The organism is Nostoc sp. DedQUE07, assembly GCF_034530975.2.
GTDB lineage: Bacteria > Cyanobacteriota > Cyanobacteriia > Cyanobacteriales > Nostocaceae > Nostoc.
This window is the reverse complement of record NZ_JAVRCC020000028.1, coordinates 1-57,671: the sequence shown is the minus strand read 5'-3', so window position 1 is coordinate 57,671 and position 57,671 is coordinate 1. Positions and strand designations below refer to the sequence as shown.

Annotated in this window: 52 protein-coding genes (1 of these 52 running past the window's edge); 24 read left to right on the top strand and 28 right to left on the bottom strand. The window is 43.1% G+C overall.

All coding sequences use genetic code 11. The features are described from left to right. The 10 genes from RMZ95_RS20830 to RMZ95_RS20785 form a co-directional block, all read left to right on the top strand. Positions 1 to 1,351, top strand: the 3' portion of a protein-coding gene (locus RMZ95_RS20830; protein ID WP_322673879.1) for a response regulator. It extends 59 nt beyond the left edge of the window; the window shows 1,351 of its 1,410 coding nt (coding positions 60-1,410); the start codon falls outside the window, past its left edge; its stop codon occupies positions 1,349 to 1,351. A gap of 119 nt (positions 1,352 to 1,470) precedes the next feature. Next, positions 1,471 to 1,833: a response regulator transcription factor gene (locus tag RMZ95_RS20825; protein ID WP_322651336.1), complete on the top strand. Its 363-nt coding sequence runs from the start codon at positions 1,471 to 1,473 to the stop codon at positions 1,831 to 1,833. Positions 1,834 to 1,847: 14 nt separating this feature from the next. Next, positions 1,848 to 2,381 (top strand): chemotaxis protein CheW, encoded by a 534-nt coding sequence (locus tag RMZ95_RS20820; protein ID WP_322673878.1) that lies wholly within the window; start codon positions 1,848 to 1,850, stop codon positions 2,379 to 2,381. Between the two features lie 79 nt (positions 2,382 to 2,460). Beyond that, complete coding sequence (locus RMZ95_RS20815; protein ID WP_409883321.1) at positions 2,461 to 7,698, top strand: GAF domain-containing protein; 5,238 nt, start codon at positions 2,461 to 2,463, stop codon at positions 7,696 to 7,698. 16 nt (positions 7,699 to 7,714) lie between these two features. Next, on the top strand, positions 7,715 to 10,876 hold the full coding sequence (locus RMZ95_RS20810) for a response regulator (RefSeq protein ID WP_322683460.1): 3,162 nt from the start codon (positions 7,715 to 7,717) through the stop codon (positions 10,874 to 10,876). A gap of 336 nt (positions 10,877 to 11,212) precedes the next feature. After that, entirely contained in the window at positions 11,213 to 12,238 is a 1,026-nt protein-coding gene (locus tag RMZ95_RS20805) for a chemotaxis protein CheW (protein WP_322673875.1), read from the top strand. A 29-nt stretch (positions 12,239 to 12,267) separates the two neighbouring features. Beyond that, on the top strand, positions 12,268 to 13,497 hold the full coding sequence (locus tag RMZ95_RS20800) for a GAF domain-containing protein (RefSeq protein ID WP_322683304.1): 1,230 nt from the start codon (positions 12,268 to 12,270) through the stop codon (positions 13,495 to 13,497). A gap of 38 nt (positions 13,498 to 13,535) precedes the next feature. Further along, positions 13,536 to 15,764, top strand: coding sequence for a chemotaxis protein CheW (locus tag RMZ95_RS20795; RefSeq protein ID WP_322683303.1), 2,229 nt, complete (start codon positions 13,536 to 13,538; stop codon positions 15,762 to 15,764). A gap of 197 nt (positions 15,765 to 15,961) precedes the next feature. Further along, on the top strand, positions 15,962 to 16,681 hold the full coding sequence (locus tag RMZ95_RS20790) for a rhomboid family intramembrane serine protease (RefSeq protein WP_322683302.1): 720 nt from the start codon (positions 15,962 to 15,964) through the stop codon (positions 16,679 to 16,681). Between the two features lie 126 nt (positions 16,682 to 16,807). Then, the gene (locus RMZ95_RS20785; RefSeq protein ID WP_322673904.1) at positions 16,808 to 17,479 is read left to right on the top strand and encodes a rhomboid family intramembrane serine protease; all 672 of its coding nucleotides are present in this window, start codon (positions 16,808 to 16,810) and stop codon (positions 17,477 to 17,479) included. Positions 17,480 to 17,616: 137 nt separating this feature from the next. Here the strand turns inward: RMZ95_RS20785 and RMZ95_RS20780 are convergent, their stop codons facing one another. The 5 genes from RMZ95_RS20780 to RMZ95_RS20760 form a co-directional block, all read right to left on the bottom strand. Beyond that, positions 17,617 to 19,791 (bottom strand): polysaccharide biosynthesis tyrosine autokinase, encoded by a 2,175-nt coding sequence (locus RMZ95_RS20780; protein WP_322683301.1) that lies wholly within the window; start codon positions 19,789 to 19,791, stop codon positions 17,617 to 17,619. A gap of 219 nt (positions 19,792 to 20,010) precedes the next feature. After that, positions 20,011 to 21,369, bottom strand: coding sequence for a polysaccharide biosynthesis/export family protein (locus tag RMZ95_RS20775; protein ID WP_322683300.1), 1,359 nt, complete (start codon positions 21,367 to 21,369; stop codon positions 20,011 to 20,013). Between the two features lie 232 nt (positions 21,370 to 21,601). After that, positions 21,602 to 22,324 (bottom strand): cyanoexosortase B system-associated protein, encoded by a 723-nt coding sequence (locus tag RMZ95_RS20770; protein WP_322683299.1) that lies wholly within the window; start codon positions 22,322 to 22,324, stop codon positions 21,602 to 21,604. Positions 22,325 to 22,533: 209 nt separating this feature from the next. Next, complete coding sequence (gene crtB, locus RMZ95_RS20765; RefSeq protein ID WP_322683298.1) at positions 22,534 to 23,427, bottom strand: cyanoexosortase B; 894 nt, start codon at positions 23,425 to 23,427, stop codon at positions 22,534 to 22,536. Between the two features lie 127 nt (positions 23,428 to 23,554). Next, complete coding sequence (locus RMZ95_RS20760) at positions 23,555 to 24,748, bottom strand: DegT/DnrJ/EryC1/StrS aminotransferase family protein (RefSeq protein WP_322683297.1); 1,194 nt, start codon at positions 24,746 to 24,748, stop codon at positions 23,555 to 23,557. Positions 24,749 to 25,465: 717 nt separating this feature from the next. On the opposite strand from RMZ95_RS20760, the gene RMZ95_RS20755 reads away from it, so the two are divergent. Together RMZ95_RS20755 and RMZ95_RS20750 are read left to right on the top strand one after the other, a co-directional pair. Further along, positions 25,466 to 27,019, top strand: coding sequence for a GAF domain-containing sensor histidine kinase (locus tag RMZ95_RS20755; RefSeq protein ID WP_322683296.1), 1,554 nt, complete (start codon positions 25,466 to 25,468; stop codon positions 27,017 to 27,019). 329 nt (positions 27,020 to 27,348) lie between these two features. Then, a complete protein-coding gene (locus tag RMZ95_RS20750) occupies positions 27,349 to 28,767 on the top strand; it encodes an IctB family putative bicarbonate transporter (protein WP_322683295.1) in 1,419 nt (472 codons plus the stop codon). Between the two features lie 55 nt (positions 28,768 to 28,822). Here the strand turns inward: RMZ95_RS20750 and RMZ95_RS20745 are convergent, their stop codons facing one another. Beyond that, positions 28,823 to 29,110: a WGxxGxxG family protein gene (locus tag RMZ95_RS20745; RefSeq protein ID WP_322683294.1), complete on the bottom strand. Its 288-nt coding sequence runs from the start codon at positions 29,108 to 29,110 to the stop codon at positions 28,823 to 28,825. A 182-nt stretch (positions 29,111 to 29,292) separates the two neighbouring features. Further along, positions 29,293 to 29,760, bottom strand: a complete 468-nt coding sequence (smpB, locus tag RMZ95_RS20740; protein WP_094349892.1) for an SsrA-binding protein SmpB — start codon at positions 29,758 to 29,760, stop codon at positions 29,293 to 29,295. Positions 29,761 to 30,412: 652 nt separating this feature from the next. Here smpB and RMZ95_RS20735 point away from each other — a divergent pair. After that, complete coding sequence (locus RMZ95_RS20735; RefSeq protein WP_322683293.1) at positions 30,413 to 31,096, top strand: response regulator transcription factor; 684 nt, start codon at positions 30,413 to 30,415, stop codon at positions 31,094 to 31,096. Between the two features lie 61 nt (positions 31,097 to 31,157). Here the strand turns inward: RMZ95_RS20735 and RMZ95_RS20730 are convergent, their stop codons facing one another. The 4 genes from RMZ95_RS20730 to murC all read right to left on the bottom strand — a co-directional run bounded on the left by RMZ95_RS20730 (position 31,158) and on the right by murC (position 34,842). Further along, complete coding sequence (locus tag RMZ95_RS20730; RefSeq protein ID WP_322683307.1) at positions 31,158 to 31,637, bottom strand: low molecular weight protein-tyrosine-phosphatase; 480 nt, start codon at positions 31,635 to 31,637, stop codon at positions 31,158 to 31,160. A gap of 83 nt (positions 31,638 to 31,720) precedes the next feature. Next, complete coding sequence (locus tag RMZ95_RS20725) at positions 31,721 to 32,068, bottom strand: YbaB/EbfC family nucleoid-associated protein (protein WP_322673862.1); 348 nt, start codon at positions 32,066 to 32,068, stop codon at positions 31,721 to 31,723. Between the two features lie 185 nt (positions 32,069 to 32,253). Beyond that, positions 32,254 to 33,255, bottom strand: coding sequence for a UDP-N-acetylmuramate dehydrogenase (gene murB / locus RMZ95_RS20720; protein ID WP_322683292.1), 1,002 nt, complete (start codon positions 33,253 to 33,255; stop codon positions 32,254 to 32,256). 123 nt (positions 33,256 to 33,378) lie between these two features. Beyond that, entirely contained in the window at positions 33,379 to 34,842 is a 1,464-nt protein-coding gene (gene murC, locus RMZ95_RS20715) for a UDP-N-acetylmuramate--L-alanine ligase (protein ID WP_322683291.1), read from the bottom strand. Positions 34,843 to 35,245: 403 nt separating this feature from the next. Between murC and nadD the strand changes: the two genes are divergently transcribed. Beyond that, positions 35,246 to 35,872 (top strand): nicotinate (nicotinamide) nucleotide adenylyltransferase, encoded by a 627-nt coding sequence (gene nadD, locus RMZ95_RS20710; RefSeq protein WP_322683290.1) that lies wholly within the window; start codon positions 35,246 to 35,248, stop codon positions 35,870 to 35,872. A 117-nt stretch (positions 35,873 to 35,989) separates the two neighbouring features. After that, on the top strand, positions 35,990 to 37,003 hold the full coding sequence (locus RMZ95_RS20705) for a type I glyceraldehyde-3-phosphate dehydrogenase (protein WP_322683289.1): 1,014 nt from the start codon (positions 35,990 to 35,992) through the stop codon (positions 37,001 to 37,003). 79 nt (positions 37,004 to 37,082) lie between these two features. Here RMZ95_RS20705 and thiL read toward each other — a convergent pair whose 3' ends face one another. Beyond that, positions 37,083 to 38,105, bottom strand: a complete 1,023-nt coding sequence (thiL, locus tag RMZ95_RS20700; protein WP_322683288.1) for a thiamine-phosphate kinase — start codon at positions 38,103 to 38,105, stop codon at positions 37,083 to 37,085. A gap of 90 nt (positions 38,106 to 38,195) precedes the next feature. On the opposite strand from thiL, the gene RMZ95_RS20695 reads away from it, so the two are divergent. Next, a complete protein-coding gene (locus RMZ95_RS20695) occupies positions 38,196 to 38,783 on the top strand; it encodes a Uma2 family endonuclease (protein WP_322683287.1) in 588 nt (195 codons plus the stop codon). A 39-nt stretch (positions 38,784 to 38,822) separates the two neighbouring features. Here the strand turns inward: RMZ95_RS20695 and RMZ95_RS20690 are convergent, their stop codons facing one another. Beyond that, entirely contained in the window at positions 38,823 to 39,929 is a 1,107-nt protein-coding gene (locus RMZ95_RS20690; RefSeq protein ID WP_322683286.1) for a peptidylprolyl isomerase, read from the bottom strand. 351 nt (positions 39,930 to 40,280) lie between these two features. Here RMZ95_RS20690 and efp point away from each other — a divergent pair, with 351 nt between their 5' ends. The 3 genes from efp (at position 40,281) to RMZ95_RS20675 (ending at position 41,915) form a co-directional block, all read left to right on the top strand. Further along, positions 40,281 to 40,838 (top strand): elongation factor P, encoded by a 558-nt coding sequence (gene efp / locus RMZ95_RS20685; protein WP_194042039.1) that lies wholly within the window; start codon positions 40,281 to 40,283, stop codon positions 40,836 to 40,838. A gap of 109 nt (positions 40,839 to 40,947) precedes the next feature. Further along, positions 40,948 to 41,505: an acetyl-CoA carboxylase biotin carboxyl carrier protein gene (accB, locus tag RMZ95_RS20680; protein WP_322673854.1), complete on the top strand. Its 558-nt coding sequence runs from the start codon at positions 40,948 to 40,950 to the stop codon at positions 41,503 to 41,505. A 62-nt stretch (positions 41,506 to 41,567) separates the two neighbouring features. Then, the gene (locus RMZ95_RS20675; RefSeq protein WP_094349905.1) at positions 41,568 to 41,915 is read left to right on the top strand and encodes an ArsR/SmtB family transcription factor; all 348 of its coding nucleotides are present in this window, start codon (positions 41,568 to 41,570) and stop codon (positions 41,913 to 41,915) included. Positions 41,916 to 42,021: 106 nt separating this feature from the next. On the opposite strand, the gene RMZ95_RS20670 is transcribed toward RMZ95_RS20675, so the two are convergent. Both RMZ95_RS20670 and RMZ95_RS20665 read right to left on the bottom strand, forming a co-directional pair. Continuing rightward, on the bottom strand, positions 42,022 to 42,633 hold the full coding sequence (locus RMZ95_RS20670; RefSeq protein WP_322673853.1) for a GerMN domain-containing protein: 612 nt from the start codon (positions 42,631 to 42,633) through the stop codon (positions 42,022 to 42,024). A gap of 391 nt (positions 42,634 to 43,024) precedes the next feature. After that, positions 43,025 to 44,830 carry a proline--tRNA ligase gene (locus RMZ95_RS20665; RefSeq protein WP_322683285.1) on the bottom strand — a complete coding sequence of 602 codons (1,806 nt, stop codon included), beginning with the start codon at positions 44,828 to 44,830 and terminating at the stop codon, positions 43,025 to 43,027. A 195-nt stretch (positions 44,831 to 45,025) separates the two neighbouring features. Between RMZ95_RS20665 and RMZ95_RS20660 the strand changes: the two genes are divergently transcribed. The 5 genes from RMZ95_RS20660 (at position 45,026) to RMZ95_RS20640 (ending at position 50,163) form a co-directional block, all read left to right on the top strand. Beyond that, positions 45,026 to 45,595 (top strand): Uma2 family endonuclease, encoded by a 570-nt coding sequence (locus RMZ95_RS20660; protein WP_322683284.1) that lies wholly within the window; start codon positions 45,026 to 45,028, stop codon positions 45,593 to 45,595. A 274-nt stretch (positions 45,596 to 45,869) separates the two neighbouring features. Next, complete coding sequence (locus tag RMZ95_RS20655; protein WP_322683283.1) at positions 45,870 to 47,252, top strand: 1-acyl-sn-glycerol-3-phosphate acyltransferase; 1,383 nt, start codon at positions 45,870 to 45,872, stop codon at positions 47,250 to 47,252. Positions 47,253 to 47,750: 498 nt separating this feature from the next. Beyond that, positions 47,751 to 48,677, top strand: coding sequence for an XDD3 family exosortase-dependent surface protein (locus RMZ95_RS20650; protein WP_322683282.1), 927 nt, complete (start codon positions 47,751 to 47,753; stop codon positions 48,675 to 48,677). A gap of 648 nt (positions 48,678 to 49,325) precedes the next feature. Continuing rightward, positions 49,326 to 49,832 (top strand): hypothetical protein, encoded by a 507-nt coding sequence (locus RMZ95_RS20645; protein ID WP_322683281.1) that lies wholly within the window; start codon positions 49,326 to 49,328, stop codon positions 49,830 to 49,832. A gap of 28 nt (positions 49,833 to 49,860) precedes the next feature. Next, positions 49,861 to 50,163, top strand: a complete 303-nt coding sequence (locus RMZ95_RS20640) for a protochlorophyllide oxidoreductase (protein ID WP_322683280.1) — start codon at positions 49,861 to 49,863, stop codon at positions 50,161 to 50,163. 133 nt (positions 50,164 to 50,296) lie between these two features. On the opposite strand, the gene RMZ95_RS20635 is transcribed toward RMZ95_RS20640, so the two are convergent. The 13 genes from RMZ95_RS20635 to RMZ95_RS20575 all read right to left on the bottom strand — a co-directional run. After that, a complete protein-coding gene (locus RMZ95_RS20635; protein ID WP_322683279.1) occupies positions 50,297 to 50,842 on the bottom strand; it encodes a (2Fe-2S) ferredoxin domain-containing protein in 546 nt (181 codons plus the stop codon). A gap of 158 nt (positions 50,843 to 51,000) precedes the next feature. Continuing rightward, positions 51,001 to 51,204: a putative nitrogen fixation protein NifT gene (gene nifT, locus RMZ95_RS20630; RefSeq protein ID WP_069070440.1), complete on the bottom strand. Its 204-nt coding sequence runs from the start codon at positions 51,202 to 51,204 to the stop codon at positions 51,001 to 51,003. Further along, the gene (locus RMZ95_RS20625; RefSeq protein WP_069070441.1) at positions 51,179 to 51,466 is read right to left on the bottom strand and encodes a nitrogen fixation protein NifZ; all 288 of its coding nucleotides are present in this window, start codon (positions 51,464 to 51,466) and stop codon (positions 51,179 to 51,181) included. The genes nifT and RMZ95_RS20625 overlap by 26 nt, the downstream gene beginning before the upstream one ends. Then, positions 51,453 to 52,586 carry a homocitrate synthase gene (gene nifV / locus RMZ95_RS20620; protein ID WP_322683278.1) on the bottom strand — a complete coding sequence of 378 codons (1,134 nt, stop codon included), beginning with the start codon at positions 52,584 to 52,586 and terminating at the stop codon, positions 51,453 to 51,455. The genes RMZ95_RS20625 and nifV overlap by 14 nt, the downstream gene beginning before the upstream one ends. Positions 52,587 to 52,957: 371 nt before the next feature. Further along, the gene (locus RMZ95_RS20615) at positions 52,958 to 53,155 is read right to left on the bottom strand and encodes a DUF2949 domain-containing protein (RefSeq protein ID WP_094349915.1); all 198 of its coding nucleotides are present in this window, start codon (positions 53,153 to 53,155) and stop codon (positions 52,958 to 52,960) included. A 302-nt stretch (positions 53,156 to 53,457) separates the two neighbouring features. Further along, positions 53,458 to 53,688: an Asr1405/Asl0597 family protein gene (locus tag RMZ95_RS20610; RefSeq protein ID WP_322673844.1), complete on the bottom strand. Its 231-nt coding sequence runs from the start codon at positions 53,686 to 53,688 to the stop codon at positions 53,458 to 53,460. 80 nt (positions 53,689 to 53,768) lie between these two features. Beyond that, positions 53,769 to 54,509: a serine O-acetyltransferase gene (cysE, locus tag RMZ95_RS20605; RefSeq protein ID WP_322683277.1), complete on the bottom strand. Its 741-nt coding sequence runs from the start codon at positions 54,507 to 54,509 to the stop codon at positions 53,769 to 53,771. 924 nt (positions 54,510 to 55,433) lie between these two features. Then, entirely contained in the window at positions 55,434 to 55,910 is a 477-nt protein-coding gene (locus RMZ95_RS20600) for a hypothetical protein (protein WP_322683276.1), read from the bottom strand. A 90-nt stretch (positions 55,911 to 56,000) separates the two neighbouring features. Continuing rightward, positions 56,001 to 56,441, bottom strand: coding sequence for an HNH endonuclease signature motif containing protein (locus RMZ95_RS20595; protein ID WP_322683275.1), 441 nt, complete (start codon positions 56,439 to 56,441; stop codon positions 56,001 to 56,003). Positions 56,442 to 56,450: 9 nt separating this feature from the next. Then, entirely contained in the window at positions 56,451 to 56,705 is a 255-nt protein-coding gene (locus tag RMZ95_RS20590) for a hypothetical protein (protein ID WP_322683274.1), read from the bottom strand. 32 nt (positions 56,706 to 56,737) lie between these two features. Continuing rightward, positions 56,738 to 56,965: a type II toxin-antitoxin system HicB family antitoxin gene (locus tag RMZ95_RS20585; RefSeq protein ID WP_322683273.1), complete on the bottom strand. Its 228-nt coding sequence runs from the start codon at positions 56,963 to 56,965 to the stop codon at positions 56,738 to 56,740. Then, entirely contained in the window at positions 56,962 to 57,201 is a 240-nt protein-coding gene (locus tag RMZ95_RS20580) for a hypothetical protein (RefSeq protein ID WP_322673834.1), read from the bottom strand. The genes RMZ95_RS20585 and RMZ95_RS20580 overlap by 4 nt, the downstream gene beginning before the upstream one ends. 15 nt (positions 57,202 to 57,216) lie before the next feature. Continuing rightward, a partial coding sequence (locus tag RMZ95_RS20575) for an opioid growth factor receptor-related protein (RefSeq protein ID WP_409883303.1) occupies positions 57,217 to 57,671 on the bottom strand: 455 nt, incomplete at its 5' end.

The following is a 57,671-nucleotide window of genomic DNA, read 5'->3' as shown; positions in this document are numbered from 1 at the left end:
AGCCAGGGACGGGCCGACTTGGACGCTATATTTTCGTTTAGGACGATTAATTTGGCAGGCTGGCGGTTCTAATGCCGATGAGCGATGGCGACGGCACTTGTCGCAATACTGTCCTAATCTGGATGTGGCAAAGTTGGAGGGGCTTGTCTCTCCCCAGGAAAGTTATCGCGAGTATTGCATTCTTAGTAAATTGCGAGAACAAAAATTAATCGAACAACAACAACTTGTTAGCCTGATTACAAGCTTAATAGCTGAAGTCCTGTTTGATATAATCCAGTACGTTGAAGCCAAAAGAAATGGCAACAATCCAGCAGGGCAGTTGTCACCTACTACCGTTGTTGGTGCAGTTCCTGGGTTTCTCCTAGCTGTACTACCAACTGAGGAAGTATTAAAACAGGCTACACAAGTCTGGCAAGAATGGCGAGATGCAGGATTGGCAAGTTACTCGCCTAATTTATATCCTGTTATTCAACAACTTGAACTACTCCAAGGACAAGCATCCTCTAAACAGATTATTTCTCTAGTTGATGGCACAAAAACTTTACGAGGTTTAGGGCAAAAAAGCGGTCGGGATGCCTTAGTTTTGTCTCGGTTCTTGATGCCATTGGTAAAAACAGGGGCGATCGCTTTTTCACCCACCCCAAGCCCCAGGAAGGTTGGGATTAGTCAAGAAACTGGCAAGCCCTCCAGTGCAGTTAATAATCCTAATTCTTCATTGAAGACAGAAGAGAACACTGTTATACAAGTTGCTCCCCCAGCGACTAGCAAACAAATTGTCACGCCGTCGAGTGCAGTTAATAATCCCAATTCTTCACTGAAGACAGAAGAGAACACTGTTATACAAGTTGCACCCCCCGCGACTAGCAAACAAATTGTCACTCCGTCGAGTGCAGTTAATCATTCCAATTCTTCACTGAAGACAGAAGAGAACACTGTTATACAAGTTGCTCCCCCAGCAGCTAGCAAAGCAATTATTGATGTCTCCAGACCTTTAGTAGCCTGTGTGGATGATAGTCCGACAATCTGTCGCAGTTTGGAGGAAATTCTTACCCATCAAAATTATCGCTTTATTGGCATTCAAGACTCTTTGACGGCAGTTTTAAAGCTAATTAAAAGCAAGCCCGACTTCATTTTTTTGGATCTTTTGATGCCAAAAGTGAATGGTTATGAAATTTGTTCTCAAATCCGTAAAACTCCAAGTCTTAAAGATGTGCCGGTTGTCATCTTAACGGGGAAAGATGGAATAGTAGATCGGATGCGAGCAAAATTAGTAGGGGCAACTGACTTTTTGGGTAAACCCGTAGAAGCAGACAAAGTACTCAATGTGCTTCACAAGTATTTAAACGTTTAGATTGAAGCGACAATCATGCCAGTAGCTCCTCTACACCCATTTTCAAAACAGATTTTGGATGTTAATTCATTTGTCGCAATCATTTTTCAAAATCTGAATTAAATAGCTAGGAAATAAAAATGAAAAAAGTTCTTTTAGTTGAAGATAGCCTCACAGAATCCGAAAAGATGACACGTTACCTGGAGCAAGGAGGATATTCAGTTTATGAAGTTCGCAGTGGTGAAGAGGCTCAACTGCGCTTGAAACAACAAAAACCTGACTTGATTCTACTGGATTTGATTTTGCCAGGCCAAAGTGGATTTGAGTTCTGCCGCAAGTTGAAAGCCGATCCGACAACAAAAGCAATCCCGGTAGTGATTTGCTCAACTAAAAACACAGATGTTGATAGAACTTGGGGCAATATGAGTGGTGCTGATGGCTATTTAGTCAAACCTGTAGATGAAAATACCTTGCTCCAGACTGTTAATAAATTTATTCGCTAAAGGAAACTGGGGCAATGGTACAGGGCAATGATAGCTTTAGAGCGCTACCTATTAATAGCCAATTTCGACTTGAAAACTCTCCCCAAGGAAACAACCAGAGGTTTTTAAGATTTCCGTTGAATGGAAAGGTGAATGGTTTACTCCCACTAGCTGATTTGCGGGGAGTAATTCAGGTTGCACTCACCGAGATTTTGCCAGTACCCCAGGTAGCAGAATTCTTGTTAGGCATCATGAATTGGCGGGGAGAAGCTATCTGGATTCTTGATTTAGCAAGTTTGTTGGGAGCAACACACTGGTGTCGGCGAGAAAGTGTGCGTAGCTCTGGCATGGCGATGCTCGTTCAAGTCCAGAATCAAACCGTCGGGCTGTTGGTGGAGCAAGTCAATAGCATTGAAGTTTATGACCCCCAAGAGCGGTTAGCGGTTTCGGCATCGATGTTACCTGCCCGACTAGGCTCGTTCTTGCAGGGTTACTTTGTGGATTCTCAAGGTAGCCCTTTGATGTTAATTGACACCCATGTTGTGATTCAAGCCCTTCAGTCTCTTTAAAGTTCAGAGCTTCCTGCCTTCTGTCTCCTACCCTCTGCCTGATTAACTTACTTTAACAACCTTCATAGCAAGAAAGATTATGGTAATGCATACACCTAGCCAACCACACTCAAATTCCGGCAACGGTTATAAGGACACCGATAACGGGCATACCGTCGATCTAAGAGCAAAACAGCAAATCTCTTCTACTCTAGAAGAATTGCGAACTGAACTGGATCAAGCTGATTGGGTGGAAACAGGGCCATTGCGAGACAGAATCCGCAAATTAAAAGAATTGGTAAGTGTTTTGCCATATCAAGACGGAGGAGATGGATTCGAGGTAGAGCAATTACAGGCGATCGCCAGCAGAATCCGTCAATTTTCCGATCTAGATACCTTGCTTGCTACTGCTGTCATGGAGGTACAAAGCGCACTGCAAGCCGATCGCGTGGTGGTGTATGAGTTTACGAATCCGACACTGGGGATAGTTGCTGCGGAGGCGATGAGGGATGGCTTTACCCCAATGCTGAAGGAAAAACTGCCCGCCGTCACTTTTGGGTTAGGTTCTGCCAAGGTTTATCAACAAGAAAAATTAGTCGCGATCGCCGATACCTACACTGCAAGCTTGTCCCCTTACCAAAAGCAGCTTATGGAGCGGTTTCAGGTCAGAGCTTGTTTGAGCTTGCCAATCTTAACAAAAGATGGGGTTTGGGGCTTGTTGGTAGTGCAGCAATGCACTGCTCCTCGCCAGTGGCAGAATGCTGAAATTAGGTCGCTAAAATTGCTCGCGCAGGAATTAGAAGCGCAACTGCAAGTTGCCGTGATTCAGGCTACGTTGCAACAAGAAGTGGAAAAAGACCAAATCCTGACTGGTGTAGCGAATAAAATTCTCCAGTCCAAAGATGTGGATACCATCTTTCGCATTGCCACCCAAGAAGTACGACAGTCACTAAAATGCGATCGCGTAGCAATATATCGTTTCAATCCTGACTGGACTGGGGAATTTATTGCTGAATCTGTGGGATCTGAGTGGGTTTCTCTGTTAGAAGAACAGCGAAATAATCCAGCAATTGCCAAGAACGTTAACTATTGTAGTGTTAGGAACCTTGCAGAGGAAGGGGGATTAGCTGGGACAACAGGGCGATCGCACAGTGCAGATAGCTACATTCAGCACACCCAAGGCAAAAATTTCCATCGCGGACAGATATATCGAGTCACTAATGATATCTACAGCGGTGGTTTTTCTGACTGCTATATCAAAATTTTAGAAACCTATCAAGCCAAAGCATACATTATTGTCGCCATCTTTCAGGGAGAACAGTTGTGGGGCTTGCTGGCTGCTTATCAAAATTCTCAGCCTCGTCAGTGGAAAGATAGTGAAGTTCGACTAATGGTGCAGGTTGCATCTCTATCTAGTATTGCGATTCAACAGGTGCAATATCAGCAACAACTTTATCACCGCTCTGAGGAGTCAGCCAAACTTGTTGAACGAGAACGTACTGTTTTCGGCATCATTGAAAAGATTGGGCAAGCAACGGATCTTCGCACCCTTTTCCGCACTACAACCCAAGAGTTGCGGCGATTTTTAAAATGCGATCGCGTTGTCGTTTATCAATTTTATCCAGACTGGAGTGGAGAAGTTATCGCTGAATCTGTGGCTGCTGGTTGGTCGTCCCTGTTGGATATTCAGGAACAAGAAAGCATTTTAAAAACAGGCATGGTATCTTCAGAGCGTTGCCATGTTAAGGATTATGGCTCCCCTGTTAAACCTGATGCCGATACCTATCTTAAGGAAACACAGGGTGGAACTTACGCCAAAGAAAAGCGCTTCCGCAAAGTCAACGATATTTATGCTGCTGGTTTTTCACCTTGCTATTTAGAAGCATTAGAGAAGTTCCAAGCCAAAGCGTATATCATTGTTCCCATTTTCCGCGCTGGTAATCTCTGGGGTTTGTTAGCAGGCTATCAAAATTCTGATGTCCGCAAATGGACTGATGAAGAGACCGGTGCTTTGTTGCAGATCGGCGAATCGTTGAGCATTGCTCTCCAGCAAGCTGAATATATCGAACAGCTACGGTTAAAAAATCTAGAAATGACCCAAGTAGCTGAAGTAGAAAATGCGATCGCCCGAATGACGGATAGAATGCTTCATTCCCACCACCCAGAAACAATTTACCGCACTACCTTGGCAGAATTGCGGCAGTTGTTCAAATGCGATCGCCTAGCAATATATCGCTTCAACTCTGACTGGAGTGGTGAATTTATTGCTGAATCTGTAGGAACTGACTGGGTGCCTCTGGTTGGCCCCGATATCAAAACCGTATGTGAAGACGAACACCTACAGCAAACCCAAGGCGGGCGCTATCGCAACAATGAAACTTTTGCCGTCAATGACATCTATACTGTTGGTCATGCCCAGTGCCACATCGACCTGTTAGAGCAGTTCCAGGCTAAAGCCTACACCATCGCCCCCATTTTTGCTGGAAACAAACTTTGGGGTTTGTTAGGAGCATATCAAAATAGCGGCCCGCGCCAGTGGAATTCCGAGGAGGTGCGATTGCTGACCAAACTGGGCATTCAGTTGGGGTTAAGCGTGCAGCAAGCCGAGTACATCGGAGAACTGAAAACGAAGAATGCAGAGTTGGCACGGGCAGCAGAAGAGGAACAGGTGCTGACAGGGATGGTGGAAAAAATTCGCCAAGCTCAAGAAGCAGATACAATTTTCCTGAATGTGCTGCCAAGTTTACGCAAACAACTACAGTGCGATCGCCTAGCAGTATTCCGCTTTCATCCCGACTGGAGTGTGGAATTTATTGCCGAATCCGTAAAAGATCAATGGCTGTCTTTGGCTAGTTCCGACATCAAAACGATGTGGATGGACGAGCACTTACAAGAAACTCAGGGCGGACGCTATCGCAATCATGAAACCTTTGTTGTCAATGATATCTACGCTGTCGGTCACGTTCAGTGCTACCTAGAGATATTAGAAAAAATCCAGGCTAAGGCTTACACAATCGCTCCGATCTTTATTGAAAACAAACTCTGGGGCTTTTTAGGAGCATACCAAAATACTGGCCCTCGGCAGTGGAAATCCAAGGATGTGCAACTGTTGCGAAAAGTAGCAGTGCAAATGGGTATAGGCTTGCAACAGGTTAAGTATATCGAACAGCTCAAGAAGAAGAATGCAGAGTTAGCCAGAACCGCAGAAGGGGAACGAGCGCTAACACGGCTGTCAGAAAAAATCCGCCAAGTTCAAGAGCTAGATACGATTTTCCGCAACGCCTTACCAGAATTGCGATCGCATTTGGAATGCGATCGTCTTGCAGTGTATCGCTTCAATCCAGATTGGGGTGGAGAATTTATTGCCGAATCTGTAAGTCGGGAATGGGTGGCTTTGGTTGGCCCCGATATCAGGACTGTCTGGGAAGACGAACACCTCCAACAAACCCAAGGTGGACGCTATCGCCACAACGAGACGTTTGTTATCAATGACATTTACACTTCTGGCCATGCCCAGTGCCACATAAAAATTCTCGAGCAATTCCAGATAAGAGCTTATATCATCACCCCGATTATTGCCGGCAACAAGCTCTGGGGTTTGTTAGGAGCATATCAGAATGACGGGCCGCGGCAATGGCAAGATAATGAAATCAACTTGGTAGCGAAAATCGGCACGCAGTTTGGGGTAGCCGTTCAGCAATCGCAATACTTACAGCAAACCTTAAACAAGAACGAGGAACTGATCAAACTGGCAGAACGGGAAGTAGCAAACGCCCGATTTTCCTATCGCTTGCCTAGTCGGTTAACAGAGATGGCTCAAAGTCATAGTGATGTTCTGGAATTTGTCCAGTTTGCCACCCACGAACTTCGTCAGCTACTAAAAGTAGATCGAGTTGGAGTTTACCGTTTTGAGCCTGATTGGTCTGGAGAATTTGTAGTTGAGTCTGTGACTGGGGATTGGCCTAAGTTGGTGGGAACTAGCCTTGCCAGAGTTAGAGATACCTATCTCCAGTACAACAAAGGCGGGCGTTATGCCCGTAAAGAAAGTTTGCGGGTTGACAATATATATACTGTCGGTCATGACGAATGCCACATCCAATTATTAGAGATGTGGGGAACTAAAGCCTACATGATTTCTCCGATTTTTCAAGAAAATCGGCTCTGGGGGTTGATGGGAGTTTATCAAAATAGCGCACCGCGCCAGTGGGAGCAATCAGAGGAGGATGTTCTCAACCAAGCCAGCGTCCAGATTGGTATTGCCCTCAATCTTGCAGATTACCTAACGCAGGTGCGTATTCAAGAGCAGCAACTAGCAGAAGCAGCAGAGCGCGATCGCACCGCACGGGAAAAACTGCAACAAGGAGCAATACGCGTTCTCATGGCTTTGGAACCATCCTTCAGAGGCGATCTCACAGTTCGCGCTCCCCTATCTGAAGATGAAATTGGAACGATCGCTGATGGTTACAACACGACGATCCAAAGTTTGCGAGATTTAGTCCGACAAGTGCAGATTGCTGCTGGCAGAGTGAGTGAAACTTCCAGCAATAACACTATCTCAGTAGTTAAACTATCTGACCAAGCTCAACAGCAAGCAGAACGCCTCGAAAATGCTCTAGAACAATTACAAATGATGGTAACTTCCACCCAGGTAGTTGCTACTGATGCCCAAAGAGTAGGACAGGCTGTTCAAAGAGCTAATAACACCGTCCAAGCTGGCGATTCCCTGATGGAAAGAACCGTAGATGGCATTTTGGAGATTCGGGAAACCGTCTCCGAAACAGCGAAGAAGATTAAACGCCTAGGTGAAGCTTCTCAGAAAATCTCGAAAGTAGTGAGTTTGATTGAAAATTTTGCCACTCAAACTAATTTGCTGGCACTCAATGCGGCGATCGAGGCTACCCGTGCCGGAGAGTATGGCAAAGGCTTTGCGGTGGTTGCAGATGAAGTTCGTTCCCTGGCTTATCAGTCAGCTAGTGCCACCACAGAAATTGAGCGACTCGTCCAAGAAATTCAAAGTGGAACCAACGAAGTTACCCAAGCAATGGAAGTAGGGATTACCCAAGTTGTCCAAGGCTCGAAATTGATCGATGAGACTCGTCATTCCCTGAGTGCGATCGTCGCAGCTACCAACGAAATTGGTGGACTAGTACAAGGAATTAACCAAGCAGTTTCCACTCAAAGTCAGCAATCTCAGATGTTGACAGAAGCGATGATGGATGTTTCGGCGATCGCCCGCAAGACTTCACAAAGTGCAATGCACATTTCTGAGTCTTTTGAGGAACTACGGATGACTTCACAACAACTGGAAACCAGCGTTAGCCAGTTCAAAGTTGATTAATCTCGCAAAATGTGTTATGAACCCCGATCCCAGTAATCAAGAGCAGGCTTTTCTTGCGGAAGCGGCAGAGTTATTGCAAACCATTGAGCAGAATCTGATCGGTCTACTTGATGAAAAAACAATAGAAAAAGTTCATGCCTTGATGCGAAGCGCCCATACTATCAAAGGGAGTGCTGCCAGTGTTGGGCAAGAAACTATTCAGACAATTGCCCATCATTTGGAAGATGTATTCCAAGCGTTATATGCTCCAGAACTGGAAATCGATCCAGAATTGGGTGCTTTGCTTCTAGATGCTTATGAGTGCCTGCGAACTCCATTAAGTGCAGCCTTGATGGGCTTATCCTGCAATGAGACAGAAATACTCGATCGAACTGCTTCCATCTTCGCCCAACTCCAACATAAACTAGGCGACTTTTTTGGTCGTGAGGCTCCGCTTCCCAGTTCGGAAGAACTTGGCTTTGATGTGGTAGAGTCAATCTTTTCCGGGAGCGTACTCCAGGATTTGCAACAGCTGGAAACTGACATCCAAAGCCAAGATCCGCAACAAATTCAAACAACACTCAACTCCCAAGCAGAATTTTTTGTCGAATTAGCAGCATCTTATGGCTTATCTGGATTGGAAGAAATTGCCCAGGCGACCCTAAACGCGCTCAAAGCGTATCCAGACAAAGTACTGCAAATTGCTCAGGTGGCTTTAGAAAATTTTAAAGCAGCTCAAGCAGCAGTACTCGCAGGCGATCGCACTCAAGGGGGAGAAATATCTCCACAATTGCGAGAATGGGCAGGGTTAACTATTCCTGTCCCAGAACCGCAAGGGCAGCCAGTTTTCATCGCTGCTCAACCAACACAAACGACTACAACTGAGAATCAGCCATCTCCTCTCCTCAGTGCGAACGAAGCGGAATCAATTTGGTCGTTTTTCCCGAAGCGGACTGATAACTCCGTACCGAAAGCGCCAGAGGTACTAGAACCAATTTCTCAGGATTCGGTAGTAGTCCCCTCTGCCATAGATCGGATTTTACAGTCAATCTGGATCGGAGATCCACAGACATCCTGCCGATATTCAGACTCAGATCGGCCAGCCTCTCCACCACCAGCACCAAGCCTCCAAGCTCAGTCATCGGCATCACTTCCCAGTATCCGAGTCGCAATAGAACAGCTCGATCGCCTCAGCCACACGATTGGGGAATTACTAATCAACGAAAACCAACAAAACCTACAATCTAACCACATCCACAAAGCAGCTCAAGATACTCTAGTACAGTTTTTGTACTGCCAACAACAACTTAGTAAAGTTTCTACTTGGTCGGATCGACATCTGCTGCTTCCCGAACGCAAGCAGCGACATATACATGCATCTCTAGGCTCAGTTCTCCCTGCTTCTCCAACTGCCGAAGCACAATCTAAATTTGATACCTTAGAAATGGATACCTATAGCGAGTTGCACATTCTCCTGCAAAATCTGACAGAAGATATGGTGCAATTAGGAGAACGGATTGAGGCTTTTAATACCTTAGTTCAGCAATCTCGCTTCAGTCTTGGAAAGCGCAAGCAACTGCTTTCAGGAGCGCAGGAAGATTTGCTGCAAGCCAGAATGGTTCCACTGGGAACAGTGTTGAATCGATTACCCCGCCTCCTGCAACAGATGGTAGCAACTTATCATAAGCCTGTTGAACTCAAGCTTGGCGGTACGAAGGTACTGGTGGATAAAGCCATTTCTGAGCAGTTGTACGATCCTTTGCTGCACATGATTCGTAATGCCTTCGATCACGGCATTGAACCGATAGAAACCCGCCGTCAGCAGGGTAAACCAGAAACCGGAACAATTACAATTCAAGCTTATCATCAAGGCAACCGCACTACTATTGAGGTAGGGGATGATGGTCGAGGCTTAAACTGGGAATCCATTCGTCAGCGAGGTATAGAAAAACACCTGCTGACTCCCGAACAAGCCGCCTACGCCTCCGAAGACCAACTAGCAGAGTTATTATTTGAACCAGGCTTTTCTACCGCTAACCAGATTGGTGAGTTATCTGGGCGTGGTATCGGCTTAGATGTCGTTCGCACTCAATTGCAAGCTTTACAAGGTTCGATTGTAGTGCGATCGCTTTCAGGGCAGGGAACCACCTTTATCCTGCAATTGCCTCTGAGCTTGACAACGGCACGCTTGCTCGTGTGTCAATCTCAAGGTATTACTTATGCCTTGCTGTCTGAAGGAATTAGCCAGGTTTTATTACCGCAGCCAGACCAGATTCAAGTGCAGCAATCTTTACACGGGCAAGGCAGCCAAAAATTCTGGCAGTGGGGAGAAGGGCAAAATCAGCAACTAGTTCCCATCCGCCCGCTTGCCAATTTGCTGGATTACAAATATCCTTTATCCACCCAAGACCACAATTTAACCCTCAGTCCTTTTCCAGTCAAACAACGCAACACCGTAGAACCTCTGCTACTGTTGCAAACAGAGCAGCAATATCTGTGTTTGCAAGTCGATCAGATTTTAGTCGAGCAGGAATTAGTAATTAAATCCCTCGGCAGAGTCCTGACTTTACCTAGTTACATCCAAGGCTACAGCGTGTTGGGAAATGGTAGCCTCACCTTAACCGTTGACCCGTTGGAGTTAGTTCGTCAAACCTGGGAGACAGATATAATGCCAACTTCCCCGACATCAATTGCAACTAAACTATTACCCGCGCCTGAGCCTGTTCTGGCTCTAGAGGGTCAACAATCCCAGCTAACGATAACGCAACCGCAGCAACAGCCTATTGAAGTCAATACAGCCGTTGCTCAACCTAACCAACTGACGGTGTTAGTAGTGGAAGATTCAGTTGTACAAAGGCAAAGTTTGGTGCAGACGCTCCAGAAAGCCGATTATCAAGTGTTGCAAGCAGGTGATGGTCGAGAGGCGATCGCGCAAGTGCTGCAACACGGTGATGTCGATCTAGTGATTTGTGACATTGAAATGCCGCGGATGAATGGATTTGAGTTTTTAGAACACCATCGCCAAGACGAGCGTTTATCAGGGATTCCTGTAGTGATGCTGACTACCCGTAGCGGACAAAAGCACCGCCAATTAGCTTTAGCTCTAGGGGCGAAAGCTTACTTGACCAAACCCTATTCCGAACAGAACTTCTTGGCCGCGATCGCCGAACTGGTTCATATCCGAATGGCACGCTTGTAAAGCTGAAAGCTCGTCTGGGCAGGGTGTTGGGGGTAGGGTGTTGGGTGTAGGGAAAAATCAAGAAAAGTAAATATGAGTGGGGATACAAATAAATTTCTGACTTACTACACCCACTCAGCCACACCCCACACCCAAAAGCCTTATATATAATGGGTTTGCCGTTATCAAGCGTGCCATTCGGTTCATATCCCTTAGCAAGAAAGGCAGAAGATAGAGAGCAGTATTCCTCCTACCCCCTGCCCCCTGCCTCCTTCACCCCCTGCAAGCAGCTATCGCCATCTACCGAGTTAACCCCTGCCCCCTGCCCCCTGCCTCCTTCACCCCCAACCACTTGCTATGCTTAACACTCCCTTTCCGTTTAAGCGATTATCAGGCGCTGTGACCGAAAACGACTCATTACGAGTCGTTGTTTTTACGATCGCAGACTATTTATTTGCCCTGCCAGTTGGTGCAGTTCTCAAGGTGATTGCTTGTCCTCCTATTAGCAGTACGGTTGAAAGTGGGATCGGGATGGTCGATTTGGGAGCGCAAACTATTACGATTGTGGACTTGCGCCAGAAGTTAATTCCGCAAGTACAAGACCAACAGGCGCATCAAGTTCTCTCTGCGGTTGACACTTCAGGGCGCTTTTTACTTCTGACTCAAACGCGGACTGGGGAAATTTGTGGCATTCCTGTGGACAAGCCCCCTGCCTTAATCGATATTCCTTTGGAAGTTGTGCGTCCTGTGCCTTGGTCTTATCGGCAAGTGGCAGAGTTAAGCTGTGTGAGCCACATGGCTGTTTTATCTGTAACACCAAACGAGGAACCACTTAAAGTACTTCTTCTAGGCATGAACCAGATATTGGCTGATAAGTTGGGGTTGCCGGGAACAACCCAGCTATTGGCTCCTGGGCTGACATCAGGCGAACAACGGCAAAGATTTCTGCGTTTTTCCTTGGGAAATCAAGGCAGTGGATTGCTACCATTCCACTCATTACAGGACATTATTCATCTCGCTAGCCAAGAAATTTCCCCAGCTCCGGCCTTACCAAGTTGGATTTTAGGTTTCTATAATTGGCAAGGACAGATGCTGCGGCTGGTTGACTTGGAACATTTGCTTGGTTATGCGCCGCTTTTAAAGCGGCACTCACGACCAGAAAAGCCAATGGTTCTGGTTATCGAGCTACAAAATCAGGTAATCGGATTTTTGGTGGCTCATGTCTACGATGTAGAGTGGCAGGATTTACAGCAAGCACAATCAGCACCAACCGACTTTTCCCCAAACAAACTACTAAATTTTGTTCGAGGTATTCTACCAGGCGATCGCTGGATTTTAGACACCAGAGCGATCGCCCAGACATTGCAATGGCAAACCCACTGATTTAACTTGATGCTGCCAAGGAGTTTTTCGTGACGATCGCAACCTTAGACCCTAATTTTGAAACCCAGCCTGTTGAAAATCAAATCCCGATAGAAGAAATTTTGGCTAATGTGGCTCTAATCAAAGCAGTCTTTCAATCTGCTAAGGGGCCAAAGGTCGCTCAATTGCAGCAGAAGGTAAGTCAAATCGAAGCTTTTATCCAAGCTTTGGCTAAGGATTCGCCCAGTGACAATGATGACAATGTGCAAAGGGCTTTTCAACTCCAGCGAGAACAACTTGTGACCATCGAGCGGCAAATGCAGCTGGCAAAAGGCCAAACTGCACTTTTGGAGGTTACAGTCAGGGCCCTTCAAGATGTTCTCAACGCCGATCGCGTCCTGATTTATCGTTTTGAAGAAGATAATCGCTCTCGAGCGATCGCTGAAGCTACACAAGCGGGTTGGATATCCCTGCTCAACCAATCCCTACCGATAAATTTGTTTGTTACTAAACCCGATGTTAGTGACGCAACTGAATTATTAGAACTAACTGGGCGCCAACAGCAATTTTGGCAACGCTTTCAGGTGCAAGCTAGCCTGTGCTTGCCCTTGATTGTCAAACAACAGCCTTGGGGTTTTTTAGTTATTCATCATTGCCTTGCACCCCGACAATGGCAGGAATCAGAGCGCAGTTTGCTGCAACAAGTAGGAATGATGTTGACAATTAACTTGCACTCGGCTGAAATAGTAGCTCCACCTGCTCAACAGCTTGAATCCCTCGATCTGTCTGAGTTACTAGTGCCATTCCAGCAGGTGAGCCAAACCGTACAAGAAGGAGCAAGAATTGCCGAACTGACCAGTGAGCATTTAATGTCTATTCAAGATACTGTTGCTTTTACAAATAAACAGCTGCAATACCTCGGTGAATTCTGTCAGCAAACTTCTGGCTTTGTTCGCCTTGTGGAAAGCTTGAGTACCAAGATTCAGATTTTGTCTTTGAATACAGCCATCGAAGCAACAAAAGCTAGCGAGCAAGAACGAGGTTTGCTAACTGCTGCCGAACAGGTGGAAATTCTCGCCCATCAAGCCCGCGAAAGCACCCTAAATGTAGAGGAATGGTTCCAGGAACTACAGGTGACAGCAGTAGATGTTGCTTCTGCTATCGAACCGTGCAACGGACAAATCAGTGCGGGGCTGGAATCAATCGCGCAAATCCAAGAGCAATTTAGAGCGATCGCTGACATCGCTGCTTGTACCCTCAAATCAATGCCGAAACCATAGAATTGTCACAAACCCCATAGAAACTGAGAGTTACGTTCATGAGTACCGATTTTGTCCCCCAACCGCAGAACGACGATCGCTTTCTAGAAGAAGCGATCGATTTGTTACTGTTCTTGGAGCAGGAGTTGCCTAACTATACAAAAGACAGTAACCCCGGTACAGCTTTGGCTCTCATGGAAGCTGCTGGCTCTCTGCATTCGATTGCTATAGCAGCCGAACTAGATACCATTGCGATAGTTGCGGCTGCACTAGAAGAGATTTTTCAGCTTTTGCATCAGTATCGGGCAACTATTGACGCTCCAATCGCCTCCCTGTTATCGGAAGGATTAGATTGCCTACAGATGCTGCTGATGGCATTTTTAACAGCCTCAAAAATTGAGGAAGTAGAAATTCTGGAGCGGATGTCTGCCATTGTTGCGCGTCTGCAAGCAGAATTTGGCGATTCCCAGGATACACACCTTGAGACATCGCTAGAGCAACCGCAGGAACATCAACCAGTTATTCAGTTTAACGATTCCTTGGCCGAGCTAGAAGCTTCTATATCTCTACCAGAGCAAGTTATAGTTAAAGACAAGGAAAGTCTTGACAGGAAACTAGTAAGTGAAACTAACCTCCAGGTTAGTAGCTTTAGTCACCTAGATGCTGAACGGCTTTCCGCCAATGTAGAGGAACTAGTAAACCTGGAGGAAGGAGATTTTCATGCTTGGTTGGGGGATTTTTCCCTGCCTACTGAAACTTCTGTTGCATCCCTAGTTAAATCTTTGAGCGATCGCCATCCACTCTCTTTACAAGAATCGATTTCTACCATTCTTGCAACAAGTATTCCAGCCGCTATACCCATCAATATTAAGCATCTCGAACAACTAAACGCGCTAGTTGCAACATTATTAACTACATATAATCAGCAAGCCTGTCAAGAAGAACAACAGCAACATACGATCGGGCGGTTGCTCCGACAAGTTAAACGATTACAACACCTGCTCGATAACCTACAGGAATGGTCAGGACGTTTAGCAGCAATTTCAGATACCCTTTCTCCTCTAGCTGCTTCTCGCTCTCAGCAATTATACAGTACTCTGCAATCTGTCTTGGCCCAAGCGTCTCAGGTGGCATCAACTGTTGATTCGCTCAATAACAATCATCATCAACTCAAACAAGAACTCATACAGCAGGAAAAGTTACTTAAGCATTCTTCCAATTTAGTCAAAACAGTTACAACTATTCCTTTAAAAGTAGCCTTAGAACCGTTGCATCGGCTTTGGTCTCAGTTACAAGCTTTACAAGATAAGTCTGCTAGACTACATTTACAAATTAGCGATATCCAAGTCGATCGCGCGTTTAGCGATCGCCTCCGTGTCCTTCTGTTGCATATAAGTTGCTATTTACTAGAGCAAAGCATTGAGTCTGGTCAAACGCGCCAACACCTTGGTAAAAATAGCAACGGGATCATCGAAATTCAAGTTTATCAGCAAGGAAATCAACTGATTATTGATGGCTGTGATGATGGTGCAGGACTTAACTTATCTCAAATTTATCAACCTGCTTTAGCCCAAGGGTTCGCCCTGACAAAACCAGGGGATATGTTACAAGTGACTGAACTGGTACTTGAGCCAGAGGTTTCATCTGTTTTGTGCGATCGTGCTGCCTTAGAGTTAGGAGTAGAATTAACTGAAGTTTGCAAGCAATTAACAGCTATTCAGGGAAGAATAGTATTGAAGTCTAAAGCTGGACATGGTACAGCCTTCTCGCTCCAAATTCCCCTCGATCGCAAAATTGCTCAACTTATCGTCTGTCAAGCTAACTCCAGAGTCTATGCATTTATTGCCGATTCTGTAGAGCAGATTTGTCTATCCCAGTCCGAACAAATTATCCAAACTCAAGCGGGACGGATGTTATTATTGCAGTCTTCTGGCACCAGTGGCTTGCTTGGTTATGCTGAGGAGGATCTAACAACAGAAATGCTCGTCCCTATCTACTTATTGACTGATGTGCTGACTTGTCCTAACCACCTTCCCACCTCAGTTACTACTTACAGCACAGATACACTAAATGCTTTCAAACAGGATAAGCCGTTATTAGTATTTCGTTACTTAGACAAACGATGTGCTTTAGAAGTAGATTGCATCATCGGCAAGCAATCCTCTGCAATCCATCCTCTGGGGGAAGCAACCCCGGTTGCTGCTTATATCCAAGGAACTAGCATTCTTGCCAATGGGCAACTTAGCCTGGTTTTGGATGGTCAGCTTCTCACAAAATCTCTAGCTTGAACTCAATACCTGCCGGAAAAACTAAGTTACGACGATACTATTCTCAAATACTTTTGCAGTCTGGAAGACCCTAGAATTGAGGTAAGTCCTACAGTAAATCTCAAATATTAAACTGATATCTATCCACGAGGCAGAAGAAACTACTTACAAAATTCCGTATTGTAGAATTGCTGTCTTAAAATCAGGAAAAAACGCTCGTGGTTCCCATTAGAGATAATAATCCGACAAAAATCACCCCTTATGTAACTTATGGGTTGATTGCTGTCAATGTCCTCGCTTTTCTTTATGAAGCAAATCTTCCCCCACAAGCATTAAATGGATTTTTACGCCTTGCGGCTGTAGTTCCACGAGAACTGAGTTTAAGTTTTGCAGGTATCTCTGTACATCAACCAGTTCCAGAATGGGCAACTTTGATTACTTCCCAATTTCTGCACGGTGGTTTCTTGCACTTAGCTGGGAATATGTTGTTTCTCTGGATTTTTGGCAACAATGTTGAAGATAAGTTAGGTCATGCCAAATATTTACTGTTTTATTTATCTTGCGGTGTTTTGGCATCTTTGACCCAGTGGTTCTTCGCTCAAGATTCTAGCATTCCTTCTTTGGGTGCAAGTGGTGCGATCGCAGGTGTTATGGGTGCATACATTCTCCGCTTTCCGAACGCCGAAGTCCTTGGCGTTGTACCTTTAGGGTTTTTCTTCCCAACTTTCCGTGTCCCCGCATATTTCTTTTTAGGATTCTGGTTTCTCGAACAAGCCTTTTACGGACTTACCAGCCTGGAAGCACGTACTAACATCGGTATGGAAAGTGGCGGTATTGCCTACTGGGCCCATGCAGGCGGGTTTATCTTCGGGGCAATTCTCGGCCCACTGTTGGGTTTATTTAGCGATAAATCTCAGGAAGAATCTTGGTATAAGTAATTTTTCATAGTATCTTTGTTACCCCCAATTATACTGATTAATTTAATAGGTGAAATTGTTTAACCTTCGCAACTGCTAGCCTGACAAGCTATATTGCAGTTAGTCAATAATTTAGGAAAAACACCTGTGTTTCCCCTCTACGATGAAAATCCGACGCGAATCACCCCGTATTTCACTTATGGGTTAATTGGCATGAATGTTTTAGTTTTTATTCACGAGGTGAGCCTGTCACATCCACAATTGAGTCAGTTTTTCAGTGAGTATGCAGTAGTGCCTCAAGAGTTAACCACCAATTTGAATGGAGAGTGGATAACGTTATTTACGTCGCAATTCTTACACGGTGGTTGGTGGCACTTAATCTCAAATATGGTGTTTCTCTGGGTTTTTGGCAATAATATTGAAGATCGATTGGGTCATGCCAAATATCTGATTTTTTATTTGGCGTGTGGTGCTTTAGCTGCCTTGTGCCAATGGTTTATTGGGATGAATTCTGAGATTCCTTCCTTGGGGGCAAGTGGTGCAATTTCTGGGATTTTGGGTGCGTACATTATCCGCTTTCCCCACGCTCAAGTCATGACTTTAATATTTTTGGGGTTTTTCATCACCACAATCAGAGTTCCAGCACTAATCATAATTGGAATTTTTGTTGTGCAAAATGTCATATCCGGTCTTGCTACCCTCCAAACAGCCGCTAATATGACTGTGCAAACTGGTGGAGTTGCATATTGGGCGCACATCGGTGGTTTTGTATTTGGGGTAATTCTTGCTCCCTTATTTGGCTTGTTTCGGCGCGACTAAATACACCATTTCCTGAAACTCTTAGCAAAAAAATTGCTACCTTTCAATGTTCTGCGAGACCCTTCTCTTTCAAAAACGCTAAAGCGAACGCCAACGCGAATGCGATACTCAAGTTAAAATTTCCACATTTGAAACTATTAGTTTTTGTTGGCACTCGCTGAAACTTCTTCTGACTGTTCTACCTCAGATGTAAATGTTGATGATTTTGCAACTTCTTCACGTGCAGAAACAATGATATCAGCACCATTGATAATTGCTCCCAATAACCCCAGTTCAGATTCAACCAATTGATCGATAGCTTCACCTAGCATATTCTCTTGCGTATAGTTTGGTCTCGCCACCAGTACGATCCCATCGCTGTAGGGTTGAATTAACAATGGGTCATTGGATATGCTGAGGGGACTAGTATCTAAAATGACTAAATCAAACCGTTCGCGGACATCTTCTATCAGCCGCCGCATTTCGCTGGATTCAAGAATAGCAGCGGATTGCCGTACTGGGCCAGGGCTGGGAAGAATGTATAAATTTTCTACATCAGGAACTAAACGAATACATTCACTCAAATTAGCGTAATAACGTAGGGGTTCAATAGTGGCTTCAGGGTCAGGAATTACTTTTAAAGATGTACAACGGGAAGGCGATCGCAAATCTGTTTCGATAATTAAGGTTCTTTTACCAGCACGAGCGGAAGCAACACCCAAATTATAAGCACTTGCCGTTTTCCCCTCTAGGCTACTGGTGCTAGTAATCAATACTACCTTTAAGTTTTTACCACCAATCCGGCGCATATTACTACGGAATTTCTCATAAAATTCTAAATAAGGAGAATCTTGGGAAAATACTACCGGTACAGCATCTGGCTCCAAATCATCAACTGGCATTAAAGGCAATTCTCCCAACAGTGCCACTTCTCGTTGCTTGAGGCTCTCGCGGATATCCTCCCTGGTTTTGAAAGTGCCTTCCAGCGCTCCCAACAAAAATATCACCCCGCCACCAATCAATACACCTAAGAAACCACCCACAGCAAGGGTAATAGGCACACTCTTTGGAGGTTTGGGATCGACAGTGACTGCGGGGCGTCTGGCAATACTGAGGCTGCTAGTAGTTTCTGCCTCTGCGGTTTTGGCATCGGTTAGCTTCGCCTGCATTTGGTCATAGATAGCTTTTTTGAGTCCAACCTCCTGTTCTAAACGCGATCGCTCTAATTGCTTATTGGGTATCAGAGCATACTCTCGCCGGAGCCGCGCTTCTAGTTGGATTTCTTGAGCTAGTTGTTGTTGCAATGTCTCCCGTTGGGTTTGTAAAGACACCATTTGGTTTGCCAATTGCTGGCGTGTTGGATCTAAGCTGCTTTGAGTGCGAATACCTGCAACGCTACCCTGAAGCGGAGCCGCCGTTCCACCACCACCTAAAACTTCAGCAGCACGTTGTTGGAGTAATTCCTCAGCAGCTTGTTTCTGACGCATTAACTGCACCATTGTTGGATGTTCCGGCCGCAAATCTTTTCTGAGTAAAGCGATTTGCGATTCACTTTGATAAATTTGCGCTCGTAAGTTCCCAATAATTGGATCGGCACTCAAAGCAGAAGAAACATAAGCTTGTCCGACTGTTAAGCCTAACTTATTTTGTAAACTGCGAACTTGACCATCAACCCCAGAAATAGTTAATTGAATTTGCCGTTGGAGATTTTGGCTGGCAGTAATGGCGCTTAACAAGCTGCCATTCTCTGCGGCTAAGATTGCTGTTCGCTCGACGCGATCGTACTGTTCCAGCTTCTTTTCAGCAATTTGCAATTCCCGTTTAGCTTGTGGTGTGCGATCGTTAATCTTTTGAATAATTGCTTGTAAGCGCCCAGTATTGATGTCACTGCTCAACTTGATCATTGCTTGCATCAATTCTGTCAATACTTGTATGCCTCGTTTGGCGTCACTATCTACATATTTAAGTTCAAAGGTAGAAGATTCTAATTCTCCACTCTTAGCATTTTTTTTAGGTAGAGCAAGAGCAAGACTTGCACCGAGTTGTTTCGGTTTGACACCGACTTTCTCAGCCACACCTGCAATTATCTGGTTTGATAGTAAAACTTCCTCATTTAGTTCCTTCCCTTGCTGTTGGATTTCATTACCAGTTGCAGAGAAAGAAACTGGCGGCCCACTATAAGTAAGTGCCCCAGATGCTATATAGCTAGTAGGTGGCTCTGGTTGCATAGCTACCACAGTTGATCCGGCGACAACTAAACCAAAACTAGCTAGTCCAATCCATTTATATTTATCAAAAGCAATCAGATAGCGTTTAACAATTGGTGGGGTCATGGTCGCTTCGCTCCAATTCAAAATTTAAAATACAAAATTCAAAATTTAGGAAGCACCAAACAAAGATAGTGGCTTTGATACAAGTATGCTATCAACTTCCTACTGTATATATCGGTTGATATCTTTAAGACTTTTCCATTAATAAATTCAAATATTCAGTTAGAGATGTGGTTTTTTACACTCCAAACTATTTCTAGGTTGTATCCTTCTTTAATGTTACTAATTCGATCCACCACCGATGTTGTCAAAAAACCGGAGAAAAGATTGAACATTGAAGAAAGGTTGGGTAATGGTGGTCAAGAAATTAGTAATTCTACCAATGAGGTTCCGACCAACAACAATAACATCGTTATCTTGAAGTGCTACATTTTGCGATGCATCACCGCCTAGAGCTTTTTTAGCATCAAGTTTTTGGGTAACAGCTTTGCCTCGTTCCGAATCAAAGCGAACCAGAGCGATATCTCTCAGATTAGCAGTGTCTAGATTTACACCTCCCAAAGCATCTACAAATGTACTGCCGTTAGGCAGTGCTTGAATGGAAAGACCACCCGCAGCGTAGTTTAAAACTCGGACTCTAATCTGTGGTGTAGCCAAGGATGAACGTGCTACTAAATTGCGGTCATAACCATCCTCACTACCAACTTCACGACGGGGTACGAGTATCGCATCTCCGTCTTGTAAGCGTAAATTCGGGATTGAACCGCCATTTTGCAGTGCTGCGTATAAATCAATCGTTTGTGAAATCACAGAACCATCGATTAACTTTCGGCGTACTTGCACTTGTCGCAGGTCTGCATTCAACGTTGAACCACCAGATACTAGCAAAGCATCAGCAACACGAGGTGTTGGTGAATTAATTGGATAAATTCCTGGTCGAAATATTTCCCCACTAATGGTAACTTGAACTGGTCGCGTTCCTGCCAAGGATACTACCACGATTGGATCTGGGAAAAAGCGACTCAAGCCCAGGCGAATTTTTTCTTGAGCTTCTTCTAGAGTTAAACCTTTTAATGACACCGTTCCCACTTGTGGCACGATGATGTTGCCTTCTGGACTAATTACAGCCTGAAAACTGAGGTCTGGACGCTGCGTTACTAAGGCTAAAACTATGATTGGATCGACAACATAACGATTTAAACCCAAGCGAATTTTTTCTTGAGCTTCTTCTAGGGTTAAACCTTGTAAAGAAACTGTTCCCAATAACGGCACCGCAATATTACCTTCTGGGTTGATTAAAGCTTGAAAGCTTAAATCTGGAAAGCGCTGAACCGAAACGCTAATTCCATCCCCTATGCCTAAGCGGTACGGGCCGGGAGGACGCTGAAGCACAACACCAATTGCATCTCCTGGCCCCAAGAGGTAGCGACTGAGTTGCGGAGAAATTTCTTCATTTACACCACTAGGTGCAACTTCATTAACTGGCACAGGCGAGGGGAATAGGTTTGGTGATTGTCCTTGAGATCGAAAAGGCTGGGCGACAACAAGTTGGATAGGTGTTGTTAAGAAAACTCCTACTTGAAGACTGACAAAACACAAGGCGCTGAATCCACGCATATAATAACTAGCATCTATGAACATTGGTGCAGAAAATATTTAGATAGAAATTAGTCGCGCCGAGTGGTTATTTTACTCTAAAAATGCCTTCAATGTCTCTTTTACCTACAAGTATTTACCAAGAAAAAGAGAATAATTTTGCTAAATTTAATTTCTAACTTGATGTTGTTAACATCATTTTAGATGAGTTTCAGCCTGAACACAATTTATAGAGATACTCTTGATAAATCTCTGCGCAAGGGCATCAAAACAGACTCTACAAAGGGCCTGCCATTAATGCAGCTTGAACTGTTTCCCCAATAGACTGAGCTAAAGACCAAGATGTTTCTACCTGACCCAAAGGTTCCATTGGAATCAGAATGCTCACGCCAACCCAAGGAGTGCGTTGCTTGCGCCATTGTGCTAGTTGATCTGCCAAGAACCAGTGAAAAGGTGATGGATTTCCCCCGTCTGGCATAGCATACCATTGCAAAACAGCGAAGGTTTGCTGTGGTGTGGAGGCACGAAAGAATCTAGCTTCTACTTTAGTTTCGACATTAGAAGCCAACTTTGCAGATGGTTTCACAGTAAATTCCGCAGAACGAGATTGAGCTATATCCCACTTTCCCCAGCGTGACCTTCCCCAGCCGTTAACATCTGTCCACTCTACCTCTGGTTGATCCATAGGCCCATTTTGCGGCAATAAAAGCAGGATTGCCTGGGATTCGGAACCTTCTTTTTTAACTACCTGCAAAGACCAATTATGTTCACCAATTTGCTGTTCTGCTTGTTCAATGGTTTGCCAACCAGGAAGGGTTAACCCAGTCTTGCGAATCTGTTTTAATTCGTGGAGGGTAGGAACAGGGGGCGGCTGTTTCCATTGCCAGTGTCCTGTCAGATATCCGGGAACCCCCGCCATTGCTAGCAGCAGTAGCAATAATAAAAGTGCTGCTACCTGAGTCAATTGGTTTTCCTTGAAAAATTTAGAGAAGGAAATCATCAGTAAAATTTGCAATACTTAGGCAAAATCTTACTTTATAAAATCACATTGTGAGTTCAGTAATATTTAGGACTTACGTATAAATGATGAAAGATTAAAAGAGTTAGGAGGGGAGAGTGAAGAACAGGGGAGAAGTTGCAGAAAATTTTCCCCTCTGCTCCTGTGCCAATGCCCAATGCCTAATGCCCAATGCCCAATGCCCAATAGTTCTAAGTTTCTGCCTCTTGCTCAGTTTCTAGAGATGCTGAAAAATAGGTATTAATCCAATTCAGTAAGGGCACTAGTGACACCAGCATACAAGCAGAATAGAGATCGCCACCCCAACCCTCATGCAGCCATTTAAAAGCCGCTTCTTGACCCGTGCCGTGAAAGAAAGTCAGTAAAGTATTACGAATGATGTTGGCAGTAACGCTAACGATCGCAGCAAGAGATAAAAACGATATAGTTGTCCGCCGTGAAGACAAAGCATCTGTCCAATAAAGCAGCATCAAGCCCACGTAGAGAGTCGTAAACAACATTTTCAGCCCTGCACAATAGGGAGCAACTTCTACAATCCGTCCTCCCACGTAAAGATTGATCTCATCTACGGTTACTTCCATCCCAAATTGATTCAGTATGAAGCCTGCTGTGCCAGCGATGAAGCTTTGGAGAGGCATGGTATAGGGAGCAATGAGATAAGGTAATGCTGTTGGGGTTGCTAAAAATACTAGTAGTAGAGGGAATCCTTGTAATCGCAAACCTGCTATTCCCTTAAACCACAGGCATAATCCGATTAATATCACGGGCAAAGAAAGGTTAACCCACTCTGTAACACCGCTAAGATAAAAAATTGCCCCTAATAACAATAAAACAGCGCCCAAAGGATTGATCGTATCTGGCAAACGTTTCCACTTTTTCCGGTTCATCCAGCCCAGATAAGCCGCAAATGGTAGACCAATAATTCCGTGGCTGAAATATTCGTGTTCTGTACTGATATTTTTGTGCAGCCAACCATCCAACCAGTGTAGCAATATTGGAGCATAAAGCAGCAGCAAAACGCCTAAAATAGCTATATTTAACAAGCCTGATGCGTTTATATTTTTAACCTGTTGCTGGAGTGCCATGATTTTCAGTATTAGTCATTGGTCATTGGTCATTAGTCATTGGTCATTAGTCATTGGTCATTTGCAAAGGATAAATGAGAAAAGACAAATGACAAAGGACAAAGGACAAATTAAGTATGAATTAACTTCAGGCTACCACGCTGCCCAGGTCAGCAGTAGATAGATTATCTCCCTGATAACTTGTTGAGACTGCATTGGCGATCGCTGCTACAACTTCTTTGACTTGGCTACTACTTAAACCAGGATACATCGGTAATGATAATATTTGCTTTGACAACTTCTCTGCTTGGGGAAAATCTCCCAGTTGATAGCCTAAATTGGTGAATGCTGGCTGGAGATGACAAGGAATTGGATAGTGAATGCCAGTTTGAATTCCCACCGCCGTGAGTTTTTCCTGGAGTTGCTGGCGTTCTATTGGGCAAGAATCATCTACTTTAATCACATAAAGATGATAAACGTGTCCTGTATCACTTTGATTTTCTATAGGAATAATTCCAGCAGTTGCCAAGGGTGCTAGTTCATTATCATACTGCTGGGCAATAGTCAGGCGATCGCGATTCCACTGCGGCAAATATGGAAGTTTTTTGTGTAAAATTGCTGCTTGCAAAGTATCCAAGCGGCTATTTGTACCTGGTTCAGTATGAAAATACTTTTGCGATGCACCATAATTTCGCAAGCGTACCATCTTCTGGGCTACATCTGAATCTCGTGTCAGCAGCATTCCCCCATCCCCAAATGCTCCTAAATTTTTGCTGGGATAGAAACTAAAAGCTGCTGCTATTCCTATTGAACCAGCGTAATATCCGTCTCTTTGGGCCAGATGTGCTTGGGCGGCATCTTCAAAAATTAGGAGTTTGTAGGTATCGGCAAAGTTCACTAAATCGCGTGGTGATACCATCTGACCATAGAGATGCACGGGGATAATTGCTTTAGTCTGAGGCGTAATTGCCTTTGCTGCGGCTTCTAAATCAATTAAAGCAGTTTGGCGATCGCAATCTACCAAAATTGGCTTGGCGCCAGCACGTAGCACCCCAATTAAGGTGGCGACAAAAGTATTTGCGGGTAAAATCACTTCATCGCCAGCACCAATATTACACGCTTGTAATCCCAGAGCGATCGCATCTGTTCCTGATGCCACACCAACTCCATAAGCCGTACCAGATACTGCCGCAAATGCTGCTTCAAAATCTGAAAGTGCTTGTCCTAAAATAAAATCTCCCCGTTCCAATACAGATTGGATTGCATCTTGCAATTGCGTTTGAATTGGTTCATGTTGTAACTTTAGGTCTACAAAAGGAACTCTAATAGCCATTTTATTCATTACCAGTCGTCCTCAAAAAATGTTTCCTCACATGGAAAAAATAGAAAACCTTGTACAATTTTCGGCATGAAATTGTCGTAGATTTAATCTATTTGGATAAAGGCTTCGATCGATTATTTAGTCGGTTATGGTTTTCAAAATCACGCCCTCTTAATTTGAGTGCCCGAAGTTGCCATCAGACTTCTCTCAAAATTCAAAAAGTTCAGAAACTGGGCTTTTCAATAATTTGGTAGTTTGCTAATCCGTAGGGATATGGTTAGCCTATTTAGGTCATCTTGCACTAGGATTATCATCTCTGGGTGCTAGTTGTTATCAGTAAAATGTCTATATTTTATTACATTAACATCTATTTTTTTAAGTAAATTTACCTTGAATGTTCCAGTCAAAATTTTCCCTTATATAGATAAAGAATGATAGCCCCTTTGTATTGTATCCTTAGCATTAGCTTACCCTGGCTGAATTCAAATCTAACGCAGTCTGATTGGAAAATCTCAAGCGATAAAGACTACATCAGTGCTAAATAAAGAACATTCAGCACCAGTAACTAGTAACTAGCAGACACCACATCTTGGCTTAATGCAAGGGAGAAAAAATTTTTGCCCTAAATTTGTTTGTCAGAGGCAAAATTAGGGAATGCTTAAAAATAGCAATTGATAACCTAGAAATAGGACTTGGATCAATTAACACAATAGAGAAATTATTAAGGTAGCAGTGGCAATGATAGAGCCTGAAAACAAATTATTTGCCCTAAAGGATGGTTGGGATTCTCATGAATCAAGAGAACAGCAACGCCTCAAAGCTTTGTCCGATTTAGGTTTGCAGCAACCAGAAACGATTCCGGTTTTTGAAGAAGCCACACAGACTGCTGCCCACTTTTTGGAAGCACCAATTTCGATATTGGGATTTGTGGATCAAGAACGCCATTGGTTCAAATCGGCGATAGGCTTATCTAGACTAGGACTAATGAATCATTTGGCACAAAGCCGCCAACTACTACGCCGGGAATCATTTTGCACTCAGGTAGTAGACAGCTTTCAAGTATTTGTAATTAATGATACGCATAAACTTACCGATCCAGTACTTGCTGGCAGCAAGTTAGTGCAAGATTATGGTATTCGTGCTTACTTAGGAGCGCCATTAATTGATGCTGAGGGACATTGTTTAGGTGCATTAGCGGTGATGGATTTAGTCCCGCGCAATTTTACAACCCGAGATATTGAGTTTTTACAAATCATTGCTCGTTGGAGTATGAGTGAATTTGAACGTAATAGACTCCTGCAAGGGAAACTCGAATCAAGCGCTGCCAAGAACGTTCCGATATTTTCACTGAATGAGGAACGTAATACTGATATTAAAATCACTGCATCCGCTCAAGATAACGACTCTGTTTCTACTAAGCAACTGAAGCTAGAACTTTTGAGTCAGCTAACTCAGGAATTACGCACGCCCCTAACGTCTGTACTCGGTATGGCTAGTGTTTTAGGACGTGAGATTTATGGGCCTTTGACGACTAAGCAGAGAGAATATTTGGAAATTATCCAACACAGTGGTCGGTACTTACTTTCCCTAGTAAACGAAATTACCGAACTAGGAGCGATGGACGAAAACTCAACTGTACTAAATCTAGCTCCCGTGGATATTGAAATGCTATGCCAACAAGCTATCAATACCCTAGAAGAAGTAGCTAATCGCCGCGAGCAAGATATTCGCCTGTCTATAGAACCAGGCCGCAATCGCATTTGGCCTTTAGATAAAGACAAGGTGCGGCAAATGCTTTATCATCTGGTTTTCAGTGTGATTCAACTTTCGGCTACAGGTAGCATTGTTCGCATTCATGTTTCTTATAAAGAAGATACGCTCAACATTACTATTTGGGTTTCTCATCCCTGGTTAGGGGATGGCATAACAGAGGTCGATCCTTACTTCCGTCTCAATTCTTTGTCGCTGCTGGAGCTTACAGGTGAGATCGCAACTTACAATACTCATACAGAAAGACAAGAACAACTAGATACTTCATCAGTAGCAGTGGAAAATTCCAAAAACTTGAGTGATTCCCACTCAAACTTCTTTGCTAATAGTTCAGGTATAAATTTAGCTAAATCACATGGAAGTCTTTCTCGTGAAAGTTTAGGCCTATTACTAAGTTGTCAACTGGCAGAATTGCACGGTGGACATATTTTGATTCAAGGTTCACCAGAATCAGGATATCGTTATGTGCTTTCTTTGCCACTGCAACTAGCGACTTCCTCACAAGCAATTAGCGATGTCTAATTGTGGGGATTGAAGAAGGTGGGGCCCCCTCTGGGGATAAGGGGTAATGGAGATTGGGAAAGACGTATTTTCTATTTAGATTTGATTAATTCTCTGTGTGCTTCTGCGCTTACCTATGCCTTTAAATTTCAACCCTCAATTCGCCACTATTTTACATCAAGCTGTACTCAGTATATGAAGAACTATTCTTAACTTTCTATTGGCTGATGGCTAGGAATAAGAGCGCCATCGCGTGATGTGCAATTTCTGTTATTACCTTTTTATAGCTATAGGCATTATGATCGATTCCAAGTTCTGCGTCGGCAGGCTAATCGATCGCAATGTTTTTTATGAATTTAGTCTGGCAACGATTTACTCTATCAACTTTACCGCTCAAAGAATATCTTGCTACCAGTTATGTACACCGCTCTCTGGTGGGATTGCTAAGTTCTTGGCGGCAAACTAGCGTCTTGCTTCAATGGGGAGATGCGATCGCAGCGGCTTTACTCAGCTTAATATATGCTCTAGCACCTTTTGCTTCGAGTACATTGGTGGGTTTTTTGCTGGTGGCTTGTGTCGGATTTTGGCTGTTGTTGACTATATCTGATGAAGTAACACCAGCAAATGTCTCGTCAGTCACTCCCATTCACTTGCTGGTATTGCTCTACTGGGGAGTTGCCGCAGTTGCAACGGCATTGTCACCAGTGAAAAAGGCGGCACTTAACGACTTGGGAACCTTGACCTTGTATTTGCTACTATTTACCCTTTGTGCCAGGGTCTTAAGGTCGCCTCGCCTCCGTTCTTGGATTATCATCCTTTATCTGCACGTATCGTTAATTGTTAGTGTATACGGGTTGCGGCAATGGTTTTTTGGAGCCACAGCATTGGCAACTTGGGTCGATCCAGAATCTCCTATGTCTAAGACTACAAGAGTCTACAGTTATTTAGGCAATCCCAACTTATTGGCTGGATATCTATTACCAGCAGTAATTTTTAGCTTAGTGGCAATTTTTGCATGGCAAAGCTGGCCTAAAAAGGCTCTAGCATTAACAATGCTAATTGTCAATAGCTCTTGCCTAATTCTGACTTTTAGTCGTGGTGGTTGGATTGGACTAGTGGTGGCAGTTTTAGCTGTGATGGCATTGCTAGTTTTTTGGAAAAGCGTGGAAATGCCTCGTTTTTGGCGTACTTGGTCAATACCGATTGTTTTAGGAGGTTTGATCGGCCTATTGGTGCTAGCAGTGATATTTGTAGAGCCAGTGCGGCTGCGAGTATTCAGTATTTTTGCCGACCGTAAGGATAGCAGTAATAATTTTCGCCGAAATGTGTGGGATGCTGTATTTGAAATGATTCGCGATCGCCCGATTTTCGGCATTGGGCCTGGTCACAACTCTTTTAATAAAGTTTATCCCCTTTACCAACGCCCTCGTTACACTGCTTTGAGCGCCTATTCGATATTGTTTGAAGTGACTGTAGAAACTGGCTTTGTTGGTTTAGCTTGTTTTCTCTGGCTACTAATTGTCACATTTAATACCGCATTTTTACAAGTGCAACGATTGCGACAAATCAGAAGTGTAGAGGGATTTTGGTTAATTGGGGCGATCGCTATTTTGTTGGGTATGCTAGCTCACGGCACCGTAGATACTGTCTGGTATCGTCCTGAAGTAAATACCCTCTGGTGGCTGATCGTTGCCTTAATTGCCAGCTACTGGACACCTTTAGCTCAAAACCAGACAAATACAACTAACTCAGATCCAGCAATAAATTAACATAAATAAATTGTCAGTTGTTTTCTTACCGGACAACTGACAACTTTTGAATTGTTTAATCTCTGTAAGTAGTAGCACTTGGAGCATTAGGGTCGCGATAAGCTACAGATTCGCGATCGTTCTTTTTGCCAGCCAACCCGCCTAGACCGAGTAAACCAAGCAATCCTAGCCAACCCCAATCAAAATCGTTGCGATTGTCAGTAGTCGTTGTTGGAGCAGTAGTAGTAGTACTAGCTCCAGTGTCATTAGTTGTCTGAGCTTGTGCAGATAAAGTTAAAGGTAAAATTCCCATACTCAAGGTGAGAACGCCAGCGCCAACAGCGGTAATGAAATTACTTTTCATAGTTGTGAAAGTTCCTGATGCTATTTGAAGTCACTCACCACTGTATCGAGTCTTAACTTTAACAAAATCAATCTGCGGCTATAAACTCGGCATTTTCATAACTCACGCTGTAGACATACAGCATGGTTTTCACAGCAGTCTGTTTCTCATTCTTGCTGTGGTAGTTTAGCAACATTGAATCCTCAATAACTTTTCATGGCCCGTTGAATGTCACGCTGGTCTTGGCGTCGTTTCAGGTCTTCTCGTTTATCGTGGAGCTTTTTACCTTTGCCAAGAGCTATACTGACTTTTAGCCAGCCTCGTTTGAGATACATTTTCAAAGGGATTAAAGTTAAACCCTGCTGTTCAACTTTGCCAATTAGCTTACGGAGTTCTTGACGATGCAATAGAAGCTTGCGTGTACGCCGTGGTTCATGATTAAAATATTGTCCACTAGCGTTGTAAGGCGAGATATGCACATTGATCAACCATGCTTCACCATTGCGAAGCAAAGCATAGCCATCTTGGAGATTGACTTTCCCCGCACGAATCGACTTCACCTCTGTTCCTGTCAACTCAATTCCAGCTTCGTAAGTTTCTAGAATTTCATACAAATAACGGGCTTGACGGTTGTCGCAAATAACTTTGTAACCTTCGTTCTTGTCGCTCATTGATAATTTTGTGTGCTTTAAATGTACCTAAAAAATTATTTGGATTGGCTTGTGAATTATACGGTGTATCTTAGAACCGCTATAAATGGTGAACTGTATATCACTAATTTAGCTTTTCTAAGTTCACAATTAAGGTTTTCTGGCAATTTTAAGTTAGCTGATACCGATTACCTCTAAGATTTCATAGAACAAGTTGCTTGAGCAACTTGTCTCACTAAGCCTGATTTTGTGCAGTTTCACAAATAGGACTTACACATCAAGTAAAGGCAATACCTTGTGGTAAGCCGATCCTCTAGGAAAAACTCCGTGTAACTTGCTTCTTGGCCTTTACATGAATTGTCTCTACAGAAAATCAAGATTTTCACTTCTCTTTTGCATAAGTCCTGACAAAGAATTGGTATGACGCTAATGATGAGTTGTTACAAATTACAAAGCTCTCTATGCCTCCTAAGCACAGGGAGTCTAAGGTGGTTACATTTCGTTAACCTTCCTAATGATTTAAGATTTCCTTTATAAATAAACCCTGAGAGCAGTCATTAGCTGGTAATCCTGTCATAGTATGAAACATAAGAACACTATTATTGTCTGTGTTCATTAACGGAGTACATAAAAGCAAATTTCTGAGTAAAAAAATGCTAGGGGTGTATTATCCATGCCCTTGACGATCCTTGTAGTGGATGATGATTTGGGCACTCGTCTGTCTGTTAGCGACTATCTTGAACTGTCTGGCTACTCAGTGATCGTGGCTAATGACGGTCAAGAGGCTTTGTTTATGGTGGATGAGTATCATCCTGATTTGATTGTCACGGATATTGTTATGCCACGGATGAATGGCTATGAACTGGTGCGCCGGGTGCGTCAACAACCAGTGTTTCGTTTATTGCCTGTAATTTTATTAACGGCACGCATTAAGACCCAAGAAAGAATTCTCGGCTACCAGTCAGGGTGCGATTTATATTTACCCAAACCTTTTGAACTGGAAGAGTTAGCAGCAGCAATCCGCAATCTTTTGGAGCGATCGCAAATTATCCAATCAGAGTATCGTTTTTCTCATAAAGACAGTTTGGGCATCTCCGGCTTGACAAAAGCGGGGGATGCCCATAATTCTCTGTCCACTCAAATTCAGAAATCTCATCTGCACTCAGCCCTAACTCACAGAGAACAGGAAGTCTTAGAGTTATTAACTCATGGTCTTTCTAATGCCGATATGGGTCTTCAGTTACACCTGAGTCCTCGAACTGTGGAAAAGTACGTTAGCAGTTTATTGAGAAAAACCTCAACCAGCAACCGCGCGGAATTAGTCCGTTATGCGATGAAGCATGGTTTGGTGGAATAAAAAAGTTAGGAGTTAAAAGTGAGGAGTGAGGAATTAAAACTCCTAACTCCTGACTTCTAACTCATAACTCTTCACTTTTAACTTTTGTCAGCAGACCTTCACAAGCATCGATCAGTAAATCAATAACCTGATTAAATCCCTCTTGACCACCGTAATAGGGATCTGGAACTTCCTTTAGAGTATGCCGAGAGCAAAACTCGCACATCAAACGTACTTTATGCTGATATTGCTTAGTTCGATCGAGAGTGAGGATGTTGTCATAATTTTCTCGATCCATAGCCAAAATCAAATCAAAGTCTTGAAAGTCTGACTTTTCAAACTGGCGTGCTCGACCACGCAGTTTAATTCCCAACTTAGTAGCAGCCGCAGCACTCATACGTCTGTCAGGTGGACTACCAACGTGATAGCTAGATGTACCAGCAGAGTCACAGAGGATATGTTCGCTCAAGCCAGCCTGCTCAATTAGATGATTCATGATATTTTCTGCCGATGGCGATCGGCAGATATTACCTAAGCAGACAAACAGCAACTTGTAAGGCATAGATATACTTTGTCCTTTGTCAATAGTCATTTGTCCTTTGTCCAATGACTAATGACTAATGACTAATGACCAATGACCAATGATTAAAATCCAGGTAACTCCAACCCACTGGTTAATTCTTCCATGCGTTCCCGCATTGTTGCTGTGGACTTGTTGTAGGCTTCTTTCATTGCCACTGTTACAAGATCGGAAAGTACTTCTGCACCTTCTGCTAAAGCATCTGGAGAAATTTCTACCCGCTTGGGTTCTTGGTTTCCACTGACAATCACCCTTACAAGACCACCGCCAGATTCTCCTTGAATCTCCATTTGCTCCAATTCTTCTTGGAGTCGCTTTGCGCCTTCTTGAACTTGCTGCGCTTTCTTAAAAGCTTCGGCTAATTCTTTCATTTTTCCTAAACCAAAGCCGAATCCCTGTCCTTTTCCTGTCATAATTATTTGTACGCGTATGCGTTGAATAACAAATCAAATTCAATTATAGATGCGGTAAGTAATTTGACTCTTTTTTTACCAATAATTAATGCGTCATAGAGTGGGGAGTATGGAATAGAGAGTAGGGAGTAGGACATTGGTTATTAATTCTTCTCCCTCATCTCCCAATTCCCCATTCCCCATTTTTATCCACAAGCACCTTGAAACTCTCCGAGCATTTTGACTTCTGGCTCTAAATTAATAGACCAACGTTCTTGTACTTGATGTTGGATGTGGCGAATGAGACAGAAGATATCACTAGCTTTTGCTCCACCACGATTAACGATAAAATTAGCATGTAGTAATGCTACTTGTGCTCCACCAATTTGGTAGCCTTTGAGACCAGTTTGTTCAATTAACCAGCCAGCACTGTAAGGTTTGGGATTGCGAAACACACTACCACAACTGGGAAAGTTGTATGGTTGAGTGCTTAACCGATGCTTTTTGTGTTCTTTGGTAATTGCTACAACTTTTGCTGGGTCTGCACCTGGCGCGAGTTGTAAGGTGGCTTGGGTGACTATGCGATCGCCACCTTGCAATAATGAAGTCCGGTAGCTATAACCTAACTGTTCCGGGGTTAGAGTTTCCAGCGTACCATCGGGTGAAAGTACCTCGGCACTAACTAACATATCTGCGATACAGCTATTATGTGCCCCTGCATTCATTACCACTGCACCTCCGGCTGTTCCAGGGATACCAACAGCCCACTCCAATCCTTGCCAGCCTAACTCTGCTGCCGCCCATGCCAAGCTAGGAATTGATTCTCCGGCAGCAACGGTTAATTGACCGGTTTGGGGGTCAAAGTTGCTGAAGCGGAGATGACGAGTAGCAATGACTAAGCCTGATATACCACCATCACTCACCAGCAAGTTAGAACCTGCTCCCAGTGTTGTCACCTTTAGCTCGCGTTCTTTGGCGTATTTAAGACTTGCTTGCAGTGCTTCTAAGTTTCGGGGGGCAACGTATAAATCAGCGGCTCCCCCAACTCTATAGGAAGTAAACGCTGACAAACAAGCCTGGGACTTGAGCGCACAATCAGTATTGGGTAAGTAGATTACTTCACTCTCCACCGAATTAGTTATTTGGGGTTTCTTTGTATTCAAAGCAGAAACTGTGCAGACGTTTCCAGCTGCCTGGGAAATGGTCATCTTTACTTTTTTGGTAAAATTTTTACATTGATTTACCGCAAATATACGGTAATAGAGTTCACAGATGAAACCGTTGCGAGAGGAGCGCTTTACTCAGAAATAAAACTTCGCAAAGGTCTTCACTTAGGATGTGGCTTTAGCCGGCTCACAAAGTGTCGTAATTACTTCCGGAATGACCTGGTTCAAGTTTCCAGCCCCCAAAAACAGCGCCAAGTCTCCTGGGCGTAGTGTTTGTAGCAAGTACTCATACACTGCGGGTAAAGTTGGTTGATAAACGACCTGCGAATGCTGTTTAGCAATTTCTGCCGTTAGACGTTCACCACTAATTTGCCCTAAATTCGGTTCGCCTGCACTGTAAATATCAGTTAGCACTACCAAATCAGCATGAGTAAATGACTCGGCAAATTCATCTAAAAAGGTCAGTGTACGGCTATAGCGATGGGGTTGGAAGATGGCAACCACTCTTTGCCCTGGTCTTGCCTGTAAACGTGCTGCGGCGAGAGTAACGCGAATCTCGCTCGGGTGATGAGCATAGTCATCAATGAAGGTAATGCCATTGACTTCGCCTCGGAACTCAAAGCGTCGTCTTGCTCCTTCAAAGGTGGCGATACCTTTGGCAATTGCTCCAAATTCTAAGCCCAAAGCGCGACCAACAGCCACTGCGGCTAAAGCGTTGCTGAGATTGTGCCGACTGAGCAACCGCAACGTCAACACACCCAAAGCTCTGCCTTTTTCCCAAACCAAAGCCGTGGTACCATCAGCACGATAATCAATATTAGTGACGGTGTAATCAGCGTCGGTATCTGAGTGTAAGCTGTAGGTAATTGTGGGTTGCAAGCGATCGCGCACTGTCGCACAGTCAATGCTACCTATTAAAGTTTTACAACCCTTAGCAAATGTCTGGAAGGTGTCAATGACTTCTTCTAATGTATCGTAGTGGTCAGGATGATCGAGTTCAATATTGGTGATGATGCCAATTTCGGGAGCGTGTTTTACTAAAGAACCATCTGATTCATCTGCTTCGGCTACCAAATATTGGCTTTGTCCCAATCGAGCATTACCGGACCATGCATTGACTTCGCCACCGACTAAAATCGTTGGGTCTAGGCCTGCTTCTAGAAGCATATAGCCAATCATACTACTGGTTGTAGTTTTGCCGTGGGTTCCTGCCACTGCAATACTGTAGTAATCGGCAATTAAAGCTGCTAGGACATCTGAACGATGTAAAACTGGACAACCTAATTCCAGCGCTGCTTTGTATTCTAAATTATTAGTGTTAATTGCTGTTGAACAAATAACTTGAGGCAGTTTTGACTTAGTATCAGTAGGTAATTCTTCTGGTGAATTTAATACTACTGGATTAGCTAATACCTGAGGTTGAAAGAATTCGAGATTGCTTGCCTCTTGTTTACCAAAAATATGAGCACCGATAGATTCCAATTTGTGCGTAATGTGGTTAGGACGAAGATCCGAACCTGATACTGGAAATTGACGCTTTGCAAGAACGTATGCCAGAGCAGACATACCTATGCCACCGATGCCAATGAAATGAAATGGTCTACCACTAAAATCTACAGAATTAGTCATTTATTACTCCTTTTACACCACACCACACCATAATCACAAATGACACGCGTATCATAACAGGATTTTGATTTTTACCGTAACTACTTCTGTATCATGTTCATGTTTGATGCCCAAATGATGTTTCTGCTCTGGCTTTCCTGGTTGAGAATGATTTTACCTTGGTTGGAGGTTTTTGCTATTTCGGAACTGTTCTTAAGATTATTCTGAAAATTTTGGCTGCATCGGGAAAGAAATTCTTGTAATGTCAAATACATATTTTTGGCTACCTTACTGGAATTGGCTACATAATACATTGTTTAGTGAAACTAATTTGAAATTGCATCAAGTTTAGGCGTGAATTGAGTACAATAGTACATTGGTAATGAAACTATTTTTCAATTGCATATAACCCAGGCTTATCTGGATGCAGCAACTAGCAATTTTTGGTGGCACATTCGATCCAATTCATTGGGGACACCTGCTCGTAGCCGAGACAGCTTTGCATCAAGTATCCCTGGAAAAGGTAATTTGGGTGCCATCCCTAAACCCTCCTCACAAAGAAGCAGCTTTGTTTGAGCATCGCGTGCAAATGCTGCAATTAGCCATCAAAGATAACCCAGCATTTACTGTCTCACTAGTGGAGACTAATCGCTTTGGGACTTCTTATGCCATTAACACCCTGATTGACTTATCTACTTGTTACCCAAATACTCATTGGTACTGGATTGTGGGCTTGGATACTTTCCAAACCTTACCCGGTTGGTACCGGGGACACGAATTAGCACAAATGTGTGATTGGTTAATCGCACCCCGACAGCTAGGTGGTGAGACTATAACTCAAAGCAAATTAATCTGCAAGCAAGTGGAGCAACAACTCAAAAAGCAGTCTTTGCTCATTCACTGGCAACTCTTGAATATACCTTTAGTAGGAGTTTCGTCAAGTCTAATTCGCAAATTTTGCCGCGAACGCCAGTCAATTCGTTATTTAGTCCCAGAATCGGTCAGATCATATATCACTAACAACAATCTCTACTCTTACAAATCTGAATAAATTATGTGTTTTTTTATTGATCTAACACTTTATGGTTAAAAGTGCCCCCCCCCTTTGCGATATGATTGGGGTCAACGATATCAACATAATAAGCATAAATACAGAGGGCAAGACACTGTGATTAGAGTTGCAATCAACGGTTTCGGGCGGATTGGACGTAACTTTGCGCGTTGCTGGGTGGGTAGAGAAAATAGTAAAATCGATCTTGTCGCTATTAATGACACTTCAGACCCTAGAACTAATGCTCACCTGCTGAAGTATGACTCCATGCTAGGGAAGATCAAGGGTGCTGAGATTAGTGCCGATGATAACTCTATCATCGTTAACGGTAAGACCATTAAGTGCGTGTCCGATCGCAATCCCGAAAACTTGCCCTGGAAAGATTGGGGAATTGACCTAATTATCGAAGCAACCGGGGTATTTACTAGCAAAGAAGGAGCGCTCAAGCACGTAAATGCTGGAGCCAAGAAAGTTCTGATTACCGCTCCTGGTAAAAACGAGGATGGTACTTTTGTGGTTGGTGTAAATCATCATGATTATGACCACAACAAACACCACATTATCAGCAACGCTAGCTGTACTACCAACTGCTTGGCACCGATTGCCAAGGTGTTGAACGATAAGTTCGGCATCATCAAAGGTACGATGACCACCACCCACAGCTATACAGGCGATCAGCGCTTGCTAGACGCTTCTCACCGGGATTTGCGACGGGCGAGGGCCGCAGCGATAAACATTGTACCCACTTCCACTGGTGCAGCAAAAGCAGTGGCGCTGGTTATCCCAGACCTCAAAGGCAAGCTAAATGGCGTTGCCTTGCGCGTACCAACCCCGAACGTCTCAATGGTAGATTTCGTAGTTCAGGTTGAGAAGCGTACTATTACTGAAGAAGTTAACCAAGCTCTCAAAGATGCTGCCGAAGGCCCACTTAAAGGTATTTTGGACTACAGCCAACTAGAACTAGTATCTTCCGATTATCAAGGTAGTGATGCTTCTTCGATTGTTGATGCTAGCTTGACTTTGGTTATGGGCAATGACTTAGTAAAAGTTATGGCGTGGTATGACAACGAGTGGGGTTACAGCCAACGAGTTTTGGATTTGGCAGAGTTGGTAGCCCAGAAGTGGCAATAATTAATTTGTCATTAGTCATTAGTCATTGGTCATTGGTCATTGGTCATTAGAAAAAGGACAAAGGACAAAGGACAAAGCACTATTGACTAAAATGTTGAAATCCCTGGCTAAGATTCAGAACTTGGTCAGGGAATTTTTTTTGCTCGTCGTGCAATATTACTGTCGATCCGGCTGTAATCCTGCCTGCGATCGCAGCACCTTCTCCAAGATGTTGCACTAAGGCTGATGCTAATTCTTGTGGTAAGCACAGTACTAATTCAAAGTCTTCGCCACCATATAGAGCATATCTTAGCGCTTGGTCTGGTGTCAGCCAATGGTTAAAAGTTTTTGCTAGGGGAATTTGTCTGTGTTCTAAAACAGCGCCAACGCCACTCGCACGGCAAATTTGGATAATCGCATCTGCCAAACCATCGCTGCTATCCATACCAGCAATGGAGAGTTGGGAGTTAGGAGTTAAGATTTTCCAAAGGATTGGTAAGACATCTAATCGTGGTTGTGGACGTTGATGTGCGCGGATTAGAGCCGTGCGTTCTGCATCTTTGAGGTTTTGTCCTAATTCGGGATGTAAGAGGATTTCTAAGCCAGCGTGGGAGGCTCCATGAACGCCTGTAACGACGATCGCATCTCCGGCAACAGCAGCAGAACGGCGAATAATTTGACTAGGGTTAACTTGACCAAAAGCGGTGATTGCCAGAGTAGTAACAGGCGATCGCACCACATCACCCCCAACAATTGGGGTATTGTATTTTTGCAGGCATTCTGTCATTCCCTGGTACAAGCGTTCTACCCAACTCACCCTAAGTTCACCGGGTAGTGCCAACCCAATAGTGATTCCCAATGGAGAAGCACCCATTGCTGCTAAATCTGATAAATTTGCAGCAGCAGCTCGCCAACCAGCATCTTCTGGGGAAGTGGTGAGGTTGCTAAAATGCACGCCATCAACCAGTACATCTGTAGTCACTACCAAAGATTGCCCTGATGCAGTCTCAAGTACTGCTGCATCATCGCCGATAATTTCTGGAGGACAAAAACGCTGTAATCTTTCTAAAAGACCTTGTTCACCAATGTCTTTTACTTGTTGAGAAGATAACTCACTGTTCACAATCGGTTTTCCGTGTTGCAAAATTACGAAGAAAACTGATGATTTACTTTACTGTTTTAAGATAAAGGTATCGTCTAGGAGTCAGTTGGAATGGTAACAACACCAGTAACCAGCATCACATTTGAGGAGTACTTAACCTATGATGATGGTAGCGATTTCCATTATGAACTGGTGGATGGCAAGCTAGAGCTAATGAATCCACCTACTATTGAACATTTCCTGATTGCCAAATTTCTTGAGCAATCGCTAGATGCAGAAATCAAACGTTGTAACTCTACTTGGCTGTGTTTTCGGGAAAGTGGGGTGAGAACGGGTAGAAATAAATCTAGGTTGACTGATTTGTGTGTAGTGACACTGGAACAAGCTAGAGAATTGTTAAACGCTTCAGCAGTATTTGAGTCACCACCGTTACTAATTGTCGAGGTGGTTAGTCCAGAGTCGGTGAAACGGGACTATCGTTATAAACGCTCAGAATACGCGGCCTTAGAGGTTGCTGAATATTGGATTGTAGACCCACTTGAAACAAAAGTTTCAGTGTTACTACTGGAAGATGGTTTTTACGAAGAAACATTTTTTACCGCTACTCAGCAAATTGTATCACGAACTTTTCCAGAATTAGCGATCGCAGTTGATCGGGTATTCACCGCCGGAAATCTAAATCAGGGGAGACGCGATTAATCGCGTCTGTACAAGAATTATTCTCCCCCTACTCTCTTCTTATGCAGCTTGCGGCTGAACCAGATTTTCTATTCCTTGAACCACGGTTGCTGATTCAATTTTGTCACCAGCTTTCAATTTATCCAAAACTTCTTTACCTTCGGTGAGATAGCCAAAAACGGCATAGCGACCATCCAATAGGTTGCGTCCGGCGGGGGTGAGTTCTGGTTCAAACAAAAAGAAGAAAAATTGTGATGAACCACCATTTACTTCACTTTCGGGACGAGCCATCACTACTGCACCAAAGGCAGAAAAAGGTAAAACTGGCATATCAACGTAACGTCCAGCTTCTTCTAAAGTAATGCCATAAGTAGGTGCTTTATCGCCTTTAACTAAGATTTCTAAAGGAATAGCGCGATATTTGCCCGTTTTTGGGTCAATAAAACCCACATCTTTCCCAGCAGGATCTCCAGTTTGCAGAAAGTAAGACTCTTCAGAACGGGTAAATTCTAAGCCATTATAAAAACCCCTCTGTACCAAATCTACAAAATTCCCAGCAGTCACAGGAGCGCTGTAACCGTCTACAACAAGGGCCAAATCGCCTTTGTTAGTTTTAATTTCTACAGTGGCACGACCTTTAAGTTGCGGCAGATTACTGTACTGGGCAGGCACTTCAAAGGGGAATTGTTTCACCATTGACTCTTCTAGCTGAGTAACGAGATTTAGTAGTTTACCTCTCTCTTCCAGTATTTGTTCTTTATCTTTGCTGTTCGCCAATTCTTGCAATTTACCCACCCCAGATTTCAACTCGGTAATCCAAGCTTCGGCTTGGGGTTGGCGTTCTTCAGGAACGCTTGTTAAGATTTGGGAAGGTTTATCGAGAATGCGGGATGCTTGGCTGATGTCTTTGGAAATAGCACCCCAACGCCGATTCGCCCGCAGTTGGGCAGAGATGTCCTCTAAGCTGCCTTGTAGTTGCTGCACAGGTTTGTTATCTATCGGGAGTGCATACCGCAACAAAGCCTTTCCGTCGGTAATTGCATTGCCGGCTGGCAGTGCGGCGCTACTGGAGGGAGTCCACCCAGCTGTAGTTATGCCTAAAAATATTGTTACCAGCAGTATTGCCATTAGGCTGTTCTTCAGCCAGGATTTTAATAAGTTAAGCATGGGATAACTCAAATGCAGCATTGAATATGTTGACTGGACGTAACCCAATACGGTTCGGATAAGCAGGGGAGGCAGGGGAAGCAGGGGAGGCTCTTGAGGAAAGAGGGTTTTTAGTAATTCTTCTCTCCCCTTGCTTCTGTTCTCCCTCTGCCCCCCTGCCTGCCTCAACCAAGAATATTCCTTAACCAAACGGTATTGGGACGTAACCCATCAATAATCTTCCCACGTTAAGGGCGGAGGATAAATGACTAATGACTAATGACAAATGATTAATGACTAATGACAAATGCCCAATGACGACCCTAGAAGGGTACAATAAATGCCGATTGTCTTCCAAAATTTGAAAGTTTCATGATCTCCAGTAACGACTTTCGACCCGGTGTTTCAATTGTATTGGATGGGTCTGTATGGCGAGTGCTTGAATTCTTACACGTCAAGCCAGGTAAAGGTTCTGCCTTTGTACGAACTAAGCTAAAAAATGTCCAGAGTGGGAGCGTGATGGAAAAAACGTTCCGCGCAGGGGAAACAGTGCCGCAAGCTACTCTAGAAAAAAGTACGATGCAACATACCTATAAAGAAGGCGATGAGTTTGTCTTTATGGATATGGAAACCTACGAAGAAGGCAGATTGACCCGCGAACAAATTGGCGATCGCGTCAAGTACCTGAAGGAAGGTATGGAAGCTGAAGTTATTAAGTGGGGCGAACAGGTTCTGGGAGTAGAGTTACCTAAGTCTGTTGTTCTGGAAATTGTCCAAACAGATCCGGGTTTAAAAGGTGACACTGCCACAGGTGGCTCAAAACCAGCAACTTTAGAAACTGGTGCAGTTGTGATGGTTCCTTTGTTTATTTCTCAAGGAGAACGCATCAAGGTTGATACTCAGGAAGATAAATATATCAGCAGGGAATAACTTTCATCTCTACTAAAGATGCAAGTCTCGATTTAAATCCCTACATAGGGATTAATTCCCTGCCACACTTAAGATGCTCATTTACGGATAGGTCGAGGTAATAAAAACTGTGCCATTGGACTTTAATGAAATCCGCCAACTTCTGGCAACTATCGCACAAACAGATATTGCAGAAGTCACGCTCAAAAGCGATGATTTTGAGCTAACAGTCCGTAAGGCTGTGAGCATTAGCAATCAGATGTTGTCGGTAGGTCAAGGGACTTTAGGCGGTGTGGTAGGTTCAGGCTTGACATCAGGTTCATCTGGGGGAAACCAGATGAGCGGAAGTCAGGTAACGGAGGTGTCCACATCTCGTGTATTTGAGAATACTGGAACTAGCACACAAATGCAGTTATCTGTAAATTCTCCCTCAACCATTGACCAGAGATTAGTAGAAGTGCCTTCCCCAATGGTAGGAACGTTTTATCGCGCTCCTGCGCCTGGGGAAGCGGCATTTGTGGAAGTGGGCGATCGCGTCCGCAAGGGTCAAACAGTCTGTATCATTGAAGCCATGAAGCTGATGAATGAAATCGAAGCCGAAGTCTCTGGACAGGTAATGGAAATTCTCCTTCAAAATGGCGACGCTGTAGAATATGGTCAACCTTTGATGCGAATTAACCCTGATTAAGTATTAATGTATATATGATGTGAGTCATTGTTAAAACTTTCAGTCCTTGCGGGTCAACCCTGATGAAACAAACGTTGCCTTTACCACCAGAAGTGGTGCAACAAGTAGCTGAATACTTCAGCCTATTAAGTGAGCCAATGCGCCTACGGCTGCTACACTTATTACGGGATGAAGAAAAATGCGTGCAAGAGTTGGTAGAGGCAACACAGACTTCTCAGGCAAATGTGTCAAAGCACCTGAAGGTAATGTGGCAAGCAGGTATCCTTAGCCGCCGCAGTGAAGGAACTTGCGCCTATTACCGGGTGGAAGATCAAATGATTTTTGAGTTGTGTAATCGGGTTTGCGATCGCCTCGCCACAAGGTTGGAGCAGCAAGCCCGTAATTTTCGCGTATTAAATAGCAAACGTTAGGTCAGTTGTCCTTTGTCCTTTGTCCTTCGTCATTTGTCCTTTGTCATTTGTGAAAAACTAATTACCAACGACCAATGACTAATGACTAATGACTAATGACTAATGACTAAAGCGGATAATCTTTTTGAAACTGTTCGCGAGTGAGTGGTTGTTGTAACTCTAGACCCTCGCCGCCTAAAACATCTAACGGTTTGCCGTTCACGTCAATGTAAACTTTGGCTTTGGGATTTAAAGTTGTTGCAGTGTAAACAACTTGTCCAACGCGGCCCATCATTGAAGTGCTACCACCACCGCTAGTAAAATCTTCAGATAAATTAACGTGAACTTCATCTTTTTCCGCTTTCAGCCCCAACAGTTTAGTTCCTTTGGGGATGGTTGTCGAATCTGTTCCTTCTGTTGGACCTGCTAACAAACTTTGAAAAGCTGCTTCTAAAGCCTGGTTGGGTAGTACAGAAGCTACTTTAACAGGCTGGGGAACCAAAGCAACATTTTTGTCTTTTGGTCTTAGCCAATAAACGTTGGGGGTTTGCTCATTAGCTGGCTGCCTAGTTGATGGCTGTGCTGGCTGTTCAATGCGGCTAGAAGGGTTTGACGGTGTGGGAGGATTGTTGGATTGTGTGGTAAACCAAGCTACACCGCCACCCACCGCTACAACCGCTGCTGATACAGCTGCAATTACGCCTGAAGAAATACGATTAGATCCTTGTTGGTCTTTCATGTTCAAAACCTTCCTAACTGAGGGCTGATATGGTAGTTATGTGAGGAGCAGCCTGGTTAAAGACGATACTTATAAGTAGAGAGTTTCCCACAATCTAGAGGAGACTTAAATGCTTCTTAATTCTGTAAGCCCCTAATTCAATTTTAGAATTTTTATTTCTAATCCGTCACCTACCAAATTATGTAAATTTTGGAGAGACGCAATTAATAGCGTCTCTGGGGAATCTGACTTTTTATCGGTTCTGAAAAACCTCTCTCTAAATCTCTCTCCTTCGAGGAGAGAGACTTTGAATTTTCCGTTTTACACTCGTGGGAAGGGGATTAGGTTTTTCGTAGGTCTTTCCAGATCAAGTGAAAAGTTAGGTTGAATGGAAAATTGTCTACTCTCTACTTCACTCTATTGCTTGTGTAATCCACTGTTTGAGCGTGGTTGTCACTTCATCAATGGCAATTTCTTGAGATTTACGGGTGGCTCTTTCTACAACTTCAACTTTGCCATTAGCGATCGCTCGTCCGGTTACAATTCTATAAGGTATGCCTATCAAGTCAGCATCTTTAAATTTGACTCCCGCCCGTTCGTCGCGGTCATCTAGTAAAGTTTCAATTCCCGTTTGATTGAGTTCTGTGTAAAGTTTTTGAGCGATTTCGATTTGTTGAGCATCTTTAATGTTGGGGATTGTGACGATCGCGTGATAAGGTGCGATCGCAACTGGCCAAATAATCCCATCTTTATCGTAAGATTGCTCGACGGCAGCTTGGGCTAATCGTGACACGCCTACACCAAAACAACCCATAACTAGCGGCTTCTCTTCACCCTGTTCGTTGGTATAAGTTGCACCCATCGCTTGAGAGTATTTCGTACCTAATTGGAAGATATGACCTGCTTCAACTCCACGGGCGCTTTGTAGGATTTGTTCTGGATTGTGGGTGGCGCGATCGCCTGGTCTTGACTTACGAATATCTACTACTCGTTCTGGTAACTTAAATTGCTCACCCCAATTAGCACCAACTACGTGATAACCTGCTTCATTCGCGCCTGTAACAAAGTTTTTTAAATCAACGGCTGTTCGATCCACCAAGCGTAAAAACTTGGAATGGATCTGTTTATTAGCAGTAATATACTCATCTGCAATATCTGGCGCAATGTAGCCTAAAGGCAGAGATTTAGTTGTCCATGCTTGCTGGGCTTCTATATTTAGTACATTCAAACTAATAATAGTTTTAGCGCCATATTCAGAAGCTAATTTAGTCAGTTCATTTTGCAATTTGACCTCATTAACTTCCTGATCGCCTCGGATGCTCACCAAAACTAACACTGTTATACCATTATCATAAACTGTCTGATAAAGGACATTTTTCACCAATTGAGTCGGAGAACAGTTGAGGAGTTGACACACCTTTTCAATCGTTTCTGTTCCAGGTGTATCGCGTTTCTCATAGGTTGTAAACCGTGAGGTTTCCGCGTCAATTGGTAAAGAAACAGCCTTTTCTACGTTAGCGGCATATTTACCATCCTCAGTGTAAAGAACTTCGTCTTCGCCAGCTTCCGCCAAAATCATAAATTCTGTAGAACCAGAACCACCAATTGCACCAGAATCAGCTTCCACTGCCCGAAAAGCTAAACCAGAACGCCGCAGAATATTACTGTAGGCTTGATACATATCCTGGTAAGTTTCTTTGAGGCTGGCTTCATCCGTATGGAAGGAATAAGCGTCCTTCATGATAAACTCCCGTCCGCGCATTAAACCAAAGCGGGGACGAATTTCATCGCGGAATTTGGTTTGAATTTGGTAGAGATTTAGTGGTAGCTGGCGATAAGAGCGAATCATATCACGAGCGATCGCTGTAATTACTTCTTCATGAGTTGGGCCTAATCCTAATTGTTGCTCGCGGCGGTCAATTAGGGAAAACATGATCCCCTCAGCTTTGGTGTAAGTGTCCCAGCGTCCCGATTCCTTCCATAAATCAGCAGGTTGTAATTGTGGTAGGAGACATTCTTGTGCGCCTGTAGCGTTCATTTCTTCCCGGACAATTTGGGAAACTTTTTGCAGTACCCGCCACATCAGAGGTAAATAAGCATAGATACCGCTACCGATGCGACGGATGTAGCCTGCACGGAGTAATAATTTATGACTGGGAATCTCAGCATCAGCCGGATCGTCCCGCAGTGTAACAAATAACATTTGTGAAAGTCGCATCGTTTAATCCCTTTCCAGAATCTCTAATTTGTTTATAAACCAACTGGCGATTAGAAATCGCGCGTCAGAAAAGCATCTTAGTTTTTGAACTTGCGTGGTGTGCGATGGCTTTGCCCGCCGCAGGCATCGGCATCTTACAGCCATTAAGATATCGCATGATATAATCTTTGCAACTATTTAATCTAGGTCTAGGTTATGAGTCCTTTGACATTAAAACTAGACACCGTTCACTTGAGTGACGAACAATTTTATCACTTATGTCAAAATAACCGCGAATTGAAATTTGAACGCACTGCCAAGGGAGAATTAATCATCATGTCCCCCGTTGGAGGTGAAAGCGGCAATCGAGAAGCAGATTTAATTATTGATTTGGGAATCTGGAATCGGCAAACTGGCCTTGGTTACACTTTCAGTTCTTCTACTATATTCAAATTACCCAATGGTGCTGACCGTTCTCCAGATGCCGCTTGGATTCAAGGGGAACGTTGGCAAGCACTTACACCTGAACAAAGACGCAAATTTCCCCCCATTGCACCCGATTTTGTCATTGAATTAAGGTCAGCAACAGATGATTTGGAAATATTGCGTTCCAAAATGCAAGAGTATATGGATGCAGGGGTGCAGTTAGCATGGTTAATTAACCCCCAACAGCAGCAAGTGGAAATTTATCGCCAAAAACAAGATGTAGAAGTGCGAAATCTACCCACACAATTATCGGGTGAAGATGTATTGCCAGGATTTAGCTTGAGTCTTTCTTGTTATTAAGCTTTGTAAGCGCTGCTAAATCTCTACTATCTGCCAACACTTTTCATTGCAGCAGAAAATACTTTATAAGTCTGCGTAAGTACGCTTCATTAAAATAATTTGCGTAGACTAAGAAGGTATCCTAGTTTTCTAACCTGAATAATGTGCCAAGTACAGCGCAAGAGGCAGATTTTACCTTGATTTCATTACTCAGGGCATATTACAGCCGTTAGGATATCTTAAAAGAAATAACCATCAGGCGATTAGAATCAGGGAATCTTTAGGAGAAACTACTTTGGCAGATGTAATTTATCAAGCACAGGCACCCTTAGAATTTATTCCTCCCGCTTTTAACCCTTTATTGCTACGAGTTGTCCATCTATTACTACCCAGTTGGATAAACTGGCAAACACCTATTAGCCAAATTCAAGCAGATAACGTAGAGGTTATAGTGGATCTCTATCGCCAGTTTCAGGAGGGTAAAATCCGTTTTATGCTGGCATTTCGCCATCCCAAAACAGACGATCCGTTTTGTTTGGGTTACTTGCTATCTCAACTGGTACCAAAGACAGCGCGATCGCAAGGTACAACACTACAACATCCCATTCACGCTCATTTTATCTACGATCGCGGTATTCCTCTATGGGCAGGTTCCCACGTTGGCTGGATTGCTTCTCATTTAGGTGGGACTCCGATTCAGCGAGGTAAGGCTGACTGGACGGGGTTACGTTCGGCGCGTGACTTGTTCGCCAATGGCAAATTTCCAATGGCGGCTGCACCAGAAGGTGCTACCAATGGTTTATCGGAGAATATTAGCCCCCTAGAACCTGGTATTGCCCAATTAGGCTTTTGGTGTGCTGAAGATTTGCACAAAGCTGAACGCCCCGAACAGGTTTTAATTGTACCAGTTGGGATTAAATATAGTTACGTTGATGCTCCTTGGGATGCGATCGCAAATCTTTTAAGTGAATTGGAAGCGGCTAGTGGTTTACCTGTGAATTCAGCAGAAAATGCTTCTGTGGAGTCGCTTTATCCCCGGTTGTTGGCTTTGGCAGAACATTTACTTTTGCTGATGGAAGAATTTTATACCCGGTTTTATCATCAAAAACTGCCAGATCCCAAGATTGTCAATGGGCAAATTCCAGATAGAAATGAAGCATTAGCAGTTCGTTTACAAGCGTTGTTGAATGCAGCGCTGCTAATCTCAGAACAGTATTTTAATTTGCAGTCAAAAGGTAGTTTGAGCGATCGTTGCCGACGAGTCGAGCAAGCAGGTTGGAATTATATATTTAGAGAAGAATTTAAGGATGTCAAAGGAGTATCTGCGGTTGAAAAAGCTTTAGGCGATCGCATTGCAGAAGAAGCGAATGCACGGATGTGGCATATGCGTTTAGTAGAAAGTTTTGTGGCTGTTTCTGGTAATTATATTCGGGAAAATCCAACAGCAGAAAGATTTGCTGAGACGACTTTAATTTTATGGCAGATGATTGCTAAAATCAAAGGCAATAAAACTGTACAGCGTCCGCAATTGGGTAAGCAAAAAGTAAAAATAACTGTGGGTGAACCTATATCCATCTCTGAGCGTTACCCGGTATATAAGGAAAATCGGTTGGGTGCTAGACAAGCTGTTGCTGATGTGACCAACGATTTGCAACACGCATTGGAAGGTTTGATTTGATTAGAAAGGTTGCATTTTTTGCTAGAAACCAGAATAAAGGTGTCAGTCGTCAGGAGGCTTATTGATTTCGACCCCTGCCTCCTGACTCCCTTAAATAGCAAGGTGCAATGAAAATGCCCAAGTGTTCATCCAAATCGGATATTACTTTCTAAAGTAGATTGCGGGTTTAGATGCCCTGTACGGGGATGCTGGCGGGATATGGTTTATTAAGCTTACACAAACCCAAAAGTTTTTTAAAATTATCTAATTAAATGGGTGCAGATAATCGTAGGCTACTACATCTACTTGGTTTTGCTGCCATTTCACTTTAATACAATTGGGTTAAATAAAGGCAATTGTAACTAAATATGTCATTCTTTCTTTGAGTTTTATAAAATTAACGTTAAGTTATCCAAATTATATTTTCCGAAAAATCACGCTTTTATATTTTTGTAATTCCAATTACAAATAGAGGAGTCCAAAAAATTGTGATTCTCTAAATCAATCAATTTATAAATAATGAAAACTCAAAACTTATTCAATTTACTGAAGGTTGGTATTGCTACTTTTGGAATCTTCTTTGTGGCTGGTCAAGGAGCCTATGCCTCAGACTTAAAGGGAACAGCATTTAGCATCTCTTTGGAGTGTCTGAACGACACTACCGGTCTTTTGGTGGGTCAAAATTCCACTGCTAACGGGTGGCAGTATGCATTTGATTCAAACAAAGATGGGATGAACGGGAATTACTGGGTTGGTGCCGCGCCAGGAAAAGTAAACCCCTACGATATCTCTGGTATGGCTATCAAAGAAACTGCTACCAGCGTCATTGTGGCGATCAATGGCAATATGAAATTAACAGGAGAGGCTGAACAGGGTGCTGCCGGCGGTCAAATTGGATATGGTGATTTGTTCTTCAATATGGCGGGTAAGACCTTTGACAATGCTATGAGCAGCGGGGATTTGTTTGGGATTCATTTCGCTTCAGCGAATGCTTCAGGGGTACAACAACTAGGCGTTTATAGTAATGTCCAGGCAAAAACAGTTACTAATATCAAAGAAGGCTACAGCGTTGCTACATATGGTGGTTTAGCAGGAGGAGGGAATTCTTACGAAAGTCAGGTAAAACAAGGTGGTGGTATTGTCGGTTATGGTGATTTGACCAGTAGTTATTTTACCAATAACGGCAAGGACAATACATTTAATCTCAATGTCATCAACTCTGGAAATTATCTGAGTGGAATCTCGTTTTTAGCACAGGGTAATATAACCCAGCAGTTGCTAACCACTGGTTATGATGCCAGCAAATTTAATGGCACACAAACCATTGCATTTGAATTCAAGAAATCTGGTATTGTCCAATCAACTCCTGAGCCTGCTAGTCTCGCTGGTTTAGGAATTGTTGGTCTGGCTTTGGCTGGTAGCAAGCTACGCAAGAAATTAGCATAACAATTGGGTAAGGACTATTCGCAATACGGCTTGATTTCTCTTCAGTGATTATAGACAAGATAAAAGACTATTTTCTCTCATGGAAATGATCGCTGGAGTGATGGAATTTTGGATCAAGCTTAAGCGAAAAATATCCCAAACTGTATAGATTTATCCACTAAAGATTAAATTAATAAATTTAAATGCTCTTACTTTTTAGTAAGAGCATTTTTTCTCTTAGAGAGTTATCAAATACAAAAAATCACCATGCAATTTTCTAAACTGTCTTGGTAAATGTTGTTACAGCATCCATCAATAATTAAGCAAACAAAAAGTCAAAATTACTGTGGGTGATCCCATATCTATTTCTGAGTTTTACCCAGCGTATAAAGAAAATCATTTGGGTGATAGGCTAACTGTTGCTGATATAGCGAATGATTTTCAGCACACAATATAAGTATTGATTTGATTGGGATGGAGAGGCTCTTTCTATTCTTTATTATTGCAATCTATAAATTATCTTGAACTGCTAATTGCTATCTGACTAGATAGTTCTTTATAATCTATAAATCTGAAACCTTGCTACTAAAAGTTTATACAACTTAATTGACTACCATTGGCTCCTATAAGGTAAAAGTCCGAATTAAATCGGCAGTCGAGGAAATTGCTATGCTTTCTCCAGCTACAAACAATGATATGCCTACTAATTGGTCTTTTAACTGGTTTAATTTGTGGCAAAATACCGATTTTGACTGTCAAAACATTGTCAAACTTGTTTATGAGGGTAAAGTCTGGGGATTAGTGCGATATGGTCTTTATCCCTATCCCGGTTCTCCAAAGTTTTTAGAGATAGAACAGATAGAAGCTCACCCTACAAGTCGAGGAGAAGGGGCTGAACGCTTTATAAAACCAATCGGCAAATGGTTAATTTGGTATGCAACCAAGGTTGCATTGGAGTTATGTCAAACAGAAACAGATGAACCACTGGTTGTCCTGGTTGCTCTAGATACGGCTTTGTCCTATTATAGTAATAATGTGGGGATGGAATATCTGGGGTCTGTCACAATCGCTCCAGAAGAAGATGGATATGCTTTCAGATTCTTGCGAAAAGCAGCCTTATCCTTCTGTAATCAACAAGAAAGCTTAAGAGGAGTGCCAAAGTTATATGGCCAGTAATACAATAAAAGCCGGGTCAAAAGTTGTTATGACTCACGCCCAAAGGCAAGCTTTCCTGAAAACGTCTCCTTTGGGACAACTATTTGGAGTAGCACATTTGCTACCTGAAGTCGAAGATTCAAAAAGCCACAACCATGCTTTAAGTAATCAAGCAAAATTTGTGGATGATGTAGATATATTATCCTCTAGCGAACATAAGTTTCAGTATGAAATGTTAGAGCCTTGCAGAAAAGGTCGTGGTAAATGGTTCAAAACTGTATCTTGGATGTATCTCTATCACTCAAATCTGGAAAAAAGGTCATACCAAAGAAAAACAATGCTAACAGTATAAGTAGTAGAAAGGAAAAGACTTTTTAGCCGATCGCAGTTTGACAAGGGTGCTATACTATACAAACAAAAAATAGGGGTAAAAATTTTACCCCTATAAATTTATGTATTATTTTAAGAATAGCTAGAAAAGTTTATTACTCTGAAGTTAAGTGACTTTCTAGCAAAGTTGCGATCGCGTCAGGATGAATATTCTTGTATTTCTTTTTACCAAGCTGTAAAACACAGTTGGGAGCGCTGCCACAGCATTTTTGGCAACTTGTATGTTCAATGGTAACTTTGTCTAACAAACCGCGATCGCACAAAGTTTTTTCTAATTCTGATAATAACCCTTTACCACCACGTTTCAAGCAACCGCCCTTTTGACATACCATAATCCTCGCTTTGGGTTGAGGTGGTAAATCTTGTTTTGGACACGCATCAATTGGTGTCACCTTATAGGCTTTAATTTTAATTTTACTTGTGCGCGAGTCTATCTTACTATGACCACAAATCCGAAGTTGCTGACCTGGAACTAAGGATGAACTTAGTAAACAGCGCAACTCTTTAGGCAGTTTAATGTCTACATTTCCAGATGGAACTGCCAATTGCAAGTATTTATATTTTCCTGGTTCACCACCAACAAAACCTAGTAACTGTCCCTCAAGGTTCAATTCTGATAACGTCAAATATTTGTTACCCATGATTGATAAAAATTTAGGAGTGGGGAGTTAAAGCGAAGAGTTAGGAGTGAGGAGTTAGGAGCGAGGAGTTAAAAATCAGGAGCTAAGAGTTAATAATTGATAACTCTTAACTGATAACTCTTAACTTCCAACTCATAACTCTTAACTCCTAACTGTTTTTAAGCTAGGCGTTTAGCTTCTACTGTTTGAGGTAAATTTGCTGTGTCTGGCAATTCACGAAATTCTAATTCCCAACCATTTGCTAGGGTGAGAATCTTGCCATCATTTCCATCGGTTTGTTTGACGACTTCTTCTTCAAGGTCTTTTTTAGCAACGTAAACTACTAAAGTGCCGGCATCATTCATCCGTAGCATTACTTTCATGAGACTCCTCAACCGATTCTAGTTCTTTTTTCTTGCAGCCGACGACAAACCCTGTTTCTAAGAAATGCACAGCATATATATAGGAAGTCTGCAAATATGTGCCTATACTTGCTATGTAACCGATATCTCCTTTATTGACTAAAACTTGGCCGACTTCCTTACCGGGAAATGTACCATCGTTTTTTAGCAGTTTACGAACTCTGACTTTTTCACCAATTTCAAAAGCAGGTGGTAAGTTTAGTTCTAATTCATCGCGTTGCATGAGAGTACCTCTGTTCTCTGACCAAATTCAACAATTCTTCTGTCGTCAAACTGCGTTTTTTCTGTACCGATTGATGGCGCACTGCGTCTAAAACAGATTGGGTTTCTTGGGGGTTCAAGAAAATTCCATGCTGTTCTAGCAAGTTAGCAACTAAATGCCGTCCAGAATGTTTACCTACTACTAAACGCCGTTCCCAACCCACCTCTTCGGGTGCAAATGGTTCGTAGGTGATGGGGTTTTGTAGTACTCCGTGAGCATGGATGCCAGATTCGTGAGCAAAGGTGTTTTCGCCAACGATCGCTTTCCAAGGTGGTACGCTAGCACCTGATGCGGCTGCGACTAGTTGAGACAATTCCAGCAAACTGGGTGTATCAATGCCCAAATTAACGCCGTAGATGCGTTTAATCGCCATGACAACTTCTTCTAAAGCTGCATTTCCTGCCCGTTCACCCAATCCGTTGACTGTGGTATTCACTGATGAAGCTCCGGCTTTGATACCCGCAAGAGCGTTGGCAGTTGCCAGACCAAAATCATTATGCGTGTGGATTTCTAGGGGAATCGTCAACGCTGAAACCAGCCTTTGGACTTTAGTATAGGTGGTGAAGGGGTCGAGAACTCCTACAGTGTCGCAGAAGCGGAAGCGTGATGCACCCCATTCTTGGGCATAAAGTGCTACATCTAAGAGGAAGTTTTCATCAGCCCTGGAAGAATCTTCTCCGCCGACTGCTACCCAAAGACCTTGGTCGAGGGCGAAGTGGATTGAGTCTTTGAGTTTTTGCAAACTTACTCGCCACTGACCATGAAATTTAGTGGCAATTTGGATACCAGAGACGGGAATGGCAATATGCACCCGATTTAAACCACAGGCGATGGAAGCCTTGATATCTGAGATGACAGCGCGGTTCCAGCCCAAGAGTTTTGCTTGTAAACCCAAGTTAGAAATTGCGACGATCGCACGGGTTTCTTCGTCGCCCATTGCCGGTATACCCACTTCTAATTCCGGTATACCAATAGCATCGAGAAACTTCGCGATCGCTACTTTTTCTTGTAGAGTAAAGGCAACACCTGCTGCTTGTTCGCCATCACGTAATGTAGTGTCATTAATTATGATTTGATTCATTGCAAATATCCCTCTCTTGGAAGTATTCTTAATATCCTTTCCCTCTACAATCCCTCGTGATGGTAAATGCTAAAAATATCACAATTCATAATGTAGGATACATGATCCTTAATTATTGCCCCATGATTAGCATCACATCTGTATGACAGGGAACTAAAACAATGTATAAATTACTAATCGTTTTCACCGATGTCAGTTGAAATGTCTTCGAGTAGCAATGAACTAATATAACTATTAGCAAATCCCGAACAAAGTAATACACAGAATCCAGCAATTAAGGATGTAATCATCTTCGTAACCTCATCTTTTCTAGTGCATTTTGGTGTAATTTAGGCAGGTAATGGTACTCAACGTTAAGAGGTGCAAATTCGCTAACTTTGGTCTGCTAGCCAATCAAAAATTTTTCCTAGCTGCTCCAAGTCAACGAAACCATACTGCCAGAGGAGCATCGGTAACGGGCCATTTTCTAATTCACGGTGTCGCAGAGCTACAGCAATATCGGCATTTGAAAGTTCAAGTTCATTGTGCAAAAAATTGAGGAGTTTTATATCTCTGTTCCGAGTCGCCATAATTGAACTTTCAATTTCTTAATTTGGGAAAAGGTTAAAAATTAGGAATTCCAATTTATATTTGGGAATTTCACCTTTTTAATTGTTGCTATATGTCAGGGGAATTTTAGATTAAGTAGACCCAACAAAATCTAAACCTCATCTAATCCATCTCAGTCTGCAACAAATTCTGCTAGCGGACAGTAGCTTCAAACTCTAAACCTATTTGAGCTTTGTGCATCTATGAACAAAAAGGATGAAGTCCAGTACTTGCGTCATGAATTCAAGATTAATCGTGCCTAAATTAGGTCTTTTTGAAATAATCATGACTCATCACTGTAATGCCAGCAACGCTCTAGCCATTCTAATAATTCGTGACGAGAAGCAAGAAGTTGCATAACTGTACTACGAATTAGAATTACTTCAAGCAAATTGTTCACTTGCACTCGTAAAGAACCATCAGGGGGACAAGAGCAATTAATTTTTAACTCTTGCAAACGGTAATAGATTCGCCAGCGATCGCTCAAAGGAATCTGCAAAACGTGATTTGTCATTTGTCATTTGTCCTTTGTCAGTTGTCCTTTGTCCTTTGTCCTTTGTCATTTGTCCTTTGCTAATGACTAATGACCAATGACTAATGACTCTTGACTTGTAAAGTTTGCAGTTGTTTTTCGAGTTGTTCGATGCGCGAGAGCAAAGAACGAATCACGGTTGCTTCCACATCGGGTAGCTTTCCATGTTCTAAAGGAGAAAGGCTGGCGCTTTCGTTGCGAGAAATAATTCTGCCAGGAATTCCGACAACTGTGCGATCGCTGGGGACATTCTGCAAGACAACGGAACCTGCGCCAATACGGACGCGATCGCCAATTTGCAGATTACCTAAAACTTTCGCACCCGCCCCAATCACTGCATTTTTGCCGACTGTGGGATGACGCTTACCAGTTTCTTTACCAGTTCCGCCAAGGGTTACGCCCTGGTAAATCAGTGTATAGTCGCCGACGATCGCAGTTTCGCCAATGACTACACCCATTCCGTGGTCGATAAACACGCCCTCGCCAATCTCTGCACCTGGGTGAATTTCAATTCCGGTCAAAAATCGCCCCAAATGAGAAATTAAACGGGGGATAAAACTCACTCCTCGACCATGTAACCAGTGAGCAAGACGATGCAAACAGAGTGCGTGCAATCCGGGGTAGCAAAACACCACCTCTAGCCAATTCCGTGCTGCTGGATCGCGCTCAAAGATAATGCGAAAATCACTCAATAATGGCTCAAAAAAAACGCCAGAGAGTAAATTTTTCAACATGGATGTACGGGCAGAATCCTGCGTTTTGGTACTTGGGAGATCGCTAATACTGTCTAAAGACTGTTGCATCGGTAATGTCTATCTGGTAATTGAGTCATCTGCTATTTTTATGCTTATATCAGGTAACATCCAACTCGATACCAAACCCAATGCTGATTGGATTTATTGGATTGATTAAAGTTGTACTCAAACGCCGAAATCCCGACTTAACATAACGTTAAAATTTGTCTGGGGTTAGGGGCGCTAGTATTTAATGATGGGGGTACTAGTATTTTTGGGGCAGGGGTTAAGAATTTATGTTCGCGCTACAAGAAACTTTACCCGTAAGTCTTTGCTAAGATTTTATCAAGATATTTTGCAATATATTAAGCTGTACTCAGATGTACTCAAGCATGAATTTAATAAGGCTACAAATCTATTTTCTGTATATCCTATTACTATTAGTATCTTATTAGTTGGATAGGCGAAAAACAGGTTTCTTTATTTTCTTTTAGGATTTGCTGTCTGTATGCACATATACGTTTCAAAATATAGTTATCGCTCATCGCGACTGTTTTCTTATTATATAGATGTGTGGGAATAGCGATCGCCAAAATTTTTATAAATCTCGTTTCCAGATTTAAATCTGGTTTCAGGTAGAACCTAGAAATGTACTTCATTGCAACTCTGCCGCGAATTCGGGAGGTAGAAGCTGCAAATAGGCATTTCCAGCCATAGACTGGGAACGAGGTATCTGAAGATTTGTTAATGGAGTTCAAAGGCTCATTAATGGAGTTCAGAGGTGCATTAATGGAGTTCAGAGGTGCATTAATGGAGTTCAAAGGCTCATTAATGGAGTTCAAAGGTGCATTAATGGAGTTCAGAGGCTCATTAATGGAGTTCAGAGGCTCATTAATGGAGTTCAAAGCCTCATTAATGGAGTTCAAAGCCTCTTTAATGGAGTTCAAAGCCTTATTAATGGAGTTCAAAGCCTCTTTAATGAGTATCAAAGACTCAAGAACCAGATGCAGCCTTAGTTGGTCTACCTTTGATAGCTTTAAACCGTTCGCCCAACTGTTCAGCAACAGTTTTTAAGCCCGGAGTCTTTTTTGATGCAGTCTTCACGTAATCATAAACAGTCAAACTGCTAGTCATAGCTTCACTACCGACTGCCATTAAAGTATCATCTACCTGTTCGGCGAGTTGCTGTACTGAGATTAAAAGTTCGGTAAGCGCACTGGCTAATTGGTAATCCCGAATCAGTTCCTCAACGTCAAAACTGGCTGGAAGGATTTCGCGGTTCGACTGAGCAGCAGTGACGCTATTGTTTACAAAAGCTAGGCTTTTATCGCCCATTTTTACTAACTTGCGTCGTTCTTCAGTGCTGAGAGTAATCAGAAAGGGCATCTTTCTTTGGACTGTCTGTAGCGCGGCTTTAATTTCTTGGATATCTTGTGGCGAAAGGGTGGCTGCAATATTTTGATAAGCCATTATATATTTACCTTGGGAGTTTTAATGGTGAGGTAGCAATAGTTGCTAAGTATATAATTCCCATTGATGGATGCGATCGCACATCATAACCTATTTATTTATCTGTTTTAGCGCCGACGCTGAGGGATACTGACCAGATGCAATCAAAGCTTGTCGCTCTAGAAGCCTTTCATCGGCGTTAAAATCTAGGATACGTGCGGTGACTTCACCGATATCTGTTTGATGCACAATTACAGCCTCATCTAGTCGAAAATGCTCGCCCCAAAAGTCTCTGCGTGGGTTAAAAAACCGCACAAGTTCGCCAGTTTGCCAATTAATTGACCCCAAATCCGTCCCTTTTTGCAGGTTACAGAAGATACAGGCATAACAGAGATTATCTGCTGTTGTAGCGCCGCCGTGTTTGACGCTGATTATATGGTCAACTTGAAAGCTTAAACCGTCTCCTTCTGGATATAAACAATACTCGCATAGATGGGCGGCGCGATCGGCAACTAAACGCCGCAGTTCTGCATTAATATATAGACGAGACACATTGAATACTTACTTAGGGTTAATATACTGGTGAGCTTTTGCTTTTGCCAACCTCATAATATGCTCTAGCGTGAGGAAATGATCTAACTCTCGCTCGTCACTTCCAGTAAGACCTTCAGTTTTTGCGCGGTAAACGAGATCCTCTAAACGGTCTTTGGCTGCATCAGAGAGTTTGAAATCGATAACGCTTTGGGGGGTGGTTCCAGCAGCAATAAAATCTATAATTTCGTCGTAGACTTTGGTGGTATTTACAGATGTAGTCATGAGATTAGCTCTTTTTATTTAATTTTACTGATTTACAATGCTACTTTTAACGACTTTCCTAGCGTTTTAGGCTCTGGTAGAGTTTCACCGTCAGTCAAAGATGATTCAATCAGCATCTCTAAAACTTCTTGAGCATTTTTCAAAGCGTGTTCGTAAGTCTCTCCGTGAGTGCAAGGCTGCATTATATGCGTAAACTCAGGTAGCAAAACCACATAACATTGGTCTTCTTCTGACCATTGAATCACGATTGTATATTTCATCTTTCTGAAACATAATTACGAATTGTTCTCCAGTTTTTTACCTGACCTTCAGCAATATCTTTTTTACCTCTTTCAAAGGATTCAATAAATCCAGGGATATCAAGCAATTCTTGGGTAGCATCTTCACTCTCCTTATCTGCTAGATATGCTAAAAAATCAGCAACCAGTTGTAAGCGTTCTGAAGATAATACATCTAAATATTGGTTGATTTGCTGACGAACTTCTGTGTTACTCATATTTTTGCAACTCTTCTACTTCTCTAATTGTGCCAACTTCTTCTGAGCAAATTCCCGCACTTGCTCATCTGGGTCATTTTGTGCGCGATCGCGCAACAGAGGTAAAATCTGGTCATGCTGAGGAAATTGCTTGATAATTATCTCCAGTGCAATGCGCCGAGGATTAGTTTCATCCTCTTCCTTGCGCTCAAAGGAATCATTAACAGCGCAGTTGTGGTAGATGTCAAACAACTCAGACTGATATTTAAAATATTTAGCTAATTGTTGGACTGCTGTACCTCGCACATACTCATGATCATCCTGGGTAGCGCGTTCTTTGAGGATGGATTTAGTTTCGGGGTCATCTTTGAAGTTCTGAGCTAATTCTTCGACTGCTGCACCTCTCACAAACCTAGGGAACAACCACTGAATGTAATCATGGGTACACTCCAATTGTTCAAAATCCCAAGTCCACATCTCTTGAATTGTCC

Bases quoted from the DNA above. Each gene is read 5' to 3' on its own strand.
- nifV (WP_322683278.1), bottom strand. From the start codon at position 52,586: ATGAATCAAATCATAATTAATGACACTACATTACGTGATGGCGAACAA.
- RMZ95_RS20690 (WP_322683286.1), bottom strand. From the start codon at position 39,929: ATGCTTAACTTATTAAAATCCTGGCTGAAGAACAGCCTAATGGCAATA.
- nadD (WP_322683290.1), top strand. From the start codon at position 35,246: ATGCAGCAACTAGCAATTTTTGGTGGCACATTCGATCCAATTCATTGG.
- RMZ95_RS20755 (WP_322683296.1), top strand. From the start codon at position 25,466: ATGATAGAGCCTGAAAACAAATTATTTGCCCTAAAGGATGGTTGGGAT.
- RMZ95_RS20810 (WP_322683460.1), top strand. From the start codon at position 7,715: ATGAACCCCGATCCCAGTAATCAAGAGCAGGCTTTTCTTGCGGAAGCG.
- nifT (WP_069070440.1), bottom strand. From the start codon at position 51,204: ATGAAAGTAATGCTACGGATGAATGATGCCGGCACTTTAGTAGTTTAC.
- RMZ95_RS20695 (WP_322683287.1), top strand. From the start codon at position 38,196: ATGGTAACAACACCAGTAACCAGCATCACATTTGAGGAGTACTTAACC.
- RMZ95_RS20610 (WP_322673844.1), bottom strand. From the start codon at position 53,688: ATGACAAATCACGTTTTGCAGATTCCTTTGAGCGATCGCTGGCGAATC.
- RMZ95_RS20635 (WP_322683279.1), bottom strand. From the start codon at position 50,842: ATGGGTAACAAATATTTGACGTTATCAGAATTGAACCTTGAGGGACAG.
- RMZ95_RS20625 (WP_069070441.1), bottom strand. From the start codon at position 51,466: ATGCAACGCGATGAATTAGAACTAAACTTACCACCTGCTTTTGAAATT.
- RMZ95_RS20775 (WP_322683300.1), bottom strand. From the start codon at position 21,369: ATGTTCATAGATGCTAGTTATTATATGCGTGGATTCAGCGCCTTGTGT.
- smpB (WP_094349892.1), bottom strand. From the start codon at position 29,760: ATGAGCGACAAGAACGAAGGTTACAAAGTTATTTGCGACAACCGTCAA.
- RMZ95_RS20645 (WP_322683281.1), top strand. From the start codon at position 49,326: ATGCTTTCTCCAGCTACAAACAATGATATGCCTACTAATTGGTCTTTT.
- RMZ95_RS20760 (WP_322683297.1), bottom strand. From the start codon at position 24,748: ATGAATAAAATGGCTATTAGAGTTCCTTTTGTAGACCTAAAGTTACAA.
- RMZ95_RS20770 (WP_322683299.1), bottom strand. From the start codon at position 22,324: ATGATTTCCTTCTCTAAATTTTTCAAGGAAAACCAATTGACTCAGGTA.
- RMZ95_RS20650 (WP_322683282.1), top strand. From the start codon at position 47,751: ATGAAAACTCAAAACTTATTCAATTTACTGAAGGTTGGTATTGCTACT.
- RMZ95_RS20640 (WP_322683280.1), top strand. From the start codon at position 49,861: ATGACTCACGCCCAAAGGCAAGCTTTCCTGAAAACGTCTCCTTTGGGA.
- crtB (WP_322683298.1), bottom strand. From the start codon at position 23,427: ATGGCACTCCAGCAACAGGTTAAAAATATAAACGCATCAGGCTTGTTA.
- RMZ95_RS20660 (WP_322683284.1), top strand. From the start codon at position 45,026: ATGAGTCCTTTGACATTAAAACTAGACACCGTTCACTTGAGTGACGAA.
- RMZ95_RS20585 (WP_322683273.1), bottom strand. From the start codon at position 56,965: ATGAAATATACAATCGTGATTCAATGGTCAGAAGAAGACCAATGTTAT.
- RMZ95_RS20665 (WP_322683285.1), bottom strand. From the start codon at position 44,830: ATGCGACTTTCACAAATGTTATTTGTTACACTGCGGGACGATCCGGCT.
- murC (WP_322683291.1), bottom strand. From the start codon at position 34,842: ATGACTAATTCTGTAGATTTTAGTGGTAGACCATTTCATTTCATTGGC.
- cysE (WP_322683277.1), bottom strand. From the start codon at position 54,509: ATGCAACAGTCTTTAGACAGTATTAGCGATCTCCCAAGTACCAAAACG.
- RMZ95_RS20675 (WP_094349905.1), top strand. From the start codon at position 41,568: ATGAAACAAACGTTGCCTTTACCACCAGAAGTGGTGCAACAAGTAGCT.
- murB (WP_322683292.1), bottom strand. From the start codon at position 33,255: ATGACCATTTCCCAGGCAGCTGGAAACGTCTGCACAGTTTCTGCTTTG.
- RMZ95_RS20815 (WP_409883321.1), top strand. From the start codon at position 2,461: ATGGTAATGCATACACCTAGCCAACCACACTCAAATTCCGGCAACGGT.
- RMZ95_RS20735 (WP_322683293.1), top strand. From the start codon at position 30,413: ATGCCCTTGACGATCCTTGTAGTGGATGATGATTTGGGCACTCGTCTG.
- RMZ95_RS20820 (WP_322673878.1), top strand. From the start codon at position 1,848: ATGGTACAGGGCAATGATAGCTTTAGAGCGCTACCTATTAATAGCCAA.
- RMZ95_RS20805 (WP_322673875.1), top strand. From the start codon at position 11,213: ATGCTTAACACTCCCTTTCCGTTTAAGCGATTATCAGGCGCTGTGACC.
- efp (WP_194042039.1), top strand. From the start codon at position 40,281: ATGATCTCCAGTAACGACTTTCGACCCGGTGTTTCAATTGTATTGGAT.
- RMZ95_RS20745 (WP_322683294.1), bottom strand. From the start codon at position 29,110: ATGAAAAGTAATTTCATTACCGCTGTTGGCGCTGGCGTTCTCACCTTG.
- RMZ95_RS20780 (WP_322683301.1), bottom strand. From the start codon at position 19,791: ATGACCCCACCAATTGTTAAACGCTATCTGATTGCTTTTGATAAATAT.
- RMZ95_RS20730 (WP_322683307.1), bottom strand. From the start codon at position 31,637: ATGCCTTACAAGTTGCTGTTTGTCTGCTTAGGTAATATCTGCCGATCG.
- RMZ95_RS20670 (WP_322673853.1), bottom strand. From the start codon at position 42,633: ATGAAAGACCAACAAGGATCTAATCGTATTTCTTCAGGCGTAATTGCA.
- RMZ95_RS20725 (WP_322673862.1), bottom strand. From the start codon at position 32,068: ATGACAGGAAAAGGACAGGGATTCGGCTTTGGTTTAGGAAAAATGAAA.
- RMZ95_RS20590 (WP_322683274.1), bottom strand. From the start codon at position 56,705: ATGACTACATCTGTAAATACCACCAAAGTCTACGACGAAATTATAGAT.
- RMZ95_RS20825 (WP_322651336.1), top strand. From the start codon at position 1,471: ATGAAAAAAGTTCTTTTAGTTGAAGATAGCCTCACAGAATCCGAAAAG.
- RMZ95_RS20750 (WP_322683295.1), top strand. From the start codon at position 27,349: ATGAATTTAGTCTGGCAACGATTTACTCTATCAACTTTACCGCTCAAA.
- RMZ95_RS20600 (WP_322683276.1), bottom strand. From the start codon at position 55,910: ATGGCTTATCAAAATATTGCAGCCACCCTTTCGCCACAAGATATCCAA.
- RMZ95_RS20795 (WP_322683303.1), top strand. From the start codon at position 13,536: ATGAGTACCGATTTTGTCCCCCAACCGCAGAACGACGATCGCTTTCTA.
- RMZ95_RS20615 (WP_094349915.1), bottom strand. From the start codon at position 53,155: ATGGCGACTCGGAACAGAGATATAAAACTCCTCAATTTTTTGCACAAT.
- RMZ95_RS20580 (WP_322673834.1), bottom strand. From the start codon at position 57,201: ATGAGTAACACAGAAGTTCGTCAGCAAATCAACCAATATTTAGATGTA.